At 62.4% G+C, this 57,671-nt stretch carries 45 protein-coding genes and 1 pseudogene (1 of these 46 running past the window's edge); 28 read left to right on the forward strand and 18 right to left on the reverse strand.

All coding sequences use genetic code 11. The annotated features are described in order from the left end of the window. Positions 1–804: the 5' portion of an ABC transporter substrate-binding protein gene (locus tag A8B82_RS11515; protein ID WP_067292336.1), read on the reverse strand. 159 nt of this gene lie to the left of the window's left edge; 804 of the gene's 963 nt are visible here — the first part of the coding sequence; the start codon lies at positions 802–804; its stop codon lies off the left edge, out of view. Between the two features lie 180 nt (positions 805–984). Between A8B82_RS11515 and A8B82_RS11520 the strand changes: the two genes are divergently transcribed. From A8B82_RS11520 to A8B82_RS11530, 3 genes are read left to right on the forward strand one after another with little or no spacing between them, the layout of a single operon-like run. Next, positions 985–1,974, forward strand: a complete 990-nt coding sequence (locus A8B82_RS11520; protein WP_067292338.1) for a FecCD family ABC transporter permease — start codon at positions 985–987, stop codon at positions 1,972–1,974. Continuing rightward, a complete protein-coding gene (locus A8B82_RS11525) occupies positions 1,971–2,912 on the forward strand; it encodes a FecCD family ABC transporter permease (protein WP_067292340.1) in 942 nt (313 codons plus the stop codon). The genes A8B82_RS11520 and A8B82_RS11525 overlap by 4 nt, the downstream gene beginning before the upstream one ends. Continuing rightward, positions 2,912–3,694 (forward strand): ABC transporter ATP-binding protein, encoded by a 783-nt coding sequence (locus A8B82_RS11530; RefSeq protein ID WP_067292342.1) that lies wholly within the window; start codon positions 2,912–2,914, stop codon positions 3,692–3,694. The genes A8B82_RS11525 and A8B82_RS11530 overlap by 1 nt, the downstream gene beginning before the upstream one ends. Before the next feature lie 42 nt (positions 3,695–3,736). On the opposite strand, the gene A8B82_RS11535 is transcribed toward A8B82_RS11530, so the two are convergent. Together A8B82_RS11535 and A8B82_RS11540 are read right to left on the reverse strand one after the other, a co-directional pair. After that, positions 3,737–7,591 (reverse strand): amino acid adenylation domain-containing protein, encoded by a 3,855-nt coding sequence (locus A8B82_RS11535; protein ID WP_067292345.1) that lies wholly within the window; start codon positions 7,589–7,591, stop codon positions 3,737–3,739. Beyond that, positions 7,588–7,791 (reverse strand): MbtH family protein, encoded by a 204-nt coding sequence (locus A8B82_RS11540; RefSeq protein ID WP_067292348.1) that lies wholly within the window; start codon positions 7,789–7,791, stop codon positions 7,588–7,590. Before A8B82_RS11540 ends, A8B82_RS11535 begins: the two co-directional genes overlap by 4 nt. 133 nt (positions 7,792–7,924) lie before the next feature. Between A8B82_RS11540 and A8B82_RS11545 the strand changes: the two genes are divergently transcribed. The 6 genes from A8B82_RS11545 to A8B82_RS11570 all read left to right on the forward strand — a co-directional run bounded on the left by A8B82_RS11545 (position 7,925) and on the right by A8B82_RS11570 (position 14,413). Next, complete coding sequence (locus A8B82_RS11545; RefSeq protein ID WP_067292349.1) at positions 7,925–9,250, forward strand: MATE family efflux transporter; 1,326 nt, start codon at positions 7,925–7,927, stop codon at positions 9,248–9,250. Beyond that, the gene (locus A8B82_RS11550; RefSeq protein ID WP_067292352.1) at positions 9,247–10,413 is read left to right on the forward strand and encodes a PLP-dependent transferase; all 1,167 of its coding nucleotides are present in this window, start codon (positions 9,247–9,249) and stop codon (positions 10,411–10,413) included. The genes A8B82_RS11545 and A8B82_RS11550 overlap by 4 nt, the downstream gene beginning before the upstream one ends. Further along, on the forward strand, positions 10,413–11,321 hold the full coding sequence (locus tag A8B82_RS11555) for an alpha/beta hydrolase (protein ID WP_067292353.1): 909 nt from the start codon (positions 10,413–10,415) through the stop codon (positions 11,319–11,321). Before A8B82_RS11550 ends, A8B82_RS11555 begins: the two co-directional genes overlap by 1 nt. A 2-nt stretch (positions 11,322–11,323) precedes the next feature. Then, positions 11,324–12,376, forward strand: a complete 1,053-nt coding sequence (locus A8B82_RS11560) for a GNAT family N-acetyltransferase (protein WP_067292356.1) — start codon at positions 11,324–11,326, stop codon at positions 12,374–12,376. Further along, positions 12,376–13,653, forward strand: a complete 1,278-nt coding sequence (locus A8B82_RS11565; protein ID WP_067292359.1) for a lysine N(6)-hydroxylase/L-ornithine N(5)-oxygenase family protein — start codon at positions 12,376–12,378, stop codon at positions 13,651–13,653. The genes A8B82_RS11560 and A8B82_RS11565 overlap by 1 nt, the downstream gene beginning before the upstream one ends. Positions 13,654–13,837: 184 nt before the next feature. Beyond that, a complete protein-coding gene (locus A8B82_RS11570; RefSeq protein WP_161489455.1) occupies positions 13,838–14,413 on the forward strand; it encodes a sigma-70 family RNA polymerase sigma factor in 576 nt (191 codons plus the stop codon). Positions 14,414–14,685: 272 nt separating this feature from the next. On the opposite strand, the gene A8B82_RS11575 is transcribed toward A8B82_RS11570, so the two are convergent. After that, a complete protein-coding gene (locus A8B82_RS11575) occupies positions 14,686–15,159 on the reverse strand; it encodes an Lrp/AsnC family transcriptional regulator (protein WP_443069339.1) in 474 nt (157 codons plus the stop codon). A gap of 136 nt (positions 15,160–15,295) precedes the next feature. On the opposite strand from A8B82_RS11575, the gene A8B82_RS11580 reads away from it, so the two are divergent. Continuing rightward, positions 15,296–17,668, forward strand: a complete 2,373-nt coding sequence (locus A8B82_RS11580; protein ID WP_067292366.1) for a 1-deoxy-D-xylulose-5-phosphate synthase N-terminal domain-containing protein — start codon at positions 15,296–15,298, stop codon at positions 17,666–17,668. A gap of 180 nt (positions 17,669–17,848) precedes the next feature. Here the strand turns inward: A8B82_RS11580 and A8B82_RS11585 are convergent, their stop codons facing one another. Beyond that, on the reverse strand, positions 17,849–18,328 hold the full coding sequence (locus A8B82_RS11585; RefSeq protein WP_067292368.1) for an Lrp/AsnC family transcriptional regulator: 480 nt from the start codon (positions 18,326–18,328) through the stop codon (positions 17,849–17,851). Between the two features lie 387 nt (positions 18,329–18,715). On the opposite strand from A8B82_RS11585, the gene A8B82_RS11590 reads away from it, so the two are divergent. The 7 genes from A8B82_RS11590 (at position 18,716) to A8B82_RS11620 (ending at position 28,890) form a co-directional block, all read left to right on the forward strand. Continuing rightward, a complete protein-coding gene (locus A8B82_RS11590; RefSeq protein ID WP_067292370.1) occupies positions 18,716–20,380 on the forward strand; it encodes an ABC transporter ATP-binding protein in 1,665 nt (554 codons plus the stop codon). 77 nt (positions 20,381–20,457) lie between these two features. Further along, positions 20,458–22,125, forward strand: coding sequence for a peptide ABC transporter substrate-binding protein (locus A8B82_RS11595; RefSeq protein WP_067292371.1), 1,668 nt, complete (start codon positions 20,458–20,460; stop codon positions 22,123–22,125). Positions 22,126–22,203: 78 nt separating this feature from the next. Beyond that, complete coding sequence (locus A8B82_RS11600) at positions 22,204–23,154, forward strand: ABC transporter permease (protein WP_067292375.1); 951 nt, start codon at positions 22,204–22,206, stop codon at positions 23,152–23,154. A 29-nt stretch (positions 23,155–23,183) separates the two neighbouring features. Then, positions 23,184–24,062, forward strand: a complete 879-nt coding sequence (locus A8B82_RS11605; protein WP_067292377.1) for an ABC transporter permease — start codon at positions 23,184–23,186, stop codon at positions 24,060–24,062. An 11-nt stretch (positions 24,063–24,073) separates the two neighbouring features. After that, positions 24,074–25,387, forward strand: coding sequence for an NAD(P)/FAD-dependent oxidoreductase (locus A8B82_RS11610; RefSeq protein WP_067292380.1), 1,314 nt, complete (start codon positions 24,074–24,076; stop codon positions 25,385–25,387). 94 nt (positions 25,388–25,481) lie between these two features. After that, complete coding sequence (locus A8B82_RS11615) at positions 25,482–27,668, forward strand: FAD-dependent oxidoreductase (protein ID WP_067292382.1); 2,187 nt, start codon at positions 25,482–25,484, stop codon at positions 27,666–27,668. A 253-nt stretch (positions 27,669–27,921) separates the two neighbouring features. Next, on the forward strand, positions 27,922–28,890 hold the full coding sequence (locus tag A8B82_RS11620; protein ID WP_082899269.1) for a GNAT family N-acetyltransferase: 969 nt from the start codon (positions 27,922–27,924) through the stop codon (positions 28,888–28,890). Positions 28,891–28,912: 22 nt separating this feature from the next. Here the strand turns inward: A8B82_RS11620 and A8B82_RS11625 are convergent, their stop codons facing one another. Continuing rightward, a complete protein-coding gene (locus tag A8B82_RS11625; RefSeq protein WP_067292384.1) occupies positions 28,913–30,214 on the reverse strand; it encodes an NAD(P)/FAD-dependent oxidoreductase in 1,302 nt (433 codons plus the stop codon). 16 nt (positions 30,215–30,230) lie between these two features. Then, positions 30,231–30,896: a haloacid dehalogenase type II gene (locus A8B82_RS11630; RefSeq protein WP_067292387.1), complete on the reverse strand. Its 666-nt coding sequence runs from the start codon at positions 30,894–30,896 to the stop codon at positions 30,231–30,233. Between the two features lie 220 nt (positions 30,897–31,116). Between A8B82_RS11630 and A8B82_RS11635 the strand changes: the two genes are divergently transcribed. From A8B82_RS11635 to A8B82_RS11675, 9 genes are all read left to right on the forward strand, one after another. Continuing rightward, positions 31,117–31,497: a cupin domain-containing protein gene (locus A8B82_RS11635; protein WP_067292388.1), complete on the forward strand. Its 381-nt coding sequence runs from the start codon at positions 31,117–31,119 to the stop codon at positions 31,495–31,497. A 5-nt stretch (positions 31,498–31,502) separates the two neighbouring features. After that, positions 31,503–32,615 (forward strand): acetylornithine deacetylase, encoded by a 1,113-nt coding sequence (gene argE, locus A8B82_RS11640; RefSeq protein WP_067292391.1) that lies wholly within the window; start codon positions 31,503–31,505, stop codon positions 32,613–32,615. Positions 32,616–32,751: 136 nt separating this feature from the next. After that, positions 32,752–33,597, forward strand: a complete 846-nt coding sequence (locus A8B82_RS11645; RefSeq protein ID WP_067292393.1) for a GNAT family N-acetyltransferase — start codon at positions 32,752–32,754, stop codon at positions 33,595–33,597. Between the two features lie 17 nt (positions 33,598–33,614). Further along, entirely contained in the window at positions 33,615–34,988 is a 1,374-nt protein-coding gene (locus tag A8B82_RS11650; RefSeq protein ID WP_067292396.1) for an aspartate aminotransferase family protein, read from the forward strand. Then, positions 34,988–35,899 carry a 2-hydroxyacid dehydrogenase gene (locus A8B82_RS11655; RefSeq protein ID WP_067292399.1) on the forward strand — a complete coding sequence of 304 codons (912 nt, stop codon included), beginning with the start codon at positions 34,988–34,990 and terminating at the stop codon, positions 35,897–35,899. The genes A8B82_RS11650 and A8B82_RS11655 overlap by 1 nt, the downstream gene beginning before the upstream one ends. A gap of 134 nt (positions 35,900–36,033) precedes the next feature. Beyond that, positions 36,034–37,359 carry an NAD(P)/FAD-dependent oxidoreductase gene (locus A8B82_RS11660; protein ID WP_067292402.1) on the forward strand — a complete coding sequence of 442 codons (1,326 nt, stop codon included), beginning with the start codon at positions 36,034–36,036 and terminating at the stop codon, positions 37,357–37,359. Positions 37,360–37,567: 208 nt separating this feature from the next. Continuing rightward, positions 37,568–39,031, forward strand: coding sequence for an aldehyde dehydrogenase family protein (locus tag A8B82_RS11665; RefSeq protein WP_067292404.1), 1,464 nt, complete (start codon positions 37,568–37,570; stop codon positions 39,029–39,031). Between the two features lie 17 nt (positions 39,032–39,048). Beyond that, positions 39,049–40,101, forward strand: coding sequence for a tartrate dehydrogenase (locus tag A8B82_RS11670; protein ID WP_067292545.1), 1,053 nt, complete (start codon positions 39,049–39,051; stop codon positions 40,099–40,101). Next, on the forward strand, positions 40,098–41,579 hold the full coding sequence (locus tag A8B82_RS11675; protein ID WP_067292407.1) for an NAD-dependent succinate-semialdehyde dehydrogenase: 1,482 nt from the start codon (positions 40,098–40,100) through the stop codon (positions 41,577–41,579). Before A8B82_RS11670 ends, A8B82_RS11675 begins: the two co-directional genes overlap by 4 nt. Before the next feature lie 348 nt (positions 41,580–41,927). On the opposite strand, the gene A8B82_RS11680 is transcribed toward A8B82_RS11675, so the two are convergent. Both A8B82_RS11680 and A8B82_RS11685 read right to left on the reverse strand, forming a co-directional pair. After that, on the reverse strand, positions 41,928–43,385 hold the full coding sequence (locus A8B82_RS11680; protein ID WP_067292410.1) for a glutamine synthetase family protein: 1,458 nt from the start codon (positions 43,383–43,385) through the stop codon (positions 41,928–41,930). 68 nt (positions 43,386–43,453) lie between these two features. Continuing rightward, positions 43,454–44,773 (reverse strand): aromatic ring-hydroxylating dioxygenase subunit alpha, encoded by a 1,320-nt coding sequence (locus A8B82_RS11685; RefSeq protein ID WP_067292413.1) that lies wholly within the window; start codon positions 44,771–44,773, stop codon positions 43,454–43,456. Positions 44,774–44,949: 176 nt separating this feature from the next. On the opposite strand from A8B82_RS11685, the gene A8B82_RS11690 reads away from it, so the two are divergent. Beyond that, positions 44,950–45,750: an IclR family transcriptional regulator gene (locus tag A8B82_RS11690; protein ID WP_161489456.1), complete on the forward strand. Its 801-nt coding sequence runs from the start codon at positions 44,950–44,952 to the stop codon at positions 45,748–45,750. Between the two features lie 106 nt (positions 45,751–45,856). Here A8B82_RS11690 and A8B82_RS11695 read toward each other — a convergent pair whose 3' ends face one another. Both A8B82_RS11695 and A8B82_RS11700 read right to left on the reverse strand, forming a co-directional pair. Then, positions 45,857–46,546, reverse strand: a complete 690-nt coding sequence (locus A8B82_RS11695; RefSeq protein ID WP_067292415.1) for a 3-oxoacid CoA-transferase subunit B — start codon at positions 46,544–46,546, stop codon at positions 45,857–45,859. Further along, entirely contained in the window at positions 46,543–47,250 is a 708-nt protein-coding gene (locus A8B82_RS11700; RefSeq protein WP_067292418.1) for a 3-oxoacid CoA-transferase subunit A, read from the reverse strand. Before A8B82_RS11700 ends, A8B82_RS11695 begins: the two co-directional genes overlap by 4 nt. 62 nt (positions 47,251–47,312) lie before the next feature. Here A8B82_RS11700 and A8B82_RS11705 point away from each other — a divergent pair, with 62 nt between their 5' ends. Next, entirely contained in the window at positions 47,313–48,110 is a 798-nt protein-coding gene (locus tag A8B82_RS11705; protein WP_235604675.1) for an IclR family transcriptional regulator domain-containing protein, read from the forward strand. Between the two features lie 28 nt (positions 48,111–48,138). Here the strand turns inward: A8B82_RS11705 and A8B82_RS11710 are convergent, their stop codons facing one another. From A8B82_RS11710 to A8B82_RS11740, 7 genes and pseudogenes are all read right to left on the reverse strand, one after another. Continuing rightward, positions 48,139–49,629 (reverse strand): amidase, encoded by a 1,491-nt coding sequence (locus A8B82_RS11710; RefSeq protein WP_235604676.1) that lies wholly within the window; start codon positions 49,627–49,629, stop codon positions 48,139–48,141. Between the two features lie 5 nt (positions 49,630–49,634). Beyond that, positions 49,635–51,022 (reverse strand): annotated as a pseudogene (locus A8B82_RS11715) (M20 family metallopeptidase). After that, positions 51,019–52,611 carry a gamma-glutamyltransferase gene (locus tag A8B82_RS11720; protein ID WP_067292420.1) on the reverse strand — a complete coding sequence of 531 codons (1,593 nt, stop codon included), beginning with the start codon at positions 52,609–52,611 and terminating at the stop codon, positions 51,019–51,021. The pseudogene A8B82_RS11715 and the gene A8B82_RS11720 overlap by 4 nt, the downstream one beginning before the upstream one ends. Continuing rightward, positions 52,608–54,245, reverse strand: a complete 1,638-nt coding sequence (locus A8B82_RS11725; RefSeq protein ID WP_067292423.1) for an ABC transporter ATP-binding protein — start codon at positions 54,243–54,245, stop codon at positions 52,608–52,610. Before A8B82_RS11725 ends, A8B82_RS11720 begins: the two co-directional genes overlap by 4 nt. Further along, entirely contained in the window at positions 54,245–55,156 is a 912-nt protein-coding gene (locus A8B82_RS11730; protein ID WP_067292426.1) for an ABC transporter permease, read from the reverse strand. Before A8B82_RS11730 ends, A8B82_RS11725 begins: the two co-directional genes overlap by 1 nt. Positions 55,157–55,164: 8 nt before the next feature. After that, positions 55,165–56,082 carry an ABC transporter permease gene (locus tag A8B82_RS11735; RefSeq protein WP_067292428.1) on the reverse strand — a complete coding sequence of 306 codons (918 nt, stop codon included), beginning with the start codon at positions 56,080–56,082 and terminating at the stop codon, positions 55,165–55,167. A gap of 69 nt (positions 56,083–56,151) precedes the next feature. Next, positions 56,152–57,666, reverse strand: a complete 1,515-nt coding sequence (locus tag A8B82_RS11740; RefSeq protein WP_067292430.1) for an ABC transporter substrate-binding protein — start codon at positions 57,664–57,666, stop codon at positions 56,152–56,154. Between the last annotated feature and the right edge of the window lie 5 nt (positions 57,667–57,671).

Consider the following 57,671-nt stretch of genomic DNA (forward strand, 5'->3'; position numbering starts at 1 on the left):
GGCGGGCAGGGCTTCGATCAGTTCACGCCCAGCCGCATCGGCCAGCCACAGGGCCAGATCACGATCAAACAGGTCGATCCGTTCGAGGCTGACCGAAAAGTTGCCTGCCGCAGTTGCCAGCGTCGCGAATTCTTCGGGGGTTTCAAACCCCAGCGCGGCCATAAACCGGTTGGCGCCGTCTGCGGGGCCATATCCCACCAGCTTGGTGCCCGCCACATGGGCGATTGCGGCAGTGGCCCCGTCAAAGGCGGGGTATCTGGCGCGGGTGTCGGCCAGCACGTTTGCGACATCGGCAATCACCGCTTCGGCGCGGTCCTGCCGACCCGTGGCACGGGCGATCAGGCGCAGTTCTTCTTGCCACGGCGCGCTCCAATCGGGGTAGCCCGCAGGCGGGCCGACCACAGGCGCGATACGCGACAGTTGGTCATAGGTGGCCGCGTCCATCGGCGCAAAGCTGGCCACAATCAGATCGGGCTGCAACTGCCAGACCCATTCCAGATCAATCTCGAACCCGCGCTGCACCTGCGGCTCGGCACCTGCCGCCTTGCGCGCGGCACCTGCCGCCTTGCGCGCGGCATCTGCCCAGACCCATGTGGCAAAGGGGCGCGCGCCAAACCATTCGTGCACGCCTACGGGCGCAAGTCCAAGTGCATACAGAAAATCCTGCTCGTGATAGCCAACCGACACGATCCGCTGCGGTGGCGCATCAATGCGGGTGGTGCCAAAGCGGTGGGTGATCTCGAACGGCTCTGCCAACGCAGGTGCGGACATGAGAAACAGGAAAAACAGCAGGGCGGCGCGCATCAAAGTCTCCTTGGGTGGGGGAAGTCGTGCGCCTGGCGTGTGCTGGGTGCGCGGACAATCCTTTGCCGCCGCCGCACTGTCAAGCCGTCCGCGGGGGTTGCGGACACAGGGTCTTGGGCGCTATCCCGTGCTCAGCCAGCCCTGTGCCCGCCAACGCTCCCCTGATGTCGATGGATTGCCATGGCCCCGCTGCGCCCCCTGTATATGACCCTGTTGTTATGGAGCCTTCTGGCGCTGGTGTTGCTCTGCGCCCTGCGGTTCGGCACGGCGCAGATGTCGACCGAGGCCCTGTTGCACGGCGACGCAGGATTGCTGCCGGGGCGCGGATTTCGTGCGGTCTGTGCCATGGCGGTGGGGGCGGCGCTGGCGGTGTCGGGGCTGATGCTGCAAAGCCTGACGGGCAATCCGCTGGCCGATCCGGGCATCACCGGTATCAATGCCGGGGCGGCGCTGATGGCGGTGGCAACGGCACAATTTCTGCCGCAATCGAGCGCTGCGCTGGTCATGGTCGCGGCGATAGCAGGGGCCGGGCTGGCGGGGCTGACGCTGTGGGCGTTGGCTGGCGGCGACGCCGGACTGGGCAGCGAAGGCATAGCGCTGCGGCTGCCGTTGGCAGGGCTTGCCATCGAAGCCTTGTGCCTGTCGCTGGCGATGATGCTGATTCTGACAGATGCGCAATCGCAGGCGCGATATCTGCACTGGATTTCGGGCGCGATACCCCCTGTTGCACGCGGTGAAACTCTCCCTCTTCTGGTGATTGCACTGTGCCTGATCGCAGGGGTCCTTTTGTGCAACAGGCTGTCGCTGCTGACACTGGGTGCGGATCAGAGCCACAGTCTGGGGCGTAACCCACGGGTTACCATCTCGATGACGCTGGCTCTGGTCACGGTGCTGTCGGGCGCGTCGGTGGCGATTGTCGGGCCGATTGCCTTTCTGGGGCTGCTGGTGCCCTTTGTCGCGCGCGGGCTGGCGGGGGCAGAGCTGCGGCGCGCCTATGGCTATTGTGTTCCGCTGGGGGCGGCGGTGTTGATGGCCAGCGATGTGGCCGGGCGGGTGATTGTGCGTCCGGGCGAGATTGACGCCGGATTGATCGTGGCCATGTTCGGGGGCGTCGGGTTGGTTGTGGTGCTGACACGGCTGCTGCCGCGCAGCGCAGGGGCGCAGACATGAGGCGGACTGTCTTGCTGCCCATGATGCTGTTGCTATTGGTCTGGCTGGGACTGGCGGGCGGGCGCAACTGGCTTGGCCCGGTGGCGCTGGTGCAGGGGCTGTTGGATACACAGGATTTCCTGATGTACGGGCTGCGATTGCCCCGCGTGCTGATTGCTGTGGGGGCGGGCATGGCGCTGGGGATGGCGGGTGCGTTGATGCAGGGGCTGACGCGCAACCCGCTGGCGACGCCGGATATCATCGGGCTGACGCAGGGGGCGGGGCTTGGCTTTGCCATTGCGCTGCTGTTCGACCTGCCACTGCTGGCAGGCGCGGCCTGCGGCGCGGCACTTGTGATGCTTTGCGTGACTGCACTGGCACAGGGGCGCGGGGCGCTGGCCTTTGTGCTGTTCGGCATCGGGGTCGGGGCCACAGCGGCGGCGGCCACGACGGTGCTATTGGTTCTGGCACCGGATGCCAAAGCCGCCCGCGCGATGATCTGGCTTTCGGGGTCCCTGGCGCGTGCCGATCTGGCAACCGCCGGCTGGGTATGGCTGGTTTTGCTGACAGGTGGGGTGCTGGCGGCACTGCGCGCGCATCGGCTGGGGTTGCTGTGGTTGGGCGACGAGGTGATGGCATCGCTGGGTGTTGATCTGTCGCAGATGCGGGTTCTGGTGCTCGGTCTTGTCACCGCGCTGACAGCGGCCAGCACATTGGCAGTGGGCCCCATCGGCTTTGTCGCCTTTGTCGCAGCGCCGCTGGCCCGTGCGATAACCGGGGCCGAAGCGCCCGCGATCTGGCCCGCCGCGCTGACCGGCGCCTGTCTGCTGGTGGCGGCTGATCTGATGGCGCGTCTGATCGCACCTGTAGCCGTGTTCCCGACGGGTTTGGTCATGGGCGTGATCGGCGCACCCTATCTGATTTTCTTTCTCTGGCGCGACCGGCAGGAGGCCCGCTGATGACTGACCCCCTATTCAACATCGAAAACCTGTCGCTGCGGCTTGGGGGCCGCCAGATTTATGACGGGTTCTCTGCTGTCTTGCCTAGCGGTGGGCTGACCGGGATTGTCGGGCCGAACGGTTGCGGGAAATCCACATTGCTGCGCTGCCTTGCCGGCGTGCAGCAGCCCGATGCCGGTCGGATCACATTTCAAGGCCATCCGTTGACGCAGCTTGCAGCTGTCGAGCGCGCGCAATGCATGGCCTACCTGCCGCAGAACCCGCCGGTGGTGCCGGATATGAGCGTTGGCGGGCTGGTTGCCAAGGGGCGTACCCCCTGGCGCAAGGCTTTCCGGCCGCTCTCTGGCGCCGATCATGACGCCATCGAAAGCGCCCTGGCGGCGACAGAGCTGTCGGACCTGAGCGCAACCCGTCTGAGCGCGCTGTCGGGCGGGCAGCGGCAGCGGGTCTGGCTCGCCTTGGCACTGGCGCAGGACACGCCGGTGATCCTGCTGGACGAACCCACCGCATTTCTGGATTTGCAGCATCAATTGTCACTGTTGCGTCTGCTGCGCCAGCTTGCGGATGACCAGCAGCGCAGTATCGTGATGGTGCTGCATGAACTGACCCTTGCGGGGCGGTTCTGCGACCAGGTGCTGGGGTTGCGCGACGGGCAGTTGATTTGCGCAGGCCCGGCAGAGCAGGCGATTACGCCCCGGACGGTCGCGGCACTTTATGACTTGGAGGCAGATGTGGCCCGCGACCCCGTCTTTGGCAAACCTGTGGTTTTTCCGCGCGAATAAGTCGCGGTCTGGCGGGGTTTCTGCCGCCGCCAGACCTCATGGCTAACCCATCGCAAAGGCCACATTCAGGCGCGCACGAAACCGTTCGTGAAAGGCCGGATCGCCGATGATGTGCAGATGGTTTGTGCCGCTTACAATCTCGGCCGGTGTGGCGCGGGCCGACCATTTGCGCCAGTCCATCAGGTTCAGTCCGCGGCTCAGGCTATCGCCCGCGCTGAACGAAGCAACAGGGACATCCAGGGGCATCAGCCGGTGCTGGCGGAACACTAGCGCGTTGTCGATCAGCACCCAGAACGTATGTTCGCGGCTGGAAATGTCCGGCCCGTCAAAGGGCAGGGGGTCTGCCTCGTTGCCGATGAACCGCAGGAACTGCGCATAGCATTCGGCATCCATCGCGCCGATCAGCTGATCCCATTGCGCGCGCATCTGTGTGCGGGCCAGCCATGCCTGCAAGTAGGCTTCAAGCTGCGCGCGTTCGCCGGGGGCAAAGACCGGCGTGGCACCGGGGGTAAAATCGGTGCCCAGATCGCAGACATCGACCATGCCCAGCATTTTCACATCAACCTCGTGCTGCAATTGCCGTGCGGCCTCCCATGCCAGCAACCCGCCCCAGGACCAGCCCAGAAACGCCACCGGCGCGCCCGCGCTTTCGCGGCGGATGTGATCGACGTAATCGGCCACCACGTCCGACACCGACACGTTCAACTGCTTTTCCTCGTTCAGTGAATGGCACAGGAACCCCGTCACAGGTTGATCCGGCCCCAGGTAATCGGTCAGCCGCAAATACTCGCGGGTTGAGACCAGCAGCCCCGGAAAGCAATAGAGCCGGGGCCGCGTGCCGCCCGCGCGCAGGGTGATGGCGGTGCGTCCGGTCTGCCCGCCCTGTGCGATGCGTGCGCAAATGCCACGCACGGTGGGCGCATCGAAGAAATCGGCGACGGTCAGCGGCACGTCGGGCCACAGTTTGCGCATCCCCGCAATGGCCCTGAGCGCCAGCAGGGACGACCCGCCCATGGCAAAGAAATCATCCGTCACGCCAATGTCAGGCAGCGTCAGAAGATCACGCCAAAGCGTCAGCACCTGTTGTTCGGATCCCGAAACGGCTGCAACGCCAAGCGTCTGGCGGTTGCGCGCCTCGGGCAGGGGCAGGGCGGCGCGGTCCAGTTTAGCGTTGGGGTTGGTTGGCATCTTGTCCAGGACCACCACCGCCTCGGCCAGCATGTGTTTGGGCAGTTTGGTCTCTAATGCGCGGCGCAGGGCCTCTTCGGCCCCCGGCGCGGGGCCGGTGACATAGGCGATCAGACGTTTGGTTGCGCCCTCTTCGCGTAGCAGCACCAGTGCCTCGGTCACATCCGGTTCGGCCAGCAATGCCGCCTCGATTTCGCCGGGTTCGATGCGATAGCCGTTGATCTTGATCTGCAAATCGACGCGGCCCACGAATTCAACGGTGCCATCCTCGCGCCAGCGGCCCTGATCGCCGGTACGGTACAGACGTGCGCCCGAGGTTCCGTCCAGCGCAGGCCCGAAGGGGTCGGGAATGAAACGGTCGGCAGTGACCTTCGGCTGCCCGACATAACCGCGTGCAACACCGGTGCCGCCCAGATAAATCTCGCCGACCACCCCTTGCGGGCAGGGCATCATGTCTTCGTCCAGCACATAGACCCGCCTGTCGCCCACCGCACGACCCAGCGGCGCATAGGTGCCCTGAAACCCTGTGCCTGCGGCCACTTTCCAGACCATCGGCGTCATGATGGTTTCGGTCGGACCATAGCCGTTGATCAGTGTCTTGGCGTTCAGGGCACGGCTGAGCAGGTCGAATGTGGATTGCGCCAGCCCCTCGCCGCCAAAGGAATACAGCCGCATCGGCGGGGCGGTGCCGGTGTCTTCGGCCCATTCGGCCAGTTGCTGCAAATAGGTCGTGGGGATCGAGGCATTGTTGCAGCCGTGTTCGCGCATCGCCCCAAGGGTCTGTTCCGGTGTCCACAGCGGCCCGTCGGGGATCACCACCGAGCCACCCATCATCAGCGGCACCATCCAGCGTTCATGCCCGCCGTCTGAGGAAAACGGCAGGAACGGCAGTTCGCGGCTTTCGGCGCTCATTTCATAGACCCGCGCGGTGGTCTGGTTGTGGTGTGACAGGGGGCCATGTTCCACCGCCACGCCCTTGGGCTTGCCGGTGGAGCCCGAGGTATACATCACATAGGCGAGTTGGTCTGGGTGGATCGTGACCGGGGGCGCATCGGCGCGCGGTGCATCGTCAAGATCATCCAGGCAGATGACCTGCGCCGCCAACGCGTCGGGCAGCCGGTCACGGAATCGCTGGCGGGTCAGGACCACGGCAACACCCGCATCGGTCAGGATGTGGTGATTGCGGCTGCTGGGGTGGTCAGGTTCGACCGGGATATAAGCACCGCCCGCTTTCAGCACGGCAAGGATCGCCACAATCGCATCTGCGCCGCGTTCGATCAGGATCGCAACAGGCGTTTCTGCCCCGACACCGGCGGCGCACAGCCGGTGCGCCAGCGCATTGGCGCGTGTGTTCAGTTCAAGGTGGGTCAGGCGGTCTGCCCTGCAGATGACCGCGACCTTGTCAGGTGTGGTCAGGGCGTGGGCGGCGATAATCTCGTGGGTGGCCCTTGGATCAATCGGGGTGTCGTCGGGGTACGGGGCCGACAGGGCGTCCAGCTCTGCGGTATCAAGCAGGGGTATGCGCCCGACGGGCAGGTCGGGGTGGTCGAAGCCCGCGCATAGAACCCGTTCCAGATGTTGCAGAAACCGCTCGATCAGGGGTGGTTCGAACAGGGCGGCGTCGGCATCGGCATGCAGCACGATGCCGTCCGGTGTGCCTTGGGCGGTCAGCACCAGTTCCTCGGCGCTGGGGGGCATCGGGCGATGATGGTGGCTGATCCCATCGGGCAGGTCGCGGTGCGCGCGCATGTATAACGAGATTGCCCCCAAAGGATGCGGGTCGGCATCGGCATGGGCAAGATGGTCCTGTACCAGAGTTTCCGACGGCACGGGCGGGGCAGCGGTCAGGGCGCGGGCGGTCAGTTGCACCGCATCGCCAAACGGCGCCGTCAGGTCCGGCGCAAGGCACAGGGGGCGCGGATCGGTGCTGCGCCGCTCTGCGCTTTGAGGGGGCAAGGCAATGGCGAAACGCAGGGCGTCCTGCGCACCGTATCGGCGCAAAACGATGCCGAGTGCGGCACCCAAATGGGCTGCCATATCGGCGTCGGAAACGCTGGTGGCGACCTGATCCGGCAATATGATCTGGCGGGCAAAGCGTTTGGTGGCAGGCGGCAGCTGACCGGCGGACACATAGCGGTGCGGCAGGCGCGCGATCTGGTGGCTGTTCATCAGGTCGCGCCACTGGGTGCGGGCGTGCGCGGGCTGAATATCTGATGCAGGGACCGGCAGCGCATCGGGTGCATTGCGCAGGTCCAAAGCATCCCAAAGCGCGGTTTCAATGCTGTGGAATGTCGCGTCATCCCCCAAGATGGGGTGCAGCACCAGGGTCAGGATATGCCCCGCGTTGTCATCAGCCCACAGATCGGCGTAGCTGGGTTGCCCCGTCAGATCGGGCGTGTGGGTTGCGGCATGGGCGCGGGCACGGTCAAGGCCTGAGTCCGCGTGTATCACCAGTTCCGTGTGACCTGTGCCCTGCCGTTCCACCGCGCCGCCTGCATGGGTTACAAACGCGGCGGTAAAGGCCGGATGCTGCGCCAGAACATCATTGATCCCGGCCACCAGATCGGCTCGGGCATAACGGTGGTCAAACCCCAATATCAGTGTCTCGAAGCCAAAGGGGCCCAGTTCTCCCACATGGTCGTGGGCATAGATGCGACGTTCGATCAGGGTCAGCGGCCGGGCGGTCGGGGTGATGAAATCCTTGCTCATGCCAATGCCTCCTGCACGCTCAGGGGGCGCATGTCGGTCCACAGTGCGCTGATCCGGTCGAGACATTCGGAGCGCAAAGCGGCGTCGCCCACAGGCGTCCAGCCCGCGGGGACGGGGTGTGTGGCGCGCACCATCGAATAGCGCCCCTCGTGATTGCGCAGAACGCGCCACAGGATCTGAGTGTCGTTGGGCAGGGTCATCTGGGTTTTCCTTTCAGCTCTTTCCCTGCTGACGTTTCGGGGTCTGGAAAATTCACCGGCCCGAAAAAATTTTCCGCAACGGGTGAATTTCCCGCGCGCTGCCGCGTCCTGTGACCAAGACGAGGAGAAACATATGGCCGACAGCGAACTGTCTGATCCCAACCTGCACCGCCTGATGTGGCGGCTGGGCCTGCCTGCGATGGCTGGGCTGTCGCTGAATGCATTGCATCAGGCGGTCGATGCGGCCTTTGTCGGGCGTCTGGGGGGTGATGCGCTGGCCGCCCTTGTGCTGCTGGCCCCGCTGGCCGGTCTGGTCGCGGCGGCGGGGATCGGGTTGGGCATAGGTGCTGCCAGCGCCACCGCCAGATCACTGGGCGCAGGCCAACCGGATCAGGCACGCGCGGTGGCGGGGGTGTCGATGGTGGCCGCACTGGCGCTGGCAGTTTGCGCCGTTGGCGGGCTGCTGGCATTTGGTGACGCGCTGTTGCACCTGCTGGGTGCACGGGGCGAATTGCTGGCAACCGCGCGGCCCTATCTGGCGATACAATCTCTCACCATCGGCTGTGCCATCTTGCAGATCCTTTGCGATTTTCTGGCCATCGGGCGCGGCAATGCGGCCTTCAGTCTGAAAACGCTGGCGCTGTGCTTTGGCCTGAACATCATCCTTGATCCGGTGTTCATCTTTGGCCTGGATCTTGGTCTGTCAGGGGCGGCATGGGCGACACTGTGCGCGCAGGGTGTGACCCTGTGCGTCTGGGCCTGGCACTTTTGCGCGCCCCGCCGCCGTCCGACCCCTGGACCTATGCGCCTGTTGGGGCCGGTGCTGCGCGTCGGGTTGCCCGAAGCGGCGGCGGTCGCGGTGACGACGCTGAGCCTGATGGCCCTGTTACGCATCGCCACCGCCTTTGGCGGCGCGGATGATGTGGCGGCGTTGGGCATTGCGCTGCGTCTGGTCTTTGTCGTGATGTTGCCGCTGGAAGGATTTGCCATTGGTATTCAGCCGATCCTGTCCCATGCCCATGGCAGCGCCAATGGCGCGCGGTTTACGGCCACCTTGCGCAGGATCCTCTACGTTTGCGGGGCGATCACCATCGTGCTTTCCATACTGTTCAGTGTCGGCGCGCGCCCCTTGGTGCGGCTGTTTGTGATTGATCCCGCCATCGTGGCGCAGGCCGCTGTCATGTTGTCTTATCTTGCCCTTTCCCTGCCCGCGATTGCGCTGCGCCTGTGCGCGCAGATCAGCCTGCAAGCCACGGTGCAGCCGCGCTTGGCAACCCTTCTGGGCCTTGCCCCGATGGGTTGGCTGCTGTGGCCCGCGATGGCGCTGACGGTGCCGTTGTTCGGCCCCATCGGCATAGCCATCGCAGTTCTCGTTGCGGCATGGCTGGCCGCCCTGTTGGCGCTGGTCCCGATCCGCGCTGCCCTTTTCCCCCTTTCACCTACCGGAGCTTCTGTATGACCCGTACCCCACCCACAGCTGACCTGATTTCGCCATCGCGCCCCGTGCCCCATGACGCCAGTGCCACGCCGATCTTTCAAAGCAGTTCGTTCCTGTTCGACAGCTATGCGCAAATCGAGGATGTCTTTGCCGGACGCTCTGACAGGTTCATCTATTCGCGCGGCGACAATCCGACGGTTTGCGAATTGGAAGACCTGATTGCGCGGCTGGAGGGTGCCGAGGCCGCGCGCGGGTTCTCGTCGGGGATGGCGGCAATCTGCGGGGCGGTGTTGCCCTTTGTGCAGGCCGGCGACCGCATCGTTGCGGTTGAACATCTGTATTCCGACGCATTCCGCCTGTTTGAAACGGTGCTGGCGCGGTTCGGGGTTGAAACCATCTATGTCGATGGCACCGACACGCAGGCGATGATCGACGCGCTGGAGGGCGCGCGGCTGGTCTATCTGGAAAGCCCGACGTCGTGGACGTTCCGCCTGCAAGACCTGCGGGCCGTCGCGACCGAGGCACGGCGTCTGGGGGTCATTTCGGTGATCGACAACAGTTGGGCCACGCCGCTGTTTCAGCGCCCGCACGATATGGGTGTCGATCTGGTGGTGCATGCGGCGTCAAAATACCTGTCGGGCCACAGCGACACGCTGGGCGGGCTGGTCACCGGATCGCGCGAGATGATCCGGCGTATCGACCACGAGGCGACCCATCTGTTCGGCGGGCGGATGTCGCCGATGGATGCGTTTCTGGTGCTGCGTGGGATGCGCACGCTGGATATGCGGATGGCGCGCCATATGCAAACGGGCCTGAGGCTGGCGCAGGGTTTGGCGGACCATCCGCAGGTTACGGCGGTGCATCACCCCGGATTACTGGCCACCCGCCCCGACGGGCTGAGCGGTTTTGGGGGGTTGTTCGCATTCGATCTGGCCGCCGGTGTGGATGTCCCGCGCTTTTGCGATGCGCTGCGCATGATCCGCATCGGTGTCAGCTGGGGCGGGCCCGAAAGCCTGATTGTTCCGGGTCAGGCGGCTTGCGGGCTGGCGGGGGCGGCAAATGTGTTTCAACGGTTCGGGGTCAGCCCGCGCACCATTAGGCTGGCGGCGGGGCTGGAACCTGCGGACCTGCTGATGGATGATTTGCACACTGCCTTGCACGCGGCGCAAGAGGTTGCAGCGTGATGCGGGATGTTGTGGCAGAAGGCGTGGCCGACTGTGGCGGCACCCGCTGGTTTGATCTGAAGGACAGCCAGACCGGCGACATCCGCCGTGTGTTCCTGTGGGTGCCGCAGGGCGAAGCCCCCGCCGCAGGGTGGCCCGCGCTGTGGCTGCTGGATGGCAACGCGGTGATCGGCACAGCGGTTGATGTGATGCGCGCACAGGCGTTCTGGCCCACGGGGACCAACCTGGGCTGGGGCGTGTTGATCGCAGTGGGCTATCCGACCGACGAGGCCTACGATTCCTTTCGCCGCAGTTGGGATCTGGGGCCGCCGCCGGGGCATAGCTATCCGCCTTTCACCCCCGATGGTCCTGAGGTCAGGACTGGTGGCGGTGCGGAAATGGCGCGGTTCTTGCTGGAAGACGTGGGCGGTTTTCTTGCCGGTCAGGTCGCGCTTGATCCGGCGCGCCAGTCGCTGTTCGGCCATTCCTTTGGTGGGCTGTTCGCGCTGTGGCTGATGTTCACCCGCCCCGATGCCTTTGCCAACTGGATTGCGGCCAGCCCGGCGATCACATGGGAAGACAGTTTCCTGCTGGACCATCTGGACCGTTTCGACGCGGGCGACCATCGGCTGCGTGTGCATCTGTCGGCCGGCGAATGGGAGGGTGAGGCGCTGGCACCGTTTCAGGCCGGCGGCCCCGAAGCTGCCGAAAGACTGGCGGAAAAGGCTAGGACCCGCACTGTCGGTGCCGCGCAAGAGATGGCCGCCGCCCTGTCTGCGCGTGGCGTGACCACCCGGATCGAAATCTACCCGGACGAGACGCATATGTCGGTGTTGCCGGTGGCAGTGAACCGCGCGCTTCGCTGGGCTTTTGCCCTTGCTGACACGCAGACCGAGCCTGCGTTCCCACAGACCAAAGAAAGGACCTGATTGTGGCTTTTGATATGCCTTTGACAGATCGACCGGTGGCACAGCGCGCTGCGGACCATGTGCGGGTTGGCGCAGACGTTGCCTTGCCGCTGCGTGATACAGGCGACGGCAGGCTGGACCTGACTGCGACACCGAACCTGAGCATCGCACAGGCGCTTGCGGCCTTTGAGGCGCTGAGTGCCGAGGGCGGCGAGGTCGCCATCCGGCTGGACGGGGCTGAATGGGAAGGCCTGCTGCTGCAGCTTGCCGCAATGGGCGTCGCAACACCCATTGGTGCTGCGCATTGGGTGCTGCCGGTGGCGTTCTGGCAGGTGCCGGACCGCTGGATCATGCACCCGACACCGCCGTGGCCGACGCTGTGGCAAACCGGCACCAACGGGCGCCACCCTGTGCGCCCGCCGAAACCTGTGGGCCCCTTGTACCGTCGCCACATTCCCTGGCTGGACCAGCACCTTGAACTGCGCGCGGCGGATATGGAGGATCTGGCGGTCTATCACCGGTGGCAGAACGACCCGCGCGTCGCCGCATTCTTTGAAGAGGCCGGCACGCTGGAGGCCCACCGAAAAACCCTGCAAACCCTGATTGCAGACCCGCATATCCTGCCGGTGATCGGCAGCCTGAACGGGCGCGATTTTGGGTATTTCGAGCTGTATTGGGCGCGCGAAAACCGGATTGGCGGGGTCTATGACGCCGATCCGTGGGATCGTGGCTGGCATGTGCTGATCGGTGAGGACAACATGCGCGGCGCAGACTATGTCACCGCCTGGATGCCCTCGCTGATGCACTACATGTTTCTGGCAGAGCCGCGCACGCAGGCGCTGATGGGTGAGCCGAAGGCAAGCCATCTCAAACAGCTCAAGAACCTGGGGCGCGGCGGCTTTGCCCATGTGCGCGATTTCGACTTTTCCCACAAACGCGCAACACTGGTGCGACTGGAACGCCAGCACTTTTTCGAATCCCGCATTTGGGCACGCCCTGAAACAGGGCCCGACACCGATCTGGGTACGCCGCTGGCCCTGTCACTTACAAACATGCTTGGCACAGGAGAAGAATGATGACCGATATGAACGCGCAACAACTGGATGTTATTGGCATAGGTTTTGGTCCATCGAACCTTGCGCTGGCCGTTGCCTTGCACGAACGCGGCAGCCGCCTGCGCACGCGGTTTCTTGAGGCCAGACCCGCCTTTGCGTGGCATCCCGACATGATGCTGGCCGGCACCGACATGCAGGTGTCATTCCTGAAAGATCTGGTGTCCCTGCGCAATCCGCGCAGCGGGTTTTCGTTCCTCAGCTACCTGCACGCCAAGGGACGGTTGACGCGCTTTATCAACCGCAAGACGTTCTTCCCCAGCCGGGAAGAGTTTAACGACTATCTGGGCTGGATCGCGGGGCAGTTTTCCAACTGTTGCTACGACAGCCGTGTTACCGCCATTGAACCCGTGCAGGCGGGCGAACGGGTGACCCATCTGGCGGTGCACAGCGAAAGCCGCGACGGCAGGCAAGCGCGTCATTTGACCCGCAATCTGGTGCTGGCACCGGGGGGCAAGCCCCATTGGCCCGATGCTTTTGCACCCCTGCAAGACAGAGGTCGCGTGATCCACAGCTGTGACTATCTTTCGCAGGTTGTTCCCAAGCTGAAGCCGGGCCAGCGCATCGCCGTGATTGGCGCGGGTCAAAGTGCTGCCGAGGTGTTTGCCGATCTTGCCGCCCGCCCAGAGCAGCTACAGATCGACATGATCCTGCGGGGCAGGGCGATCAAACCGTCTGATGACACGCCCTTTGTGAACGAAATTTTTGATCCGGCACAAACAGACCGCTTTCACGGTCTGCCATCAGAGGTGCGGGCGCAGACCCTGCACAGCCTTGCGGCAACAAACTATGCGGTGACTGACGCGGATCTGATCGAACATATCTATGACACGCTTTATGCGCAGGACGTGCGCGGCGACGACCGTCTGGACCTGCTGGCGGAAACCCAGGTGCAGGGCGCACAACAGGTTGGCGCCCAGATCAGTCTGCGGTTGTCAGGGCCGTCTGGGTCGCGTGCCCAAGGGTATGATCTTGTGGTGTTGGGGACAGGATACCAGCGTGCGCTGGAGCAGTCGGTTCTGGCAAACCTGAGCACCTGGCAGACCGCGCAAGAGCCGGATCGCGACTACCGGTTGCCGATGAATGACGCATTCGAACCGGCGATTTTTGTTCAAGGCTTTAGCGAAGCCACACACGGGTTGAGCGATACTTTGCTTTCGGTTCTGGCCTTGCGATCAGACGAGATTGCGCAACAACTTGAGACTTTGCACGGGTCCACCTCTGCCATCGCTGCGGAGTGATCCATTGAACCGCCTCTGTAAAATGCAGGGGCGGTCAATACACGTATTAAGCGAAAAAGTGCCCATTCCGTTACCTTCGCGTATTGCGGTGACCATGGGTTGGGGGTACAGGTGCCACAGGTCCACTCAGCTTGCGCGCTAGGCAGACACATCGTCGTGTCCTTTCCAAATTATGCGCAAAATGATGGCCCAATCACGAGAATCTGCCCCCTCTGGCTGTGCGATGGCGCGGCAGGAATTACTGCGTCACCTGATTGACGAGCGTGAAATGCTTCTGTGCGATGCAATGCGCATTATTGGTAACCGTGACCGCGCCGAAGATGTCGTGCAGGATGCGGCCATGCGGTGTCTGAACAGCAAGGCCATAGGCGTGGAAATTGCGAGCCCGCGCGGGTTTCTGCGCCGGATCGTGCGCAATCTGGCACTGGACCACCTGCGCCGCGAGCTACGTGAAGGGGCGGCACCGCTTGAGCCGGGCGATGACCTGATGTGTGACAAACCCACGGCCGAAACGCAGTTGCAAGACAGCCAACGCTTGAGACGGCTGGCCGAAGGGTTGATGAAGCTGCCAGCCCGCGACACCAACATAATTTTCGCGCACCGCCTGAGAGTCGAAAGCCAAAAGGACATTGCACAACGATTTGGTCTGTCGCCTGCCAGAATAAACGGGATCATAACCCGTTCGCAGAAAATGCTGGTCGCTTATGTGAACGCCGCAGATGCCAATGGCATGGCGGATCAGTCTGACGCGCGCCAATAGAGTGATCTCCTGGGCGCCACACGGGGCGGACGTGCCTATGAAGGCCGGTTTTGAATAAGGTCATGCCCGACCATGGGGGCGATGTAGGCCAGGCGCCCTCAAGCCATCGACAGGACAGGCTGAAGCCTTGTTTTCATGCGCTCTGAATGTTGGGACTTGGCTGCCAGCGCGGTTGCCGCCGTCAATCGTCAACAGAATTTGCGGCAGAACCGGAAACGGAACCCCGGAAGACGGGGCGTTAATGTCAGGGTCCATGCTGGCCCCTGAGGCGGCTACCTGTCGAGCGTGCGTGAAAGTCCGGCTTTGACACGCCGCAATGGAATGGAGCTTTCGATGGAGGCGACGCCGGGGACCTTGGTGAATTTACCGGTCAGAAATCGCTCGAAATCGGCCGGGCCCCGCGTCGAGATGCGCAACAGGTAGTCGCGGTTGCCGGTCATCAGCCAGCAGTCAACGACCTCCGGAAAACCGCGCACAGCGGTTTCGAACCGGGCAAGCGCATCGTCCACCTGACGGTCAAGTTTGACCGAGACAAAAACAGAGAATTCAAAACCCAGTGCGGCCTCGTCGATGAGCGCAGCATAGCCGGATATGACCCCTGCCTTTTCAAGGTTCCGCAACCGCCGTGCTACCGGCGACGGGCTGAGACCGATCTTGTCCGCCAGGTCATTTATCGTGGCACGTCCGTTGCGTTGCAGCTCGTGCAGGATCTCAATGTCGAAATTGTCCAGGTTAGTGGTTAGCATCATGAAATCTCGAAAAGTTAGCGATATGAACCAAGATAGCAGGTCAATGAATTAATAATAGGTGAGAAACCACATATCCGTGGTGGTAATATCGCGTGGATACAAAGATCGAACTGCCGCACACGGAGCAAGGACAATGTCACAACAATCCGCCGCGTTGAAAATCATGGAGGGTCGCCTGCTGTGGCTTTCGCATTGGATGATCCATCACGCCAATCACATCCGCCCGAAACAGGACGGGATCAAGGTGGGGGGGCATCAGGCCAGTTCGGCTTCGATGGTGTCGATCATGACTGCGCTCTACTTTTCCGCGCTCAGGCCCGAGGACCGTGTCGCGGTCAAACCGCATGCCTCGCCGGTGTTCCATGCAATGCAATATCTGATGGGCAATCAGACACTGGAAAAGATGCAGAACTTCCGCGGCTATCAGGGGGTGCAAAGCTATCCCAGCCGCACCAAGGACGTGGATGACGTGGATTACTCCACCGGCTCTGTCGGGCTGGGTGTGGCGATCACCGCCTTTGGGTCGCTGGTTCAGGATTATGTCGCGGCGAAATCCTGGGGCGACGATCTGAGCATGGGTCGGCATGTGGCGCTTGTGGGTGATGCTGAACTTGACGAGGGCAACATCTATGAGGCGTTGCAGGAAGGCTGGAAAAACGACCTGCGCAATTGCTGGTGGATCATCGACTATAACCGCCAGTCGCTGGACGGTGTGGTCCGTGAGGGTCTGTTTGAGCGGGTAGAGAAGATTTTCGAGGCCTTCGGCTGGAATGTCATCCGGGTGAAATACGGTGCCTTGCAGCGTGCTGCCTTTGCCGAGGAGGGCGGCGACGCCCTGCGCGCATGGATCGACGCCTGCCCGAACCAGCAGTATTCGGCACTGACCTATCAGGGCGGCGCGGTCTGGCGCAAACGGCTGATGGAAGACCTGGGCGATCAGGGGCCTTTGTCCCGGCTGATCGACAAGCGTGACGACGAGGAGCTTGCCGCGCTGATGGAGAACCTTGGCGGCAATTGCGTGACAACCATGGCCGAGGTTTTCGCAAGCGTCACTGACGAACGGCCCACCTGTTTTCTTGCCTATACGATCAAGGGCTGGGGGACGCCGATTGCCGGGCACAAGGACAACCATGGCGGTCTGATGACCAAGGCGCAGATGGCGGATTGGCAGGCGCATATGGGCGTGCCGGAAGGGCAGGAGTGGGAGAAATTCGCCGCAGTGGAAGATGCCGACGCTTTGCAATCCTTCCTCGACGATGTGCCGTTCTTTTCCCGAGGGCGCAGGCGATATGAAGACGAGATCTTGCCGGTCCCACAGATACAGTTTTCGTCCGACCGGGAGATTTCGACGCAGATGGCTTTTGGCAAGATCCTGGATGATCTGTCAAAGGGCGACAGCAAGCTGGCAGAGCGTATCGTGACCATGTCCCCCGACGTGACCGGCACCACCAACCTTGGCCCCTGGGTGAACCGCCGCAAGCTTTTTGCCCGCACCGCGCAGACAGATGCCTTTATCGAACATCGCATCCCTTCCACAGCGAAGTGGGAATTCAACCCGGAAGGGCAGCACATTGAGCTGGGCATCGCGGAGAACAACCTTTTTCTGCTGCTGGGGGCTGCGGGGTTGTCTCATTCGTTGTTTGGCAAGCGCCTGATCCCGATCGGCACACTTTATGACCCCTTTGTCGCGCGCGGCCTCGATGCGCTGAACTATGCCTGCTACCAGGACGCGCGGTTCATGGTCGTCGGCACGCCATCAGGTGTTACGCTGGCCCCGGAGGGCGGCGCGCACCAATCCATCGGCACCCCGCTGATCGGCATGAGCCAGGATGGCTTGGTGGCCTTTGAACCCGCCTTTGCCGATGAACTGGCCGAGATCATGGCCTGGGCCTTTGGCTATCTGCAAAATGACGGATCGGGCGAGCCGGACGAACGCACATGGCTGCGCGACGAGATCGGCGGATCGGTTTACCTTCGGCTGTCCACCAATCCCATCGAACAGCCGGGCAAGCGTGCTGACGACAGCTGGCAGCAGGGGGCAATTGATGGCGCGTATTGGCTGCGGCGTCCGGGGCCAAACTGCGAGGTGGTGATCGCCTATCAGGGGGTCATCGCACCTGAGGCGATCAAGGCTGCCGGCGAACTGGCCGAACACCGGCGCGACGTGGGGGTTCTTGCGGTCACCTCGGCAGATCGGCTGAACGCCGGCTGGACCGCGGCACAAGGAGCGCGGGCGCAGGGGCAGGTGACGGCGACCAGTCATGTGGAACGGCTGTTGGGCGAACTCTCTCCGCATTGCCAACTGGTCACTGTCATCGACGGCCATCCGGCGACGCTTTCCTGGCTGGGCGCCGTTGGGGGGCATAAAACAATTCCGCTGGGGGTCGAGCACTTTGGCCAGACGGGCGGGATCAGTGACCTTTACAGGCACTACGGTATCGACAGCCAGGGCATTGTGGAAAAGGTCAGCGGCCTGACGGATGGCCGCAAGATCAAGGCTGCCTGAGGCCAGGTCGTCGGGCGCAGTTCATTCACGGCATGTCACGCCGGTGTTTGCGTGATATGCCGGGCCGCTGCGAGGTCCTGAACAATCAGTTCATGAGGCTTGTCGCCGGTGATCGGGGTGACGGATGTTCTGCCAGTTGCCGCACCAGCGGGACGACCGTTGGGGCGGCAGGTGGTGGCGTCAGTCGTCCGGGAGGATGGACGCAAGCGGCAGATGCGTCTTGACGATGGGTGATTTGAGGATGACGAAGCTGAAATATTTGTCGATGCCGATATCCCGTTCGACCAGGCTTTCCATGATCAACTGATAATCGCTGATCCCGGCGGTCACGAATTTTACCAGAAAATCATAGCCGCCGGACACAAGGTGGCATTCGATCACCTGGTCAATCTTTTCCATCGCGGCGAGGAAACGTGCGAAATCAATCTGACGGTGGTTCTTCAGCGTGATTTCGGTGAAAACCATCAGGCTTTGGCCAAGTTTCGACACGTCGATCTGGGCGGCGTAGCCGGTGATGTATCCTTCGGCTTGCAGCTTCTTGACCCGCATCAGGCAGGGACTGGGTGACAGGTAAACCAGTTCGGCCAGTTCGACATTGGTGATCCGGCCGTTCTTCTGGAGTTCAGACAGAATCCTGATGTCGATCTTGTCGAGGGTCATGCAGGTACTCCAATTGGTCCTGAAAAAGTATAGCGTGGCAAATAACGGGTCGTCATCTGTTTCGTGCGGGCGGGTGCCGAAGGAAACGCCTGCCGCTTGCCGGTGCCCGTTTCCTGCGCAGGCTGCGCAGCGGGTGCCCTGGCAAGGCGTAAGCCATCCATCGGACGCGGGCAACATACCGGACGGGGTCACGGGGGCGTTCGCCTGATCGCGCGCCGCAGAGGGTGCCATATGTAGCGCAGAATAATCTGCCAGACCCGGACATCAGATCAGTCATTCCTGCCGTCTGCGCGTCGGGATTTGGTGACTCTGCTCCCGGAGAGAGATCACAATGCTTGGATCACCAGTGTGGGCCGGACAAAGGTTCACACCCAAGGAAAGTGCAACATGACAGCAAACCCCGACACAGACGACAGCCAGAAATCGGCGCTATCGGTGCGCGGTCTGACGGTCACATTGCCGGATGGAATGGAACGTGCCCATGCGGTCAAGGATGTCTCCTTCGATCTCGAACGGGGCCAGATTCTGTGTGTGATCGGTGAATCCGGGTCCGGCAAGTCGGTGACGGCGAACACCATCATGGGGCTGCTGCCCCGTGTGATCGGTGTCAGCGCCGGTTCTATCATGCTGGACGGGCGCGACATTATCGGCATGGACGCCGAGTCTCTGCGCGACCTGCGCGGTCGGGTGGTGTCGATGATCTTTCAGGACCCCCTGTCGGCGCTGAACCCGCTGATGACGGTGGGCGCGCAGGTTGATGAGGCCATGCGGGCGCATGGGATCGGCACACCGGCGTCGCGGCGCAAGCGGGCTGTCGAATTACTGACCGAGGTGGGGCTGCCGGACCCCGCGCTGATGTACAGTCAATACCCTTTCCGCCTGTCCGGCGGGCAACGCCAGCGGGTGATGATCGCCATGGCGCTTGCGCTTGAGCCGTCGATCCTGATCGCGGATGAGCCGACAACGGCACTGGACGTGACCACACAGGCGCAAATCCTCGAACTGATCCGCGACATCCAGCGCCGCAAGGGCATGAGCGTGCTTTTCATCACTCATGATTTCGGCGTGGTGGCCGAGATCGCTGACAGCGTTGTGGTGATGGAAAAGGGCCATGTGGTTGAACAGGGCACGGCAGATCAGGTTCTGAAATCACCTGAACATCCCTATACCAAGCGGCTGATCGCCGCCGTGCCGCATCTGACCGACAAGGACCGCCCGTCGTTGCAGGCCAAAGGCAGTGGCACGGTGCTGCAGGTTGAAGGGCTGACCAAGACCTATCGCAGCGGCAGTGCCCTGCTGCGCAGCCTGCGCGTAGTGCCTGCGGTGCGCGAGGTATCGTTTGAACTGGCCAGCGGTCGGACGCTGGGCGTGGTGGGCGAAAGCGGGTCGGGAAAATCGTCGCTCGGGCGGTTGCTGACCAAGCTGATGGATTGTGACGGTGGGCGCATCCTGTTCGAAGGCCGTGACATTGCCCCGATGGCGGAGGCCGAGTTCCGCCCACTGCGCCAGCGCATCCAGATGATTTTTCAGGACCCGTTTGCATCGCTGAATCCGCGCGCGACGATTGGCCGGATCTTGACCGTGGGGCCAATTGCGCACGGGATGCCCTATGCCAAGGCCCGCGAAGATGCGCGTGCGCTGCTGGATCTGGTTGGGCTGGATGCGGGTGCCTTCGGGCGCTACCCGCATGAGTTTTCCGGCGGACAGCGCCAGCGGATCGGCATTGCGCGCGCACTGATGTTCAAGCCGACGCTGCTGGTCGCGGACGAGGCAGTTTCGGCGCTGGATGTGTCGATCCAGGCGCAGATCCTGCAACTGCTGGACAAGATCCAGCGCGAAACCGGGGTTTCGATGATCTTTATCACCCACGACCTGCGCGTCGCCAGCCAGATTTGCGACGATATCGCCGTCATGCAACGCGGGCGGGTCGTTGAAATGGGGCCGCCGTCGCAGATCTTTCTCAATCCGAAATCCGATTACACACGCGAACTGGTGGCCGCCATTCCGGGCGAACGCGACGAGCGTCACGCATTGGCCGCAGCCGAAGGCTGAATGCCGATATCCAAAGCCGTCACAAGAAACGTCTCAACAAACCAACCATAAAATAAACCATCACACGGGAGACTAAAATGACCAAATTCAGCAAGACCAGCGCAGGCTTTTCACGCCGCAATGCCCTGCGGGTTCTCGGTGCCGGTGGCGCTGCGGGCCTTTTCGCGCCGCACCTGTTGGGCAAACCCGCCTATGCGCAGACGCCTCCGGCCACACCCACGGGCCGCGTGATTGTCGGCCTGTCGCAGGAACCCACGGTGTTCAACCCGCTGATGCCACATATCGAAGTGGACGACGGTGTGAACTTTTCGCTGTTCGACGCGCTGTTCCGCATTGACCCGGAAGGCAATATCGTGCCGAACTTGGCCACCGAAGTGCCCAGCCAGGAGAATGGCGGCATTTCCGAGGACGGTCTGGAATGGCGGGTCAAACTGCGTGAAGACGTGCGCTGGCATGACGGCGAACCCTTTACCGCAGAGGACGTGAAATTCACCCTGGAGCTGATCCTGAACCCCGATTTTCGTGCCTGGCGCACCGCGGGCCATGCGCTGTTGCGCGACATCACCGTGGTGTCCCCGACCGAGATCACCTGGCGGATGGAAGAGGTTTTTTCACCCTACATGTCATTCCTGACCGAAACCTTCATTGTCCCCGAACATATCCTTGGCAACGCGCCAGACGTCAACAATGCGGCCTTCAATCAGGCTCCGATCGGCACCGGTGCGTTCAAATGGGGCCAGCGTCTGGCCGGGGACCGTCTGGAGCTGATGGCCAACACCGAATATTTCGGCGAAGGCCCCTATGTGGAACAGCTGATCTACAAGTACATCCCGGACATGACTGTGCTGTATACCCAGTTCAAGAGCGGCGATATCGACCTGGTCGGCCAATCCTATATCACCCCCGACAACTATGCCGAGGCCAGCACGCTGCCCGACCGCGACGTGATACTGGTGCCCAAGGGATCAGTGGAATCGATCTATCTGAACATGGAAAAACCGCAGTTTCAGGACCCTGCCGTGCGCAAGGCGCTGTACTTGGCGATTGATCGCGCTGCCATCATCGACGCGCTGAACTATGGTGTGCCCAGCCCGACCGAAACCTTCATGCCGCCGCAGTCCTACTACTACAATCCGGACCTGCCTGCGCATGAATTCAATCTCGAAACTGCCCGCCAGATTCTGGACGATGCAGGCTGGGTGCCCGGCGCAGGCGGCATACGTGAAAAGGACGGCGTGCGCCTGTCCTTTGCGAATTCGACCACTTCCGGCGCGCATCTGCGTGAACAGGCGCAGCAGTTCCTGCAGCAGACCTTTGCCGAGATCGGCGTCGAGATGAAGATCGAGAACCTGCCGCCGGCCGTGATGTGGGGCGAGTTCTGGGGCATGTCGCAGTTTGATTCAGCGATGGTGGGGATCACCTATCTGATCGGCGCCGACCCGGATGTGACCAACCGCTTCCACAGCAAGGCGATCACGGCCCAGGGCGGCAACGGTTCGAACAATGCGCAGTATTCCAACCCGGAGGTTGACGCCTTGCTGGAAGAGGGCAGCCGCACATTCGACCCGGAAGCCCGTCGCGAGATCTATTTCCGGGTGCAGGAAATCATCCGCGAGGATCTGCCGTTCCTGCCTTTGTATGCCTACACGCAGGTTCATGGGCGCAAGGCAGGTATCGAGGGTTATATCCCCAACACCAACACGCGCACCGAATCCTGGCACGCTGCTGGCTGGTACTGGAGCTAGCGCATCTGTTGCCGCCCGGACCTTCCGATCCGGGCGGCAGCTTTTCCTTGACGTCACCTGTTGCAAAAGGAGGGGACCATGCCCGCATTCCTGCTTAATCGCTTCATGCAGAGCGCCGTGCTTCTGGTCATAGTCTCGATCATCGGCTTCACCGTGCTCAACCTGATTCCGGGTGGTCCGATGTCGCAATATGCGCTTGATCCCGGCATGACCCAGGAAGACATGAACCGTCTGGCAGAACAGCTGGGCCTGAACCGTCCGATCTGGGTGCAGTATCTTGAGTGGGTCTGGCGGCTTTTGCATGGGGACTGGGGCACCTCGTTCCGCGATGGCGCGCCGGTGCTGACGGTGATCAGCCGACATATCTTTGCCACGCTGCTGCTGATGGGTTCGTCGACCGTGATCGCCATTGCAGTGGGCACCTGGATCGGCATTCGCGGCGCGACGCACCGCTATTCCATTTTCGATTACACCGCGACCGTCGGCGCGATGATCGCCCTGTCGATCCCGACATTCTGGTTCGGCCTTGTGGGCATCTATGTCTTTTCGTTGCAACTGGGATGGCTGCCTGCGGGCAACATGTACACCATCGGCGATGGATCCGTCCTGAACTACCTGCATCACCTGATCATGCCCTCGGTGGTTCTGGCGCTGGTTCATATCGCGATCTGGAGCCGTTACATGCGCACCGCGACACTGGACGTGATCAGCCAGGAGTTCGTCAAAACCGCCCGCGCCAAAGGTGTCTCAGAACGCCGTGTGCTGATGAAACATGTTGTCGGCAATGCGCTGCTGCCGATGATCACGCTGGCAGGCGTGCAATTGCCCGCGATCCTGACCGGGGCGCTGGTGACCGAAACCGTCTTTACTTGGCCCGGCATGGGACGGTTGTTCCTGGATAGCCTTGGGTACAGTGATTACCCGGTTGTGATGGGGCTTTTGATGTTCTCGGCGGTGCTGACCATCGCGGGCAACCTGATTGCCGATATCGTCGTCGCGCTGGTCGATCCGCGCATCCGCCTGGCCTGAGCGCCATTAGAACACAGGAGGCCACCACCATGACCACCCTTACCGCAGACCAGGCGCAAAGCCATTGGTGGCAAAGCCGCGTGATGCGCCGTTTTCGCAGTCACCGGCTGGCGCTATTGGGGCTTTGTATGATCAGCCTGCTGACGCTGGCCTGTGTCATTGGCCCCTATCTGCTGCCCTACGATTCCCTGTACATCGACCTGCGCGCGCGTTTTGCACCGCCTTTTTCCGGGGATCATTACCTGGGCACCGATCCGCTGGGCCGTGATGTCGCGGCGCGGCTGCTCATGGCGGGGCGGATTTCGCTGTTGGTCGGTTTCAGCGCCATGATTCTGGCCACGATGGTCGGCACGGTGGTGGGCGTGATCGCGGGTTATCGCGGCGGCTGGATCAGCGCCGTCCTGATGCGCATTGTCGATGGATTTTTGTCCTATCCGTCGATCTTTTTGCTGCTGGCGCTGGCGGCGGTGCTGAAACCCAGCCCCATGATGATCACGGTAATCATCGCCGTTACCGGCTGGATGGAGGTCGCCCGGATCGTCGAGGCCGAGGTGCGGTCGCTGAAAGAGCGTGAATTCGTCCTGGCCGGGCGGATGCTGGGGTTAAGCCGGATGCATATCATGTTCCGCGAGATCCTGCCCAATGTCACCGGGCCGATCATTGTCGCTGCGACCCTGACCGTGGCCCGTGCCATCCTGCTTGAGGCCTATATCAGCTTTCTGGGGTTTGGTATCCAGCCGCCGCTGCCAAGCTGGGGCAACATGCTGAACGGGGCGCAGCAGTATCTGGCCAGCGCGCCATGGCTTGCAATCATACCGGGCATTGCAATTACCATCGCCGTGTCCAGTTTCAACTTTATCGGCGACGGGCTGCGCGATGCGCTTGACGTCCGCAACGACACTGTCTGATGGGAAACACGATGCGTACCTCTTCGAAGCTTGCTGACAAGGCCACGCCCTATTGGTGGGAGGCCGCCCCACCCGGACCGGCACCCGTGCAGCCCCTGGCCAAGTCGGTTGATGTGGCCATTGTCGGTGCCGGATATGCCGGGCTGGCCGCAGGGCTGACACTGGCGCGGGCAGGCCGGTCGGTCGCGGCCTTTGACGCGATGCATCCGGGCGAGGGCGCTTCATCGCGTAACGGCGGTATAACCAGCGGCTCGATCCGCCCCAGCCATGCCGCGATAACCCGGACTTTTGACGAGGACACCGCCTTTGCCATCGAGGCCGAGAGCAAGGCCGCGCGGGAGTTCCTCTATGAGTTGATCCGCAGCGAAGAGATCGACTGTGACTTTCGCCTGGCCGGGCTGTTCAAGGGCGCGCTGGGGTACGGGCAATACGATACGATGGCCCGTGGTGCCGAGGCCCTGGCAAAACGGCTGGGCATCGAGACCTATGCAGTGCCCCACGGGGAACAGGAAAAATATATCGGCACCGGCTTTTATCGCGGCGGCGTTGTGCGCAAGGACATCGGCGGACTGCATCCGGGCAAGTTCCACGCAGGTCTGTTGCAACTGGCGCTGGCCGCCGGTGTCGCCGTTCACGGGCATACCCCGGTCACGGCGATCAAGCGCGATGGCGCGACGTTCCGTGTCCAGACCGCGTCAGGCACTGTCGAGGCGCGACAGGTTCTGGTCTGCACCAATGGCTATACGGACGGGGCCGCGCCCTATCTGCGCCGCCGCCTGGTTCCGGTGCGCAGCCGGATCATCGTCACAGAGGAACTGTCACCCGAGGTGATGAACCGGCTGATGCCGCAACGCATGATGATGGGCGAGGGGCGGCAACTGGGCTACTACTATCGCCCCACACCCGACGGCCGCCGCATTCTGCTGGGTGGCCGCGAAAGCGGACATGGGGGCGACGCCACTGTGCCGACACAGCGGCTGCGCCAAGGGCTGGCCGAACTGTTCCCCGAACTAGACGGGGTGCGGCTGTCGCACAGCTGGTTCGGCAATGTCGCGATGAACCGGGACATGCTGCCACGGATCTTTGAAAAGGACGGGATCGTCTATGCCAGCGGATTTTGCGGCTCGGGGGTGGTCTGGGCACCCTGGGTTGGCACCCGCGCCGCGCACCGGCTGCTGGGCAACGGCGAGCAGGGACGCTCTGCGCTATTCTCGCGTCCGCCAGCGGCAGTGCCGCTGTACCGGGGCAACCCCTGGTTCATGCCCGCGATCATCAGGGGCTATGCCTTGCAGGACCGCATCGCATGGTGGCGCAGCAAGCGATAACGCAGACTGGGACCGATTTTTTTTGGGCTTCTTCCCGGTATCAACCCCACATATTGGCTGATTGGCCGGGTGGCCTTGCCATGGTAGACTGCGGATGAGCACGATGTTTGACGGTGCGGTTGTGACCGGGCTCTGGCGCTATCCGATCAGTACGCTGGGCGGCGAGCATTGCGATAGCCTCCAGTTGGCCCAAGGCGGGCCGGTCGGGGACCGCACCCATGGGCTTTTCGATGCCGAGACTGGCGAGAATGCCTATCCCGTGCGCGATCCCCGCTGGAACCGGGCCCCCGAGATATCTGCACGGATCAGCAACGGCACCCCCCAGGCTTCTTGTGACGGAAAGGTCTGGCTTGATGTCGAAAGCGCGCCAGCCCGTGAGATGCTGTCGTCGCATTTCGGGCGCGGGGTAGAGGCCCGACGTTACGGTGCATTGTCCGCTGACGGCATTGTCGCCGAGGCCCGATATTCGATGGCACCGGTGCATCTGATCAGTCGGCAGGCGCTGGCGCAATTGTCCCGAGTCCTTCCGCAAAGCGACATTGATCCGCGCCGTTTTCGCCCGAACATTGTGGTTGATTTGCCAAGCGCACCAGAGGGTATTCCGGAATACAATCTGCTTGGCCAAAAATTCCGGATTGGGAACGTCATCTTGCGCGGCGTCTCGCATTGCGGGCGATGCGGGTTTACTACTTTAGCGCAGGGTGAATTGCCAGCCGATCCTGACGTCTTGCGGACACTGGTCGACCGTTTTCAACGCAATCTGGGGATCTATTGTGTTGTCGAAACGGAAGGGACGCTTCAGGTCGGACAGAGGCTTGAGATCCCGCGCCCTCGGCCAATTGTGATCGTGGGCGCGGGGCAGGCCGGAGCGATGGCCGCACGAACCCTGCGTGAATTGGGGTATCGCGGGCCTGTACACTTGATTGGCAACGAGGCAAGGCCACCCTACGAGCGGCCAGAGCTGTCCAAGGCGCTGTTCCGTGGCGTGCCGGATACCGATGCGATGACGCTGGATGAGGCTAAGAGCCTGGACATCGACCTGAGGCTCGACAGTGGGGTTGTGGCGGTGGACCCGGATACCAGCCAACTGACGCTGGCCGATGGCAACAGTCTCGACTTTGCGCGGTTGGTCATTGCAACCGGCGGGCGGGCGCGGAATCCGATGGCGACGACCGGGCCACGCGTGCGCACATTGCGGACCCGCGACGACGCGCAGGCCATCGCTTTGGCAGCACCGCGCCGCTTGTTGATCCTGGGGGGCGGCTGGATCGCCATGGAGGCCGCCGCTGCCGCCCGTGCCGCCGGGATCGACGTGACGGTTCTGGTGCGTGGACCGGCGCTGGCGCATCGCTTGCTGCCGAGAGGAGTTTCCGATCATCTTGCCGCATTACACCGCAGTCATGGTATCGATCTTCGTCTGGGTGTCACCGCTGAGTTCTCTGTCGATGAAAATGCGGTTCACGCCCGCATCGACGATTGTGAGATGTCGGCGGATATGCTGCTGATTGCCACCGGGATCGCGCCCAACGATGACCTTGGCCGCCAGGCCGGGATCGCGTCTGACGCAGGGATTATCGCAGATGCCGCCGGGAAAACCGGCAACCCGCTCATCCATGCAGTTGGCGATGTGGCATTGCAACCGGGACCATCAGCGCCCGCGCGGATCGAAAGCTGGCAGAATGCCAACGATCAGGCGCGTGCATGTGTGCAGGCAATGCTGGGCCTGCCATTATCGCCCCGCGCGCCACTGCGGTTCTGGTCGGATCAATTCGGCAAGCGGATTCAGATTGCGGGCCTTCCTCATGCGGAGGCCACGCTTTGCAGCGTAACCGGGGATGCGGAACGGCCATTCTGGGACTATGGCGATTTTGCAATCGGCGTGGACCGCCCGCAGGAAATTCACTGCTTCGATTCAGAGCCCCGGCCAGAGACTGCGCGCCCTCAGCCACCTGTGCCAGTTGGGCCGGGCCGCAAACTTGTCGCGCGTTCCGCCGTGCCGGAGGGCGCATTGCTTCGCATCAAAGACCCCGAGTATGGCGTGTTGGCCGTGACACGAACCAACGGCCGGGTCTATGCTGTTGCGGATGCCTGTCCGCATGCTCTGGCGTCTTTGTCGGATGGTTTCGTAGCAGATGGGCATATCGTTTGCCCCGTGCATTTCGCGGAATTTGACCTTGCGGATGGTACGCCACGCAAAGCGCCTGCGGGATGCAGGAAATTGACCGTCCATGCGGTCAGTGAAACCGACGATCTGGTCCTGATCCACGACGGACAAACATAGAGCAGTGCGCGCGATACTTGAACCATCTAGCGCTGCTGTATCGGCGATCAAAAGGTCGGCGTACCTGTTTTGGCAGCGCAAAATTTGGGTGGTTGTCGCACGGGACATCGGTTTGCCGAAGAATTTCATGCGGCAGAATATTCTGCTATGTGATGGCTTTCGATAGATTACTTCGACTAAATTCGGGCAGAGTGCTTTTCAACGGATAGCTCAAACCCAAGGGTGCGCTCAAACAGAACGGGATGGGAAGCAAATGCAGAGTGAAAGCGGGGGCAGGGTCAAAAGCCATCACGCCGACAGTGAGAGCGCTGCGCATTACGAGGTCTTTATGGCCGAACTATCCCCTGAAGAAGACGCGCGTCTGAAGCTGGACAGCTACGACGCCGATATCCGACCTCTTGTTGCCGCCGACCGCGCGCTGTTGCATGAGCTGACCGTTTCAGTGTTGTGGCCGCATCGTGCGTTGGATCTTGATATGCTTCTGTCGCTTGGCAAGGGGTACATCGCCCATGATGAGATTGGCCGCCCGCTTGGATCAGCCATGTATTTCCCGGCAGGCGATGATTTTGCTATGTGCGGGATGATGATGACCACACCGCGTTTGCAGACCCAGGGTGTCGGGCGGCGGCTCTTGCGGCGTATCCTGGCAGATTGCAAAGGCCGCGATTTGCGGTTGTCAGCCACGCGGTCTGGATATCGGCTGTACCGTGATGCCGGGTTTTTGACCGTCGGGACGATCTGGCAGCAGCAGGGGATCGCGCGGCTTGCCCATTTGCCTGAAGCTGTCCCGGGGTTGGATGTGCGTCCGCTTGCAGCGGCCGACCATGGCGCCGTGGCCGCATTGGACACCCTGGCCTTTGGTGCCGACCGTCAGTCGGTCAAGGCGGCGATGCTGCGCGAGTCTGGCGGTGTCGTTGCCCTGCGCGACGGCGAAGTCCGCGGTTTTGCGTTGGTGCGGTCCTTTGGCAAGGGGGTGGTGATTGGTCCGGTGGTGGCGGAGGATGACCGGATGGCGATGCTGCTCTGCGCCCCGCTGTTCCAGCAATACGAGGGCCAGTTTGTCCGTCTGGATACACCGCAGCAAAGCGAAAATTTCAAAGCGTTCCTGTTTGCCGCAGGCCTGGGCGGGTTCGACACCTGCACCGAGATGCGGATCGGACCGCAGCGGCGGGCCAAGACTGGTGCGTGTCTTTATGGTCTGGCCGCGCATTCCTTGGGATAACTGTGCGCCGCCTCGCTCCGGTTCAGGAAATGCGGTCTTTCAGCGCGAACCACATGCCGACCAACGGCAGGAACCACGGCTTGCCGCTGTGCAGCGGGATCGCGGGCCAGTCCAGCCCGTCGAGTGGATTGGTGTCCTTGCGTCCCATCGCCATATCCGCCAACGCCTGCCCGATCAATGTGGACATCTGTGCACCGTGGCCGGAATAGCCCATGCCATAGATCATACCGCAGGCCTCGCCCGCGCGGGGGTAGCGATCCTTGGTCATGCCGACAAGGCCACCCCAGCAATAGTCCAGTTGGACCTGCGCCAGTTGCGGAAAAATCCGTCCTATCGCACGGTGCAGGACCTGGCCTGACAGCGCATCGGATTGCTGGTCGGATGTGGCCGAAAACCGGGCGCGCCCGCCAAAGATCAGGCGGTTGTCCGGGGACAGACGGAAATAGTTGCCGATGTTCATGGAGGTCACGCAGGTGCGGTTGCCCGGAAGCGTCGCCGCAACCTCGTCCGGTGTCAGCGGGCGGGTGGCGACGATGAACGAGCCGACCGAGATGATCCGTTTGCGGAAATAGGCCAGCGGCGCCTTGGCCACGCTGTCGGAATAGCTGCCCGAATAAGCTCCGGTGGCGACGATGACGCGGTCGGCATTCAGCGTGCCCTTGGGTGTTTTCAGCGTCCAGCCACTGCCGAAACGGTCGCGCGCGACAACCGGCGCGCCCTCCCAGATCAGCGCGCCGTGGCGGTGGGCGGCATCCGCCAGGCCGGTGGCATAACGGCCCATGTGCATCATCGCGGATTTACCGTATAGCACCGCGCCATGAAATTCATCCGACCCGATTTCAACGGCCAGATCCGCCTTTTCCAGCCAGCGCGTGTCGGGGTCGACTTCTTTGTGGATCAGCTCGAAGCCGCGCCGCAAACCCGCGACATGCGAAGGTTTGGACGCCAGTTTCAGCTTGCCCGAACGGCGGAAGTCACAGTCGATGTCTTCTTCGGCGATGAGATCCTCGATCATGTCGATAGAGCGGTCATAGGCCTTGTAGAGCGCATGGGCGCGCGCCGCACCCAGATGCGATTTTGCTTCCGCATAGCCATGGGCCATGCCGTTGTTCAGATGCCCGCCGTTGCGCCCCGAACCGCCCGCGCCGATGTGGTCGGCTTCCAACAGGGCCACGCTGACGCCCGCGCGCGCCAGCCGCCGCGCGGCGTTCAGCCCGGTAAAGCCGCCGCCGATCACCGCCAAGTCAATCTTGCCCGATACCGGGCCTTCCTGTGCCTTTGCGAAGGCAGGTGCGGTGTCATGCCAGAAAGGCGTATACTTCATCACTGCCTCCAGGGCGTCAAAGGCCCACTACCGCAGCCAGACCCGAGATGTCCTTGATTTCGGTATAGCCATAATAGGGGTTTGCCGGTTCGTGGCCACGGTTCACCCAGACCTTGTGGTTGATGCCCAGATCATGCGCGGTCATCAGGTCATAGCGGAAACTGGATGAGACATGCAGAACGTCCTCGGGGCCGCACCCCAGCATGTCGAACATATACTCAAATGCCTGCATCTGCGGCTTGTAGGCCTGCGCGCTTTCGGCGGTGTAAACATGGGCGATGGGTGCGCCAAGTTTTGCGATGTTGTGCGGAATCTGGTCGTTCATCGAATTGGTCAGGGCCACCAGCGGGATCTTGTTCGCGATTTTGGCCAGGCCTGCGGGCACGTCGGCGTGTGGCCCCCATGTCGGCACGCGGGTATAGATTTCGGCGGCCACGGCGGGGTCAAAGGCGACACCGTTGCGCTTGCATGTGCGTTCCAGCGCATTGTGGACGATTTCGGCATAGGGCTTCCATGCGCCCAGCACCTCGTCCAGCCGATAGCCCGAGAAATCGGCCACGAACTTGTCCATCTGCGCGGGCGACAGCTGGTCTGCGTAATGGGCGCGTGCGGCGCCTGCCATGTCGAAGTTGATCATCGTGCCGTGGCAGTCGAAGCTGATAAATTTGGGGCGGAAGGTCATCGGTCTCTCCGGAGTTTGCGTTGCAATGATGTTCGCCCGTTTCGCGCCACATGGCTTGCCGCGTTTGAGGATTTGCGAGCATTAAATTGCGTTTATCGCGCGGCATCCGGCATGACCTGCCGCCGGGGTGGAAACTTCGGTCAGGATCGCGGGGCAAGCTGGTGCACTGTGTATGAACAGACAAACGCGCCGGTTGGCGCATCAACAGAAAGCCCCTATCATGGCCCTTATCGTCCCGATTGATATCGCCCCCGCATTTGCCCCCCGCGAACATGTGGCCGCCCCCGACCGCTTGATCGCAGGCGGACCGGCGTTTCGCACATGGGCGTTGGACGAGGCGCTGGCAGAGGCGGCGCAATGGGGTCAGATCCGCACCGGCGTCTGGGAAGCCACACCCGGCACGACGCTGTCGATCAAGGGGGACACATTCGAGTTCTGTCATATACTGTCAGGACGGGCCGAGATCAGCGAAGAGGGCGGTGCGACACATAGTTTTGGTGCGGGCGACAGTTTTGTGATGAAGCCGGGCTTTGTGGGCCAGTGGAAAACGCTTGAAACCCTGCGCAAGATCTATGTCATCGCAGCACCTGTCGCGGGGTGAGTGCTATGCAGGCATCCGCCGTTGATTTGCTGGAACGCTTTGTCGGATTTCCCACTGTAGTCGGCACGCCCAACGACGGGCTGATGCAGTTTGTGGCCGATTACCTGCGCGAACATGGGGTGCCCTATCATCTGCTCAAAGGGCCGGAAGGCGACCGCTACAACCTTTTCGCCACCATCGGGGATGCGTCGCGGCCCGGTTATATCCTGTCGGGTCACGTCGATGTGGTGCCTGCGGGCGAGCCGGAATGGCGGGGCGATCCCTTTGTCCTGCGCCGCGACGGCGGACGGCTGATCGGGCGGGGCAGTTGCGACATGAAGGGCTATGTGGCGGCAGTTCTGGCGACTGTGCCCGAACTGGTGCGTATGGACCTGTCTGCGCCGGTGCATATCGCGCTGTCCTATGACGAAGAGGCGGGCTGTCGCGGTGTGCCGCATATGATTGCGGCGCTGCCGGATCTCTGCGCGCCGCCGTTAGGCTGTATCGTCGGAGAGCCGACCGGGCTGGTGCCGGTGCTGGCACACAAGGGCAAGGCGGCGCTGCGGCTGGTGGCGCAGGGCAAGTCGGGGCACAGTTCGCGCCCTGATCAGGGTGCAAACGCCATTCACGCGCTCTTGCCCGCGCTGGAGGCCGCGCGCGTTCAGGCAGAGGCACTGCGCGATGGGCCGCAAGATGGACGTTTCGCGCCGCCTTATTCCAGCCTTCAGATTGGCACTCTGCAGGGCGGTCAGGCGCTGAACATCATCCCCGATCATGCCGAGGCGAGCATCGAGGCGCGGGCGATTGCAGGTGTCGATCCCAAGACGCTGCTGGCACCGGTAATGGATGCCTTGGGGCCGCGGGTGCGCGGTGAATGGCTGTCGTCCTATCCGGCACTTTCGCTGGATGCGGGTCATCCGCTGGCCGCTTTGGCTGCGCAGATCTCGGGGCGCGACCCGCTGGGCGCCGTCAGCTTTGGCACCGAGGCGGGGCTCTTCCAGCAGGCGGGCATTGCGTCGGTGATTTGCGGTCCGGGCGACATCGGGCGCGCGCACCGGCCCGAGGAATATCTGACCGAGGAAGAGTTGGCCGGGACGGTTGCAATGATCCGGGCGCTGGGGCGACGACTGTCGGTGTGATCGCAAGAATGGTACGCGGCATTTTCTGCGGCGGCGCTGATGTGTTGCAACAGAAAACTGCGGCGGCGGGCGGGGATCAGAATAAAACTGCCGCCTTCAGGATTCTAAATTGGTGACAAAAAAGGATGGATTGTTAATGACCGCTTCCAAACCCGACACCGCCACATTGTCGCAAGACAATTTTCAGATCACGGCCTTTGAACCAACCCATCTGGACGGTGCGCTGCGTCTGTCCGCCGAGGCAGGTTGGCCGCACCGCACCGAGGACTGGCAGTTGGCACTGTCGGTGTCCAAAGGGGTTGTGGCGCTGGCGGGGGGCGAGGTTGTCGGAACCGCGTTGTGCTCCCCCTTTGGCGATGTGGCGGCGATGAACATGATTATCGTCGATGCGCGGATGCGCGGGCGCGGGCTGGGGCGGGCGCTGATGGAACAGGTCATTGCCTTTGGCGGCGCGCGCGAGTTGCGTCTGACCGCCACCGCAGACGGGCTGCCGCTGTATGAGAAGCTGGGCTTTGCGGCCTGTGGCAAGGTGCTTCAGCATCAGGGCATCGCGCAGGATGCGACGCCCGAATTGCCCGTATACACCGGCGATGTGCAGGATATGCCCGCGCTGGCGGCGCTGGATTTGCAGGCATCGGGCCTGTCGAGGGCCGGATTGCTGGCGGTGATCGCCGCCCAGGGCGAAGTGTTGCGCTGCGGAAACGGATTCGCCTTGTTGCGCGATTTCGGGCGCGGGCGGGTGCTGGGGCCGGTTGTGGGGCAGGACGTGGCCAGTGCTGCGGCGCTGATGGCCGAAGCCGCTCGGCGCTGCGCCGGTCAGTTTCTGCGCGTTGATCTGCCCTCCGATGCAGGCCTGAGCAAGACCGCGACGCAGCTGGGTCTGGTGGCGGCTGGCGGTGGTGTTGCCATGAAAAAGGCTGCGAAAACGCGCGCGCCGTCAAACTATAAAACCTTTGCGCTTTTGTCGCAGGCGCTGGGATAACCTGAGTGGGACGGATCATGTTGACCAATTCTCTTGTCGAGCTGGACCGCCAGCACCTTGTTCATCCGGTGTCGTCGTTTCGTGGCCACGAGGCCCGCGGCGTGCGTGTCTTGCGGTCGGCGAAAGGGGCGACTGTCACCGACAGCGAAGGGCGCGAGTTGCTGGACGGATTCTCGGGCCTTTGGTGTGTAAATGCCGGATATGGCCACGAAAGCGTGGTGGAAGCCGCCGCCGAGCAGATGCGCAGGCTGCCCTATGCCACCGGATATTTCGATCTGGGGTCCGAACCGCCGATCCGGCTGGCCGGGGCATTGGCCGACCGGGCGCCGGGTGATCTGAACCATGTTTATTTCACCCTTGGCGGGTCAGATGCGGTGGACAGCACGATCCGCTTTGTCCGTTATTACTGGCATGCAAAGGGGCAGCCCGAACGCGATCAGTTCATCTCGGTCGAGCAGGGCTACCATGGTTCCACGACAATGGCCGCCGGGCTGACGGCTTTGCCCGGTTTCCATGACGGATTTGGCGTGCCCTATGCCTGGCAGCACAAGATTTCGTCGCATTATCTTTATCGCAATCCGCTGGGCGACGATCCGCAGGCGGTGATTGATGCGTCGTTGGCCGAATTGCGCGCCAAGGTTGCCGAGATTGGCGAAGACCGCGTTGCGGCGTTCTATGTCGAACCTATTCAGGGATCGGGCGGCGTGCTGGTGCCGCCACCGGGCTGGATCAAGGCGATGCGCGACCTGTGCACCGAACTGGACATTCTCTTTGTCGCTGATGAGGTCATCACCGCATTTGGCCGCACCGGCCCGATCTTTGCCAGTTCGGATGAGGGGATCGTGCCTGATCTGCTGACCTGCGCCAAAGGGCTGACCTCGGGCTACGTGCCGATGGGGGCGGTGATCATGTCTGATGATGTCTATGAGGTGATTGCCGAAGGGGCAGGGGCCAAAGCCGTGGGCCATGGGTTCACCTATTCCGCGCATCCGGTCTCTGCCGCTGTCGCGCTTGAGGTGCTGGCGCTCTATGAGGGCGGGCTGTTCGAGAACGGCATTCGCGCGGGCAAACGCCTGATGGCGGGGCTGGAAAGCCTGCGTGATCATCCGCTGGTGGGCGATGTGCGCGGGCGCGGGATGCTGGCGGCGGTAGAACTGGTCACCGACAAGGCGCGCAAGACGCCATTGCCGGCCGAAGTGCAGCCCGCAATCCGGCTGTTTGATCGGGCCTGGGAACAGGGTCTTGTGGTGCGGTCCTTCCCTCAGGGCATCTTTGCCTATGCGCCGCCACTCTGTTGCACGGATGACGAGATCGACCTGATCGTGGCGCGGACCCGCAAGGTTCTGGATATCACCCTGGACGATCCCGAAATTCGCGCGGTGCTGCGCTGATGGCGTTGCTGTTTGTATCCAGCGCAGAACGCGCGGCAGTCTGGGTTTCGGCATTCGACGCTGCGGGCGAAAAGATCATTGTGGGCGAAGAGGCCGTTACCGACCCGGCGGAGATCACACATCTGTTGTGCTGGACGCCGCCAAAGGATCTGCAGCGCTATCCCAATCTGCGGGTTGTGATCAGCGCCGGCGCTGGCGTGGACCAGATGCCGCCATTGCCCGAGGGCGTCGAACTGGTGCGTGCGATTGATCCGGGGATCGAAGAGATGGTGCGCGACTGGGTGGTGATGGCGACACTGATGCAGCACCGCGCGATACCGGTCTATCTGGCGCGGGCACAGCAAGGCCTGTGGAAGCCGCAGCCGGGGCGGCATGCCAAAAACACCCGCGTGGGCATTATGGGGATGGGCCGCATTGGCACGCTGGCTGCACAAACGCTGGGCGGCATGGGTTTCAAGGTCAGCGGCTGGTCGCGCTCGGGGCGCGCGGTGGCGGATGTTCCGGTTTATGGCCTGCAGGATCTGGATGTCTTTCTAAGCCAAAGTGACATCCTGATTTGCCTGCTGCCACTGACAACCGAGACGCGCGGCATACTGAATGCCGACCTGTTTGCGAAACTGCCAGAGGGGGCGGCACTGGTGCATGCGGGTCGCGGGGCGCAGCTGGACATGCAGGCGATGCGCGATGCGCTGGATGGGGGCGCCTTGAGTTCGGCGATGCTGGACGTGACCAACCCTGAACCACTTCCCGCCGACCACTGGGCATGGCGCGACCCGCGTGTGATCATCACACCGCATATCGCTGCCGTGACCGACCACCATGCAGGGTCAATGCATGCCCTGGAGGTGATCCGCGCCACGCGTGACAATCGCCCGCTTCCCGGTCGTGTGGATCAGGACCGGGGATATTGAGCGCTAGGCTCTGGACCCGGTAACTGGTGACATGCCGCCGTTCTTGCAAATTCATAAGACCATACCGTGCGACGCCGCGAATTGGGCGTTTCGGGCGGCATGATGAAGGCCTGGCCAAAACTGCGGAGAATACAATGCCTGCCCCGTTGATGAAATTGTCGACAAATGACGCATTTCCCGATGCCGCCGACTGCGTGGTGATCGGTGCCGGGATTGTCGGTGCAAGTGCGGCCCATTGGCTGGCGCGCGCGGGCATGAAGGTGGTGTTGCTGGAAAAGGGCCGGGTGGGCGCCGAACAATCCAGCCGGAACTGGGGCTGGTGCCGCCAGCAGAACCGCGACGCGCGCGAGTTGCCGCTTTCGACCCGGAGCCTGGGGCTGTGGGAGGAGATGGCGCAGGACATTGGTGCCGATCTTGGCTTTCGCCGCTGCGGATTGCTGTACCTTTCCAATAACCCCGCCGAGATTGAGGGCTGGGCCACTTGGGGCCGCTTTGCGCGGGGCGAAGGTGTGGACACCCGGATGCTGAGCGCCGCCGATGCCACCGAACGAGGTGCTGCCACGGGCCAAAGCTGGGCAGGCGGCGTCTGGTCGCCCAGCGATGGTATTGCCGATCCGGCCAGCGCCACGCCGCTGATTGCGCGTGGTGTGATGCAGCATGGTGGCGTGGTGGTGCAAGGCTGTGCCGCGCGCGGTATCGAGACCGAAGCCGGTGCCGTTTCTGCGGTGGTGACCGAGCGTGGCGTCATCCGCACGCCGCAGGTGGTGATGGCGGGCGGCGCATGGGCAGGCAGCTTCCTGCACCAATCCGGCATTTTCTTTCCGCAGGCGTCGGTGCGCAGCTCGATCCTGTCCTTGGCACCGGGCGCACTGGGTCTGCCTCCCGCCCTGCATACAGCGTCTGTATCCGTGACCAGGCGCGCGGACGGCGGGCACACGCTGGCGATCTCGGGCAAGGGCAGCGTCGATCTGACCCCGCGCATGATCCGTGGGGCGAAACATTTTCTGCCAATGTTCGCAAAACGCTGGCGGTCGCTGGTGCCGGGTGGGTTGCAGGCCTGGCAGGCGGGTTTCGAAAGCACAGCGATTTGGGATCTGGACCGTGAAACGCCGATGGAGCGGCTGCGCATCCTTGACCCGCGCCCCACGGCAGCAACCGTAAACCAGACGCTGGCCCGCGCGCGTGCGCTGTTGCCCGCGTTTGAGGCTGTGCCGGTACAGGCAAGTTGGGCGGGCTATATCGACAGCACGCCTGATGGCGTGCCGGTGATCGACAATGACATTGGCATCCCTGGTCTGACACTGGCAGCCGGGCTGTCCGGGCACGGCTTTGGCATCGGTCCGGGGGTGGGTCATCTGGTGGCCGATCTGGTGCTTGCCCGCACACCCATCACCAAGACAGCGCAGTACCGTCTGGCCCGGTTTGACAATTCCCAGTGGGGCAGCGTTTCAAAGTTCTGATTGCGCCGGCCCGGCTTTGTCCATGCCCAACAGGTTGCGGCAGGGCATTGGCCGCGCCGATCAGAAAGCCCTGAGCCGATGGTGACAAAATCTTCTGCCTGAGAGGTCTGGGAGCGCAGCGTAAAATGCTGAGGACAGAGATCTTTCGGCAGCTTTGCCCGCGTCATACGCGCGATCTTGCAGGCAGAACTCATTTCCGAGGTACGACATGACTTTTGCCGTTGATGCAGACCAGATCGCATTGCCAAACGGGCACTTTATCGGTGGTGTCTATGTTGCCGGTCCCGGACAGATTGCGGTGTTGTCGCCATCGACCGGCAAGGTTCTAGGCGATATCCCCATTGCGGACGCGGGGCTGGTCGACAGCGCCGTTTCTGCTTCACGCGCCGCCCTGGCGGCGTCGAACTGGGGCGGCATCGCGCCGCGCGAACGGCTGCGGGCGCTGTCCGCATGGGCTGACCTGATCGAAGCGGAGGCCGACACGCTGGCAGCGCTTGAAGCGGTCTGCTCCTCGCGCCCCTACGGCCAGCTGCACGAAGGCGACATTCGTATAACCGCCGAACAGATACGCTTTTTCGCGGAATTCGCGGACAAGGAAGGCGGGGTGCTGGCCCCCGTCGCGGACAGCAGCTTCGGTTTCATTTCGGATGAGCCCTACGGCGTGGTTGGTGCCATCACGCCCTGGAACTTTCCAATATCCATGGCCGGGTGGAAACTGGGGCCTGCGCTGGCTGCGGGCAATGCCGTGGTGATCAAACCATCGGAAATGACACCATATTCGACCCTGTATATGGCCGAACTGTCGGTGCGCGCTGGTGTACCTGCGGGGTTGATCAATGTCGTGCTGGGCGATGGGCCTGTGACAGGTGCCGCAATCACCGGACACGCGGGCATCGACAAGGTGTCGTTTACCGGATCGACCCGCGCGGGTGCGGCGATCATGGAGAACATCGCGCGCAGCGGGATCAAGCCGATGACGCTGGAACTGGGGGGCAAAAGCCCGGTCATCGTCTGCGCCGATGCCGATCTGGATCTGGCGGCGGAGTGCATTGACCGGGGGATCACCTCCAATGCCGGACAGGTTTGTGTGGCAGGCTCGCGCATTATCGTGGCGCGAGAGATCGCCAACGCGCTGGCGGCAAAACTCACAGAACGCTTTGGCCGTCACCGCCCGGCCCATACGCTTGCGGTGACCGCAGGCTATTCGCCGATCATCTCTGAAAAGCAGCTGGAGCGGATCGACAGCATCGTCAGGGCGGCGGTGGATCAGGGCGGCGAGGTGCTGTGTGGCGGCGCGCGCTTTGACCACCAAGGCAGCTATTACCAACCCACGCTGGTGGCAGGCGTGACCGACACCAGCCCCGCAATCCGCGAAGAGATTTTCGGGCCCGTGGCGACCTTTCAGACCTTTGAAGGCGAGGAAGAGGCCTTGGCTCTTGCCAGCCATCCCAGCTATGGGTTGTGCGCGGGCCTGTTTACCCGCGACCTGAGCCGCGCCCTGCGTCTGACCCGCCAGATCGAGGCAGGGACAGTCTGGGTAAACCGCTATGGCCGCTCGACCGACCACATCCTGCCCACGGGCGGTTGGAAATCCAGCGGACTGGGCAAGGATCTGGGCCGCGAAGCCTATGCCGCAAACCGCAGAAAGAAATCGGTCCTGATCGACCTGTGAAGACCAAGGAAACGGATATGACCACTTACAATCTTGCTTTGATCCCCGGAGACGGCATTGGCGTTGATGTCACCGATGCCGCCATGCTGGTGATGAATGCCGCCGCCAGCCAGTTCGGCTTTGCATTGGAAACCCAGCGCTTTCCATGGTCTTGCGAATATTACACCAAAACCGGCGCGATGATGCCCGAGGATGGTATTGAAACGCTGCGCGGCTTCGATGCGATTTTTCTGGGCGCGGTCGGCTGGCCCGAAACCGTGCCGGATTCCGTGTCGCTTCATGGTCTGCTGCTGCCGATCCGCAAGGCGTTTGACCAATATGCCAACATCCGCCCGCACCGGCTGCTGGCCGGTGTCGAGGGGCCGCTGAAGGCCGAAGGCTTTGATATTCTGTGCATCCGCGAAAACACCGAAGGTGAATATTCGGGTGCCGGTGGGCGTGTGCATCAGGGTCGCGACAACGAAGTGGCTGTCGAGACGTCGATTTTCACCCGAACCGGCGTTGAACGTATCCTGCGCTTTGGATTCGAGCAGGCGCAGGCGCGGCGCAAGCATCTGACGTCGGTTACCAAGTCGAACGCACAGAAATATTCGATGGTGTTCTGGGATGAGGTCACGCGTGAACTGGCGGCAGAGTATCCCGAGGTAACAGTCAGCCATATGCATATTGACGCCATGGCAGCCAAGATGGTGATGAACCCGCAGGATCTGGACGTGGTTGTTGCCTCGAACCTGTTTGGCGACATCCTGACCGATCTGGGCGCGGCGATACAAGGGGGGCTGGGCTTTGCCGCCTCCGCCAATATCTGCCCCGATCGCAGCGCGCCGTCGATGTTTGAACCTGTGCACGGCTCGGCGCCGGATATTGCGGGCAAGAACATCGCCAACCCGATTGCCGCGATCTGGTCGGGGGCGCAGATGCTGGAGCATCTGGGTGAGAGTACCGCTGCCGCTGCCGTACTGGAGGCCATCGAAACAGCGACCGGGCAGGGCATTGGCACCCGCCCGGGTCAGAACACAACCGACGACATTACGGCGGCGGTTGTTGCCGCACTTGGGGGCACAGCATGACCATTCACGACACACCATCCACCGATCTGCGCGCGCGTCTGGCCGATCCTGACCTGCTGCGCGAAGCGGCGTTGATTGACGGCACCTGGATCGCCCGCGCCGATATGCCGGTGATTGATCCTGCCACAGGGGGCGCGATTGGCCATATGCCCGACTGCACGGCGGATGAAACCAGTGCGGCAATCGCCGCCGCCGAGGTGGCGATGAAAGACTGGCGGGCGCGCACGAATATCGAACGCGCCGACATCCTGATGCGCTGGTATCAGCTGATGCAGGACCACGCTGAAGACCTGGCGCGCATTCTGACCGCCGAGCAGGGCAAGCCGCTGGCCGAGGCGCGTGGTGAAGTGGTCTATGGCGCGTCCTTTGTGCGCTGGTTTGCGGAAGAGGGGCGGCGGATCAACGGGCATATCATCCCGTCGCCGGTGCCGGGCAAGAAGATCTTTGCGATGAAGGAACCTGTCGGCGTCTGTGCCATCATCACGCCTTGGAATTTCCCGATTGCGATGATCACCCGCAAGGTGGCCCCCGGCCTTGCGGCGGGCTGCACGATGGTCATCAAACCGTCTGATTTCACGCCCTATTCGGCGCTGGCGCTTGGCGTTCTGGCAGAGCGGGCCGGCATACCCAAAGGGGTGCTGAATATCCTGACAGGCCGCCCCGAGGTGATTGGCGAAACGCTGACCGCCAGCCCGGTGGTGCGCAAGCTGTCGTTCACCGGCTCGACCCGCGTGGGCGCGCTGCTGGCGGGGCAATGCGCCCCGACGCTCAAGAAAATGTCGCTGGAACTGGGCGGCAACGCGCCCTTCATCGTCTTTGACGACGCCGATCTGGAGGCCGCTGTCGAAGGCGCGATGCAATCGAAATTCCGCAATGGCGGTCAGACCTGTGTCTGCGCCAATCGGATTCTGGTGCAATCAGGCATTCACGATGCCTTTGTCGCGGCATTGGCCGCACGGGTCGACGCGCTGACGGTTGGCCCCGGCACCACCGAAGGCATTGCCATCGGCCCGATGATCAACACCAGCGCCATCACCAAGATCAACGCCCATGTCGCGGATGCATTGGCCAAAGGTGCCGTGCGCGCCACCAAACCGCGCGACCTGCCAGCACAATTTGCCGATCCGGTGGTGCTGTCGGGCGCGACAATCGACATGCAGCTGGCCGAGGAGGAAACCTTTGGCCCCGTCGCACCTGTGTTCCGGTTCGAGACGGAGGCCGAAGCGCTGGCGCTGGCCAACGGGACGCCCTTTGGTCTGGCGGCCTATTTCTATACCACGGACATGGCCCGCGCCTTCCGGTTCGGAGAGGCGCTGGAGGCGGGTCTGGTGGGCCTGAACACCGGTGTGGTCAGCCATGCCGAGGCCCCGTTTGGCGGCGTCAAAGCATCCGGTCTGGGCAGGGAGGGCGCGCAGGAAGGGATAGAGGAATATCTTGAAACCAAGGCGTTCCATTTCGCCGGTCTTGGGGCTGCCTGAGGGCTGTTGCAGCCCTGTGGCATGAGCCTAAGACGCATTTCAGAGCCTGTATGTGTCTTAGGTGATGGCGATCCGGGACTGTTAGGGCCTGTGGACGTTCATCTTCCGCCACCCGCGCGAGTCGGATTTTGCCGCTGGCGCTCGGATTTGAGTGCAGCAATGTGATCATTGGAAGGGAAAATCCGGGATGGCAGAGGCAAAATCCGCCGCGCCCCGCAGGGGTTTCGCCAAAATTGCCCACTTCTGCGTTAAGAGAGCTTGAAATAGCTGGCTATTCCGGCGCTCTCTTGCCTGGAACTGAGCAATTTTGGGCAGGAACGGGTGATGGAAGATGAACGTCCACAGGCCCTAGTAAATGCCAAAATACTCCGCCTGTTCCCATTCGGAAATCGTCAGGTGATAGCGGTCCCATTCCGCGCGCCGGATATAGGCAAGGTAATCGACAAAAGCATCGCCCAGCATGTCGCGGTAGAATGACGCGCTTTCGAAATGCTGGATTGCGCTGAGCAGGCTGTCGGGCAACTGGGTGGCCGGGCCATCATAGGGGGTTTCGACCGGATCGGGCGCACGCAGCCCCCGATTCAGCCCGTCGAGGCCTGACAGGATCTGACTGGCAAAGAAATAATAGGGGTTGGCCGTCGTCTCCGCCACTCGGTTTTCGATCCGCGAGGCGGGGTCGCCGGGCTCCATCAGGGCGCGGATCATTGCACCACGGTTGTCGCGGCCCCATTGAATGCGGTCGGGGGCCAGTTGGTGCGGGCGGTAGCGCTTGTACCCGTTCACCGTCGGCGTGGTGAGCAGGCAGGATTCGCGGGCGTGGTCCAGCAGGCCCGCGATCCAGCCGCTGGCAGTGTCGGTGATCTTGCCCGCCGCAGGCGGGGTCAGAAGGTTCTCGCCGGTTGTCATGTCGACAAGCGACTGGTGCAGGTGCCATCCGCTGGCGGCAGCATTGGCGAGGTTCGGTTTGCACATGAAGGTCGCGTGCAGGCCACGCCGCGCGCAGGTCTCCTTCACCATGGCGCGGAACATCATCATGTTGTCCGCATGAGTCAGCGGATCGGCCGGATCGAAGGTGAATTCGAACTGGCTTGGCCCCATTTCGATCTCCATCGAGCGCAGGGGCAGGCCAAGCGCCTGACAATGGCGGCGCAGGTCGTCCAGCACGGGCTCCATCAGGTCATACTGCTGTTCGGTCAGGAACTGATAGCCCTGGGTGAGGTTGCGCGTCGCAGGGGGCTGGCCGGGCATCGTCGCATCGGTATGGTCGAGCCGTTCGGCTACCCGCTCGTATATCTGAAACTCGACCTCCAGCCCGACAACCAATGCGATGTTGTGCTCCGACAGGCGGGCAATCGCACGCTTGAGCACGTCACGTGGCGAGAAGGCCAGGGTCCCGCCGTCCTTTCCGTGCGGGTCGCAGAAGATCCAGGCGGATTTTGGTGACCATGGCAGGATGCGGAAGGTGGCCGGGTCGGGCAACAACAGGATATCGCCTGCACCGGTCATGCCTCCAGGAATGTCGGAGTCATTTGACCATACCGGAAAGACGGTCTTGTGCGCGGTGTCCTTCAACAGAAGGGTAGACGGCATCGCGATGCCAGAGGTGAAGATCGAGGCCATCGCAGAGGCCACAATGGTCTTGCCCCGCAGAATGCCGTGCTGGTCGGCAAAAAGCACCCTGACTGTTTCGGTATCCGAGGCACTGATCTGTTCCAGCAACCCAACGGCGGCGCGGATTGCGTCATCGTCCAGGAGACCCTTTTGTGCAAGTGCACCGCTGGCAATCTTTTCGTGTAACTGGCTCATATCTGCCCTTCAGGTGGCGGCGTCAGGGAACTGCGCGTCAACCACCGGTACGATTCATCTTATGGCCATCAGACCTTTGCGTCCCATCCCTTGCAAGCCTCGCGTCGTTCGGCATCGCTTTGCGTGAACGCCTCCTGCCAAGTGTCCCGCGTGCCGATGGTGTCGTTTGAGATCGGACCGTAGATGGTGCTGACATCGACGCCGTTGCACATGGGCAACGCGTCGGTGTTCCCCTCCTTGAGGCTGCTGATCGCTGCCCGCATCATGCGTCGGTATTTGATGATGGCGACATCGGTTTTGCCCAGATGTTCCTTGGTCCGGTCAAAGATCCGACCGGGGCTTTCGACTGCCCATTGGTCGTGCACATTGATGTCGAGCCCCATGCCGGTATAGGTTTCGCGGCTCTGCTCTTCGGGGTCGAAGCCATAGTCATTGCGCTTGTTCTTGATCGGGGCGTAATCTGGCAGCCGATGTTCCTTGAGACGCTGATCGCGCATCTTCTGCTTGTCGACGGGTTTGTCAAAGCTGGTGAACATCGAATACCAATAGCAGGTCTCGTCATCCACGGGCACATGCCACTGGGTGATGATCATCTCCCGCGACATGGGGATAGAGATTGCTTCGGGGAAGATCTGGTTGGTGATGCGCACATGGGTCCGGCCGTCTTCCATGTGGCGCAGGGCGATGATGCGCATACCGTAATCGGTTTCTTCGACCGTGATGTCGGGACGCGGATAATCGCGCAGCAGCTTGGTCATCGGGATCTCGGTGTTGGCAGCCATGTCGCGGAACTGTTTGCCGTAGCTGTCGGCGGGGTCCTCATCCTGCAGGAAACGGTGCAGGAACGATGCATGCGCGGGGTCGATGCCCACCTCCATCGCCTGAAGCCAGTTGCATTCCCACAACCCCTTGAACGCAAAAACATGGCTTTCCGGCGCGCGGAAACAGTCGAAATTCGGGAAGGCCGGTGGCGCGCCCGGCCCCATATAGGCAAAGATGATGCCGTTTTTCTCGATCACCGGATATGAGGTGGTCTGGATCTGTTCATGCATCCGCGATCCTTCGGGTTCGCCGGGCTGTTCCACGCATTGACCACTGCGGTTGAAGTGCCAGCCGTGGAAGGGGCAGCGCAGCCCGTTATCTTCCAGCCGACCATAGCAAAGATCGGCACCCCGGTGCGGACAGCCGCGCGCGATCAGGCCAAGTTCGCCGTCGCTGTCACGAAACAGAACCAGATCCTCGCCCAGCAGCCGGACCGGCACAACCGGGCGTTTGCCCGCCAGTTCATCGGTCAGGGCAGCAGGCTGCCAATAGCGGCGCATGACCTGCCCGGCATCGGTGCCGGGGCCGGTTCTTGTCAACGTTTCGTTAAGGTCCTGGCTGATCATGAGAAGTCTCCTTCAGATGGGTGGCTGAGCGTGTCATTACCTCGTATGGTTAAATAACGCACAGATGGTACATTAACAATCTTTATGGCTGCCCCGTGGAAACTATGTTGGCTTATGGTTTGATAGCGCCCACGAATGTGCCATCTGAAAGATATAGGGAAATTCAGGAGCCGCCCGTGACCGTTCGTCCAGACCCGTCGAAACATGAAATTGCGGATCGGGATATTTCCTCGACCTTCGTAAAGGGCATGGCCGTCCTGAAAGCCTTTGACGACACTCATACCAGGCTCACCCTGGCAGAAATCGCGCAGCTTACCGGGCTTGACCGCGCTTCGGTTCGAAGGCTGACCCTGACACTGGTCCATCTGGGCTATGTCGAACGGGACGGGAGGCACTTTTCCTTGTCCCCCCAGGTGCTGATCCTTGCAGGCAGTTTTCTGCGCGGCAACCAGTTCGGCACACATATCCAACCGCTGCTCAATCGCTTTTCCTCGCGGATCGGGCAAACCGTTTCGCTGGCCATTCCTGACGGGAACTCGGCGGTCTATGTCGCCCAGTCGACAGCGCAGGAGGACGCGGTCTCTTTCGGGTTCACCGTTGGCAGCCGCTTGCCGCTACTTCACACAGCCATTGGCCGGATGATATTGGCATTTGCGCCGCAGGACTGGGCGGAGGAGACAATCCGCGCCGTTCCGTTCGAACAATACACGCCGGAGACCACGATGGACCGCGGCGAAATTCTGAACAGGGTCCGGAACTGCAGGGCAGTTGGCTATGCCATTGTAGAGAACGAATTCGAACCGGGGGTGACTGGCTTTGCCACGCCTATTGGGGGGTTAAATGCGCTCAAAGCCGTGGTTGGCACGTCGATGCCGACCCTTGGCATTCGCAATGAGGAGGACCGCCTGCAGACGATCAGCCTTCTGCAACAGGTCGCGCAGGAACTGGGCCGGTCGCGACTGTTTTCCACCACCTGATCCAGGCGCTTTGGCCTGTAGCGGTACGGGCTGGATTGATGACCCGGCCCCGACAACGCACAGGAACTCGTCGGCATTCGCACCTGATCGCAGGTGAAAAGTTCTGCTAGGCCAGGTCGTCCGGGCAGATCAGGTCAGCGACATCGCCGTCGATTTGCAATGGCGCACCCGTGACGGACTGCAACTCTTCCAGGGTTACGGCGGGCACTTTCTCCCGCAGGACAAAGCGGCCATCGACCACATCCACCACGGCGAGAGAGGTATATATCCGTGTCACGCAGGCAACGCCGGTGAGGGGCAGGGTGCATTCAGACACCAGTTTCGGCGCACCATCCTTGGTCACATGATCGGTCAGCACTGCGACGCGTTTCGCGCTCTGCACCAGATCCATGGCACCGCCGACCGCAGGAATGCCGCCCTTGCCGGTGGACCAGTTCGCCAGGTCGCCGTTCTGCGCAATCTCGTATGCCCCAAGGATTGCAACATCCAGATGTCCGCCCCGCACCATCGCGAAACTGTCGGCGTGGTGGAAAAAGGCTGTTCCCGGCTTTAGCGTGACGGCCTTCTTGCCTGCATTGATCAGATCCCAATCTTCGTCACCACGGGCAGGGGCGGCGCCAAAGTCGAGGATTCCGTTCTCGGTGTGAAAGACAGCCTGCCGCCCCGGCGGTTGGAACTGCGCCACCATTTCGGGAAATCCGATCCCGAGATTGACGTAAGCGCCGTCTTCGATGTCCTGCGCCGCGCGCCATGCGATCTGGGCGTTGCTCAGCTTTGCGTGGGAAATTTCGGTCATGGATAGACGGCCTCCGCCCGGTTTAGGTCTTCTTCCTGCGCGGGTGCGGACACTTCGACAATTTTTTGAACGAAGATACCCGGCGTCACGACATGTTCGGGATCGATGCCGCCCAGCGGGACGATCCGCGATACCTGTGCGATGGTTGTGGTTGCTGCCGTGGCCATGATCGGGTTGAAGTTCCGCGCGGCCATCCGGTAGGTCATGTTACCATGCGGGTCGGCCAATTCCCCCTTGATCAAGGCAAAATCGGCCTTGAGCCATTTTTCACGCACATAAGACCGGCCTTCGAAAACCTCTGTCGGTTTGCCTTCGGCCACCTGGGTGCCAAAGGCGGTGGGCGTGAAAAACGCCGGTATACCCGCACCACCTGCCCGTATCCGCTCTGCCAGCGTACCCTGTGGAACGATCTCAAGCTCGATCCGGCCTGCCTTGTAGGCTTCGACAAAGACGGAAGGATCGGAAGAGCGCGGAAAGGAGCAGATCAGCTTGTCGACACGGCCCTGTTCGATCAGTGCCGCCAGGCCGACATGGCCGTTGCCTGCATTGTTTTTGATAATCGTCAGGTGCCGCGCACCCTGGTCGATCAGCGCGTGAACCAGTTCGATCGGCGCACCAGAGCCGCCGAAACCGCCGATCATCACGGTCGCCCCGTCCGGGATGACCGAAACAGCATCGGCCAGCGATGGGAATGTCTTGTCCATTGGGTGTCTCCTCGCGTTTTGGTAAGCCCTGAGCCGCAGCAGGCACCAGACGAAATGTTCACATGTTGACTTTTGTTCACATGCTGCCATCAGTTGTTCGCATGGTGAACAGAACGGATTTCATTGCATCTTTGGCCAAGGGGCTGCGCGTGCTGGAATGTTTCCGGGCCGAAACTCCACGCCAGTCTGTCGCCGAAGCGGCTGCTGCGACAGGGCTCGACCGGGCAACTGCACGCCGCTGTCTACTGACGTTTACCGAACTTGGCTATGCGGAATACGATGGTAAATATTTCCAGCTCACACCCCGTGTGCTGCGGCTCGGGATGGGGGCCCTGGCGGCCCTGCCGTTGCCGCAGATCGTGCAGCCTTGGCTAGATCAGCTTTCCGCCCGTACCGGGCAGTCCTCCTCGGTGTCGGTCCTGGACGAAACAGACATCGTATATATCGCCCGTTCGGCGGCCACGCGGATCATGTCCATCGGGCTGATGCCGGGTTCGCGCCTGCCAGCGCATTGCACCTCCATGGGCCGGGTGCTGTTGGGTGCTCTGCCCGAGGACGAGGCGCGCAAATGGATCGACCGCACCGACCTTGCACCGCGCACCCCGCGCAGCCTCACCAACCCGGACGCGATCATGGCGGAACTTGCGATGGTGCGCGAACAGGGATTTTCCGTCATCGACCAAGAGGTAGAGATCGGCCTGCGGTCAATCGCGGTGCCGCTTTATGACATTCGCGGACGCATCGTCGCGGCACTGAACCTTGGCATCGCGGCAACAGATGCGCCCGCATCGGAGTTGCCCGACCGCTTCCTTGCCCCGCTGCGCGAGGTCCAGTCAGGGCTGCAGCGGGTTCTGCAATAGGCACCCCGTCTGATCGCCAGACGTCCGATCAGTCGAAGGTCAGGAATTCGTCAGCCTGCGACAGCGGCGGGGCGGCGCGCAGGGCGGCAAAGTCGGGGCCGGGGACAGCCATATCTGTGCCTTCGATGATCGCCTCCAGCTCGGCAGCGACAGCCAGCACGCCCAGATCGTCGTGACGACGGCCCACGATTTGCAGACCAAATGGCATGCCGTTCGCATCCATCCCGCAAGGGATGGTGATCGACGGATGCCCCGGAATGGTCGAGGCATAGGCCAGTGCCAGCCAGCGATAGTAGCTTTTGGTCGGCGTGCCATCAATTTCGGTCGGATACAGCTCGCGCCACGGGCGGGGGCTGAGGGTGACGGCCGGCGAGATGATGAAGTCGTGCGATTCAAAAAACGCCTGCCAGGCGCGGTGATAGCGGCTTTGGGAGAACAACGCCTGGGCCACGTCTTCGGCGGAATAGCTGCGGCCTTCGCGGACGTTGTCAGCGACGTTGGGGCCGACCAGATCGGGGGTTTCGTCAAACAGCCGCGCGTGGATGCCAAGGAATTGCACGCCGCGCAGCACCGAAAAGATGCTGTCGGCGTCGGTGCAATCGGGGGTGGCGTCCTGCACCCGCCCCAGAAACGGGCTCAACTTGGGCAGGATGGCGCGGAAATGGTCGCGGATCAGCGTTTCAGTGGGGGCAAAGCCGTAATCCTCGGTCACCGCGATGCGCAGGGATGTCAGATCACGGCGCGGCAGGGTGGCAAAGCTGGCTGCATCCCATGGGGTGCGCCCGTCGATCACGGTGGTGAACGGATCGTTGCGGTCGGGCCGGGCCAGCACCGACAGCATCAGCCCCGCATCGGCCACGCTGCGCGCCATCGGGCCGGATGTGGGCATGGGGATCAGCCCCGCCGCGCGGGTGTTGCCCGGCACCACGCCGGGGCTGGGCCGAAAGCCGACGATGCCGCAATAGGCGGCCGGATTGCGCAGGCTGCCGCCGGTGTCCGATCCGGTGGCCAGTGGTGCATATTCGCAGGCCAGCGCCACCGCCGAGCCGCCCGATGATCCAGCGCAGGTGCGCGTCAGGTCATAGGGGTTTGCGGTCACCCCGTTGACGCGGTTGCGGGTGTTGCCGCCCGCGCTCCATTCCGGCGTGTTGGTCTTGCCCATCGGCAATCCGCCCGCCTGGCGCATCGCCGCGACAATCGCGTCGTCGCCGGTGGCGAGGTTGTCGGCAAAAGCCTCGGACCCGTAGGTGGTGGGCAGGTCCGCCACGTCAATCATATCCTTCACCGCAAAGGGCAGCCCGTGCAATGCGCCCAGCGGCGCGCCGGACATTACGGCAATTTCCGCCTGTCGTGCGCCGGTCAGCATGGCATCAAAGTCGCGGGCGATCAGGGCGTTCACCGCATGGTCCAATGTCTCGACCCGCGCGATACAGGCCTGGGTCAGCTCGACCGGCGACAATTGTTTGCGCGCGATCATCTGGCGGGCTTCGATGGCACCAAGGGTGGCGGGGTTGGTCACGGGGATCAGTCCTTTGGCAGGCCCTGTTCGGCCAGATCGGCGAACAATCCGGTCATCGCCACTAGCGCCTGACGCGACAGCGGTTTCAGGACGTGTTCGTTGGGGGCATGCTGCGAACAGCCCGCATAGGAATGCGGCACCCAGATTGTCGGCAGGCCCAGCACTTCGGCAAAGCAATCGTTGGGCAGGGAGCCGCCTAGGTTGGGCAGGATGTCGGGGGCGACCCCCAGGCTTTTTTCAATCGAGGCGGTCGCAAAGCGGACCATCGGGTGGTCGGGGTCCAGCCGTGTCGCGGGGAAGCTGTTGCGGCTGTGTTCAACGATCTCGACCTTGCCAAGCCTTCGCGGTCCAGATGGCGGCGCAGGGCGGGCAGGACGTCGTCCACCTCGGTGCCAACCACAAAGCGCAGCTGGCAGGTGGCGCGGGCCGAGCCTGCGATGGCGTTCAGCGGCGCGGCGGGCACGCCTGCGCTCATCGCCAGAATGGCAAAACTGTTCCAACCGAACACGCGTTCGGCAGGGGTCAGATCCTGTTCGCCCCAATCGGCGTCAAGGTCGATGCCAGTGTCATGGGCGGGCAGGGAGGCCAGCACCTCGCGGATGCGGGGTGTCAGGCTGGTGGGGCGCCATTCCGGGATGCGGATCTGCCCCTTGGCATCGGTGATGCTGGCCAGTGCATGCGACAGGATCATCGCGGGGTCGGCAAGCAGACCGCCGAAGTTGCCCGAATGGTTGGCCCCTTCGCGCAGGTTGACCTCAAGATCAAAGCTGGTGCCGCCGCGCGATCCGGTAAAGATGGTGGGCGCGGCAGGGCGCAGGCGCGGGCCGTCGGAGGCGATGAACACATCGGCTTTCAGAAGCTCGGAGTTGGCGGCGCAGAATTCTTTCAGCCCCGGTGATCCCGCCTCTTCGCCCATTTCGATGATGACCTTGGCGTTGAACCCCAAGCGCCCCTGCGCCTTGATCACGGCACCCATGGCGCGCAGATTGATCAGGTGCTGGACCTTGTTGTCGGCCGCACCGCGCCCGTACAGGCGGTCGCCTTCCTCGATCAGCTCGAACGGTGTCAGCCCCTCGCGCCACTGGTCTTCCTGCGCGCGCACCACATCGCCGTGGCCATAGCTGAGGACCGTTGGCAGGGCCGCATCCTCGATCCGTTCGGCGGTCAGGATCGGCGGGCCGTCGGGCGCGGGGTTGTCGTGAAACTGGCAGGTAAATCCCATCGCTTCCAGCATCGGGGCCATGTCGTCGTGCAGATAGGCGTGCAGGTGCGGCTTGCCGCGCGCATCCTGGCTTTCTGTCGGGCGCGACACCAGCGTGGCCAGATCGCGCTGGAAATCACCGCTGTCGAAATAGGTTTCGATGTGGGCGCGGGCGATGTTGTGCAGGGTCATGCGGGGGCCTTTTTGTGTTCAGGTTCGGCAACCCCATCGCCCCAAGGCGACATGGTTTCGGTGGTGCCGGAGTTGGTGGTGCCCTCGCGCATCACCCCTGCGGGGCAGGCAAAGGCAAAGGGGAAGGGCAGCCGTTGCGCCAGCGCCAGCGGGAAACTGTCCGCCAACGCCTCGGTGACAGGACCGGCAAGGCGTTCGTCCGCCACCACCTGCGCGCCGCCCGACGCGTCCAGACGCGGCGCTTCGATGGCGTCCTGCATCGACATGCCCTGTTCGATCAGGTGACCGCTGATCTGGGCCACCGCAGGCATGATCTTGCGCCCGCCCGAGGCCCCCAACGCAAAGCGGCGCGTCGGGGTTTCGCCGATCACGGGACAGACGTTCATCAGACAGGCTTTGTCGGCGGCCAGCGAGTTCGGCTTGCCCGGTTCGGGGTCGAACCACATGATGCCGTTGTTCAGGTTCAGGCCGGTCGAGGGCGACACGACCTTGGAGCCGAAGATCGACAGCAGGGTTTGTGTCATCGCCACCATGTTGCCTGCACTGTCGACGATGGAAAAATGCGTGGTGCAGCCGGGGGCCTTGGCGCTTTCGTGGTCGCCCATGTTGGTCAGCCGTTCGGCATAGGCGGCGCGCAGCCCGTTGGCGCGGGCGACATAGGCGGCAGGGGTATCGGCATCAGCGGCGGCATAACCGTCCTGCCAACGGGCCAGCGTGTCGGCCAGCGTGGGGCCCGCGGTCAGCCCCGGCATGGCGTGGATGGTGCCATCGCGGAACGGGATCGACAGCGGGTCGGACCATGTGACGCTGTAACCCGCCAGGTCTTCCATCGACAGGAAACCGCCCTTGTCAGTCACGTCACGCACCAGCGCTGCGGCAATGTCGCCGCGATAGAACGCTTCTTCGCCCTCGCGGGCGAGTTGCTCCAGCGTTTCGGCCATCTTGCTTTGGTCCAGCCGCTGATCGGCCAGCGCGGTCCAGCCGGACCCTTTGGGCCATTGGCCATCGTCCAGATAGAGCGCCGCCGCATCAGGATCACGCGCCAGATCACGCGCGCTGGAGGCGATGACAAGGGCCGCGTACCAGTCCACGTGCAAGCCGCGTTTGGCAAGTTCAACGGCGGGCGCCAGCAGCGTGTCCCACGGCATCCGGCCAAAGCGGCCGTGTGCGGCGGAAATGCCCGCCATCGTGCCGGGCACGGCGACCGATGTGGCCCCGGTGACGTTGCGGTCCTCGACCACCGATTCCCACGGGAACAGGTCCGATGCCTTGCCCGCGCCCGACAGCGGATAATGCCCCACATCGAGTGTGGCGGAGGACCGCATACCATAGTTCAACGCATGGGCGCGACCCTCGTCCGCGCGCCACAGCATCATGGCACCGCCGCCCATCGGGCCGGACATCCACGGCTCCAGCACGCCAATGGCAAAGCTGACCGCAACGGCGGCGTCCACCGCGTCACCGCCTGCGGCCAGAACCTCGGCCCCGACTTCGGCGGCGCGAAGATGCTGGGCGGCGACAACACCGCCCGAAGTGGCCGTGACACCCGGCTTGCGGGTCTGCTGGCTGCGCGAAAACGATCCGCTCATGCGACCGCCGGGGGCAGGGTGGAGATATCGGGCACGTTCCAGTGTTTGCCCGGCTGCGCATCCAGCAGCATCCGGGTGTAAGGGTGCGATGGTGCGCCAAAGACCTGTTCGACGGTGCCGCGTTCCACCACATCGCCTTCTTGCATGACGATCAGCGTGTCACAAACCTGTGCCGCGACGCGCAGGTCGTGGGTGATGAACAGCACGGTCAGGCCCATCCGGTCACGGATTTCGTTCAGCAGCTTGAGCACCTCTTTTTGCACCGAGACATCCAGCGCCGACACGGCCTCGTCCGCAATCAGGATTTTCGGTTCGACCATCAGCGCGCGCGCGATGCAAATCCGCTGACGTTGACCGCCGGAAAACTGGTTCGGATAGCGGTTCAGCACCTCGGGGTCCAGCCGCACGATCTTCATCAGCTCGCGGGCGCGTTCCATCGCCTTTGCGCGGTTTTCGCCAAAGTTCACCGGCCCCTCGACCAGCTGGTCGCCAATGGTGCGGCGCGGGTTCAGAGAACCGTAGGGGTCCTGAAACACGATCTGGATGTGTTTACGATAAGGATGCAGGTCATTGCGTGACATCAGGGCGATGTCCTTGCCCTCGACCGAGACAACGCCGCTTTCGGGGTCTTCCAGTCGGATCAGGCATTTGACCAGTGTCGACTTGCCCGAGCCGCTTTCGCCGACGATGCCCAGCGTTTCGCCCTGATGCACGGTAAAGTCCACGTCCTTGCAGGCGTGGACCCTGCGCGCGGGGCGGAACATGCCGCCTGCGACGTAATAGGTCTTGTTCAGGTTCGACACCTTCAACACCTCGTGGCTGGTGATCGGTTCGGGCACGTCGCGGGTGCGGCGCGGCACCGCGTCGATCAGCAGGCGGGTATAGGGGTGTTGCGGGCGGTTCAGGACCTCTTCGGCGCTGCCCTGTTCGACGATCTTGCCATGCTGCATCACCACGACGCGGTCGGCAATCTCGGCCACCACGTCGAAATCGTGGGTCACGAACATGATGCCTGCGTCGTGCTTTTCGCGCAGTTCCTTGAACAGGTGCAGAATCTGCTGCTGCGTGGACAGGTCGAGCGCCGTTGTCGGCTCGTCTGCGATCAGCAGCGCGGGGTCCAATGCAAGGGCCATGGCAATCACGATGCGCTGGCGCTGTCCGCCTGACAGCTGGTGCGGGTACGATCCGTAGATGCGCGGCGGATCGGGCAGGTGGACCTCTTCCAGCAGCTTGATGGTGCGGGCCTTGCGTTCAGCCGCGCCCAGATTGGTGTGTTGCTGGAACATCTCTTCGATCTGGTCGCCCACGGTATAGCAGGGGTTCAGCGCCGACATCGGCTCCTGAAAGATCATCGCCATGCGACGCCCGCGCAGGTTGCTGTGCGCGCGCTTGGACAGTTTCAGCAGGTCGTGCCCGTCAAATCGTATTTCACCCTGCGACGGTTTCAGCGCCTGCGGCAGCAGCCCCATGGTGGTAAAGGCCGTGATCGACTTGCCCGAGCCGCTTTCGCCGACGATGCAGACGATTTCCTTGGGCATCACTTGCAGCGACAGGTTTTCGACAGCATGGGCGCGGTCAGCGGCCTTGGGCAGGTCAACGGTCAGGTTGTTGATGGACAGGATAGGATCGGTCATCAGTTGCGGCCCTCCGGTGCGGTGACGTCACGCAGGCCGTCGCCCAGCATGTTGATGGCAAGCACCAGAAAGAACAGCGCCACGCCGGGAATGGTGATCAGCCAGGGTTCAAACAACAGCATGTCCTTGCCTTCCGAAATCATCAGGCCCCAGGACGGCGTGGGCGGTTGTACGCCCAGACCAAGGAAGGACAGCGCTGCTTCCAGAATGATGGCGTGGGCCATTTCCAGTGTGAAAATGACGATCAGGTGGTTCATCACGTTGGGCAGGATGTCCTTGACCAGAATGCGCGGCAGCGATGCGCCCAGCACTTCGGCGGCGGCGACATATTCCTGTTTGCGCACCTGCATCGTGGCCGAGCGCAGCACGACCGCAAAGCGGTCCCACAGCAGCAGCCCCAGAACCGAGACGACGACGGTTAGCGAGCCGCCGAACAGCGCAACGACAGCGAGCGCCACGAGCACAACGGGCATCGCCAGCCGCACGTTGATCAGGAAGGTCACGACCATATCGACCTTGCCGCCGAAATAGCCCGCCAGAATGCCCAGCGTCGAGCCGATGATGCCCGAAATGACGGCGGCCAGAATGCCGATCATCAGCGAGATGCGCGCGCCATAGGCCAGTCGCGCCCAGAAGTCGCGCCCCAGCCCGTCGGTGCCCAGCCAATGCTCGGATGTACCGCCGAGGAACACCGGCGGTTTCATCCGTGCCAGCAGGCTTTGCTGGTAAGGGTCGTATTGGGTCAGCAGCGGGGCAAAGATCGCAATGAACATGACGATCAGCATGACGACGGCACCAAACATCAGGCCTTTATGGTGCAGGGCGCGTTTGCGCAGGGCCTGTCCGGGCGTCAGCGGCTTGTCGCGGAGTTCCTGCCGGGGCAGGTCGGTGGGTGTGGTTGTATCGGTCATATCAGTCCTCAACCCACGCGCAGCCGTGGGTCCAGCCATGCGTTCAACACGTCAGCCAGGAAGGTGAACAGAATGTAGAAGGTCGAAAAGATCAGGATCAGCGCCTGCATCGTCGGCAGGTCGTTGCGCGCGATGGATTCCCACGCCAGATAACCCGCCCCATGCAGCGCAAAGACGGTTTCGACCACGATCGAGCCGCCCAGCATAAAGCCCATCTGGACCGCCGCCAGGCTGACCACGGGGATGATCGCATTGCGCAGGGCGTGCTTGAACATCACCTTGCGGGTGCGCAGCCCCTTGGCCCGCGCGGTGCGGATATAGTCGGAGGACAGCACCTCCATCATCCCCGCCCTCGTCAGGCGCATGATCGCCGGGGTGGCGTAATAACCCAGAACGATGGTGGGCAGCACAAAGTGCTGCCAGGTTTCATTGCCCGAAGCAGGCAGCAGCCGCAGATTGATTGAAAAGACGATGATCAGGATCAGACCAAACCAGAACGACGGAATGGCCTGACCGACCACCGACAGAAACAGCGCAAAGCGGTCGATCAGGGAATTGGGATTGGCCGCCGCGGCAACACCCAGCGGGATCGCCACCGCGAGTGCAAGGGTTATGGCAAACAGGCCCAGCTTCATGGTGACGGTCAGCCGGTCGGCAATCAGATCGGTCACGGACATGTCGAAATACCACGACCGTCCCAGATCACCGGTCAAAGCCGACCCCAGCCAATCGCCATATTGCACGATCATCGGCCGGTCAAAACCGAAGCGTTCGTTGACCAGAGCGATATCTTCCGAACTGGCATTCTCGCCCGCAATGGCCACCGCCGGATCGCCTGCCATGAACAACAGGCTGAAACTGATGAAAGAAACGGTCAGGGCCACCAAAAGCGCAAGACCGAGACGTTTGAGTATGTAGACGGCCATCGTGCGTCACCTTCCGGGCAAAGAAACAGGCACGGGCCGCGCAACAGATGCCGCGCGGCCCGCCAAAGGTTATTTCCAGGCGAAGTCTGCGAAACGGATGACTTCGTCGTCTGTGGGTGTGAAGTCCAGCTCTTTGCTGAGCACATAGTTCACGTTGTAGGTCCACAGCGGCACCCAATAGGCTTCTTCGGCGATCTTGGCATGTGCTTTGCTGTACAGTTCTTCACGCTTGGCACGGTCGGTGATGGAACCTGCTTCTTTCACCCATTCGATGATTTCCGGGTCATGCGCATCGTCCAGATCGCCGCCGGTAAAGAACTCGCCAGTGATCGCCGAGACGTCGGGCAGCGAATACGATCCCCATGTCTGGAAGGAAATCGCCACCTCGTCCTTTGTACGTTTTTCACGCAGGGCGGCGTATTGCAGGTAATTGAAGTTGGTCTTGATCCCGACCGCATTCAGGAACCCCATCATCGCCTCGGCATAGGGCCGGTCGCGGTAGGCGTAAAAGTCGATCTCGAATCCATCCGGATACCCGGCTTCGGCCAACAGCGCCTTGGCCTTTTCAGGATCGTAGTCATAGGTCGTCACGCTGAGGTCACAGCCGAACTGGATCGGCGCGCACCCTGCGTTCACAACTTCGGACGAGCCTTTGACCAGCGCGTTGACAATCGCCTGACGGTCGACGGCGTGATAGATTGCCTGTCGCACCGCTTTCTTGGTCATCGGGCCATCGGGATCAGCGGCACCCTGGGCGTCCATCGTGATATAGCCTATGCGCATCGCCTGCGCGTTAACCACGTCAAACCGATCGTCCATCTCGGCCAGTTTCTCGGCCTGATCGGCGGGCACATTCCACAAAAAGTCCAGGCCGCCGTTGAACAGCTCTGCCACCTGGGTATTCATGTCCGGGATCGTCTTGACCTCGATCTTGCCAATCTCGCCCTTGCCCTTGGGGCTATCGTGATAGTTTTCGTTCAGGCTCAGCTCATAGAGCTTGCCAGCCTCGACCATGTCGACCTTATAGGGGCCGGTGCCCACGGGATTGGCATTCATGCCGGTGGGCCCAACTTCGGCATAGTATTCGTCCGGATACATGACGACGACGCTTGCAAGATATTCTTCGGCTGGCGGGAACGGCGCGTTCAGATTGATACGCACCGTATTGCCGTCGACCTTTTCTGCGCTTTTCATCCAGTTGACGTTGGTCATCACCTTGATGCCGTTGTCGGGGTTGGTGACGAAGTTGACAGTGTAGACCACATCATCGGCGTTGAAGACTTCGCCGTTGTGAAACGTCACACCCTCCCGCAGTTTGAATTCGACCGTGACATCATCAATCCAGGTCCATTCGGTCGCAAGATTGCCCGAGATTTCGCCCGAAATGGGGTCACGGAACAACAGGGCGTCCCAGACGCCGCGGGTGAAGAGGATGCCTTCGCGGGCAGAGTTGAAATAGGTGTCGACGGATTCCAGTTCCTTGGTGAAGGCCAGGCGCAGGGTATCGTCCGCCTTGTCTGCGAATGCGGGTGCGGCGGCCAGCAGGCCCAGGGCAGTGCCGGTCATCAGGTTTTTCAGTGTCATGGTAA

The organism is Sulfitobacter sp. EhC04, assembly GCF_001650875.1.
In the GTDB taxonomy this organism is placed as follows: domain Bacteria; phylum Pseudomonadota; class Alphaproteobacteria; order Rhodobacterales; family Rhodobacteraceae; genus Sulfitobacter.

What these genes read in the sequence shown, in the direction of transcription:
- argE (WP_067292391.1), top strand. Translation starts at nt 31,503, where the DNA reads ATGCAGGCATCCGCCGTTGATTTGCTGGAACGCTTTGTCGGATTTCCC.
- A8B82_RS11570 (WP_161489455.1), top strand. Translation starts at nt 13,838, where the DNA reads ATGGCCCAATCACGAGAATCTGCCCCCTCTGGCTGTGCGATGGCGCGG.
- A8B82_RS11650 (WP_067292396.1), top strand. Translation starts at nt 33,615, where the DNA reads ATGTTGACCAATTCTCTTGTCGAGCTGGACCGCCAGCACCTTGTTCAT.
- A8B82_RS11630 (WP_067292387.1), bottom strand. Translation starts at nt 30,896, where the DNA reads ATGACCTTCCGCCCCAAATTTATCAGCTTCGACTGCCACGGCACGATG.
- A8B82_RS11610 (WP_067292380.1), top strand. Translation starts at nt 24,074, where the DNA reads ATGCGTACCTCTTCGAAGCTTGCTGACAAGGCCACGCCCTATTGGTGG.
- A8B82_RS11625 (WP_067292384.1), bottom strand. Translation starts at nt 30,214, where the DNA reads ATGAAGTATACGCCTTTCTGGCATGACACCGCACCTGCCTTCGCAAAG.
- A8B82_RS11740 (WP_067292430.1), bottom strand. Translation starts at nt 57,666, where the DNA reads ATGACACTGAAAAACCTGATGACCGGCACTGCCCTGGGCCTGCTGGCC.
- A8B82_RS11545 (WP_067292349.1), top strand. Translation starts at nt 7,925, where the DNA reads ATGGCCGACAGCGAACTGTCTGATCCCAACCTGCACCGCCTGATGTGG.
- A8B82_RS11635 (WP_067292388.1), top strand. Translation starts at nt 31,117, where the DNA reads ATGGCCCTTATCGTCCCGATTGATATCGCCCCCGCATTTGCCCCCCGC.
- A8B82_RS11585 (WP_067292368.1), bottom strand. Translation starts at nt 18,328, where the DNA reads ATGACCCTCGACAAGATCGACATCAGGATTCTGTCTGAACTCCAGAAG.
- A8B82_RS11575 (WP_443069339.1), bottom strand. Translation starts at nt 15,159, where the DNA reads ATGCTAACCACTAACCTGGACAATTTCGACATTGAGATCCTGCACGAG.
- A8B82_RS11675 (WP_067292407.1), top strand. Translation starts at nt 40,098, where the DNA reads ATGACCATTCACGACACACCATCCACCGATCTGCGCGCGCGTCTGGCC.
- A8B82_RS11615 (WP_067292382.1), top strand. Translation starts at nt 25,482, where the DNA reads ATGAGCACGATGTTTGACGGTGCGGTTGTGACCGGGCTCTGGCGCTAT.
- A8B82_RS11590 (WP_067292370.1), top strand. Translation starts at nt 18,716, where the DNA reads ATGACAGCAAACCCCGACACAGACGACAGCCAGAAATCGGCGCTATCG.
- A8B82_RS11520 (WP_067292338.1), top strand. Translation starts at nt 985, where the DNA reads ATGGCCCCGCTGCGCCCCCTGTATATGACCCTGTTGTTATGGAGCCTT.
- A8B82_RS11605 (WP_067292377.1), top strand. Translation starts at nt 23,184, where the DNA reads ATGACCACCCTTACCGCAGACCAGGCGCAAAGCCATTGGTGGCAAAGC.
- A8B82_RS11685 (WP_067292413.1), bottom strand. Translation starts at nt 44,773, where the DNA reads ATGATCAGCCAGGACCTTAACGAAACGTTGACAAGAACCGGCCCCGGC.
- A8B82_RS11620 (WP_082899269.1), top strand. Translation starts at nt 27,922, where the DNA reads ATGCAGAGTGAAAGCGGGGGCAGGGTCAAAAGCCATCACGCCGACAGT.
- A8B82_RS11680 (WP_067292410.1), bottom strand. Translation starts at nt 43,385, where the DNA reads ATGAGCCAGTTACACGAAAAGATTGCCAGCGGTGCACTTGCACAAAAG.
- A8B82_RS11595 (WP_067292371.1), top strand. Translation starts at nt 20,458, where the DNA reads ATGACCAAATTCAGCAAGACCAGCGCAGGCTTTTCACGCCGCAATGCC.
- A8B82_RS11540 (WP_067292348.1), bottom strand. Translation starts at nt 7,791, where the DNA reads ATGACCCTGCCCAACGACACTCAGATCCTGTGGCGCGTTCTGCGCAAT.
- A8B82_RS11665 (WP_067292404.1), top strand. Translation starts at nt 37,568, where the DNA reads ATGACTTTTGCCGTTGATGCAGACCAGATCGCATTGCCAAACGGGCAC.
- A8B82_RS11720 (WP_067292420.1), bottom strand. Translation starts at nt 52,611, where the DNA reads ATGAGCGGATCGTTTTCGCGCAGCCAGCAGACCCGCAAGCCGGGTGTC.
- A8B82_RS11555 (WP_067292353.1), top strand. Translation starts at nt 10,413, where the DNA reads ATGCGGGATGTTGTGGCAGAAGGCGTGGCCGACTGTGGCGGCACCCGC.
- A8B82_RS11705 (WP_235604675.1), top strand. Translation starts at nt 47,313, where the DNA reads ATGTTGACTTTTGTTCACATGCTGCCATCAGTTGTTCGCATGGTGAAC.
- A8B82_RS11725 (WP_067292423.1), bottom strand. Translation starts at nt 54,245, where the DNA reads ATGACCGATCCTATCCTGTCCATCAACAACCTGACCGTTGACCTGCCC.
- A8B82_RS11565 (WP_067292359.1), top strand. Translation starts at nt 12,376, where the DNA reads ATGACCGATATGAACGCGCAACAACTGGATGTTATTGGCATAGGTTTT.
- A8B82_RS11695 (WP_067292415.1), bottom strand. Translation starts at nt 46,546, where the DNA reads ATGACCGAAATTTCCCACGCAAAGCTGAGCAACGCCCAGATCGCATGG.
- A8B82_RS11580 (WP_067292366.1), top strand. Translation starts at nt 15,296, where the DNA reads ATGTCACAACAATCCGCCGCGTTGAAAATCATGGAGGGTCGCCTGCTG.
- A8B82_RS11525 (WP_067292340.1), top strand. Translation starts at nt 1,971, where the DNA reads ATGAGGCGGACTGTCTTGCTGCCCATGATGCTGTTGCTATTGGTCTGG.
- A8B82_RS11730 (WP_067292426.1), bottom strand. Translation starts at nt 55,156, where the DNA reads ATGACCGATACAACCACACCCACCGACCTGCCCCGGCAGGAACTCCGC.
- A8B82_RS11645 (WP_067292393.1), top strand. Translation starts at nt 32,752, where the DNA reads ATGACCGCTTCCAAACCCGACACCGCCACATTGTCGCAAGACAATTTT.
- A8B82_RS11655 (WP_067292399.1), top strand. Translation starts at nt 34,988, where the DNA reads ATGGCGTTGCTGTTTGTATCCAGCGCAGAACGCGCGGCAGTCTGGGTT.
- A8B82_RS11530 (WP_067292342.1), top strand. Translation starts at nt 2,912, where the DNA reads ATGACTGACCCCCTATTCAACATCGAAAACCTGTCGCTGCGGCTTGGG.
- A8B82_RS11735 (WP_067292428.1), bottom strand. Translation starts at nt 56,082, where the DNA reads ATGGCCGTCTACATACTCAAACGTCTCGGTCTTGCGCTTTTGGTGGCC.
- A8B82_RS11550 (WP_067292352.1), top strand. Translation starts at nt 9,247, where the DNA reads ATGACCCGTACCCCACCCACAGCTGACCTGATTTCGCCATCGCGCCCC.
- A8B82_RS11600 (WP_067292375.1), top strand. Translation starts at nt 22,204, where the DNA reads ATGCCCGCATTCCTGCTTAATCGCTTCATGCAGAGCGCCGTGCTTCTG.
- A8B82_RS11660 (WP_067292402.1), top strand. Translation starts at nt 36,034, where the DNA reads ATGCCTGCCCCGTTGATGAAATTGTCGACAAATGACGCATTTCCCGAT.
- A8B82_RS11700 (WP_067292418.1), bottom strand. Translation starts at nt 47,250, where the DNA reads ATGGACAAGACATTCCCATCGCTGGCCGATGCTGTTTCGGTCATCCCG.
- A8B82_RS11670 (WP_067292545.1), top strand. Translation starts at nt 39,049, where the DNA reads ATGACCACTTACAATCTTGCTTTGATCCCCGGAGACGGCATTGGCGTT.
- A8B82_RS11535 (WP_067292345.1), bottom strand. Translation starts at nt 7,591, where the DNA reads ATGAGCAAGGATTTCATCACCCCGACCGCCCGGCCGCTGACCCTGATC.